66 protein-coding genes and 1 pseudogene (1 of these 67 only partly in view) are annotated in these 54477 nt (G+C 59.4%); 40 read left to right on the top strand and 27 right to left on the bottom strand.

Annotated features, from left to right (window positions below; translation table 11 throughout):
* A pseudogene (locus V8J85_RS00005) lies at positions 1-769 on the bottom strand (IS3 family transposase); the annotation flags it as partial.
* A gap of 501 nt (positions 770-1270) precedes the next feature.
* On the opposite strand from V8J85_RS00005, the gene V8J85_RS00010 reads away from it, so the two are divergent.
* Entirely contained in the window at positions 1271-1612 is a 342-nt protein-coding gene (locus V8J85_RS00010; RefSeq protein WP_339950955.1) for a hypothetical protein, read from the top strand.
* A gap of 303 nt (positions 1613-1915) precedes the next feature.
* Here the strand turns inward: V8J85_RS00010 and V8J85_RS00015 are convergent, their stop codons facing one another.
* Complete coding sequence (locus tag V8J85_RS00015; RefSeq protein ID WP_339950957.1) at positions 1916-2656, bottom strand: MipA/OmpV family protein; 741 nt, start codon at positions 2654-2656, stop codon at positions 1916-1918.
* Between the two features lie 109 nt (positions 2657-2765).
* On the opposite strand from V8J85_RS00015, the gene rlmJ reads away from it, so the two are divergent.
* The 10 genes from rlmJ (at position 2766) to V8J85_RS00065 (ending at position 11025) form a co-directional block, all read left to right on the top strand.
* Positions 2766-3557 carry a 23S rRNA (adenine(2030)-N(6))-methyltransferase RlmJ gene (rlmJ, locus tag V8J85_RS00020; protein WP_339950959.1) on the top strand — a complete coding sequence of 264 codons (792 nt, stop codon included), beginning with the start codon at positions 2766-2768 and terminating at the stop codon, positions 3555-3557.
* Positions 3558-3562: 5 nt separating this feature from the next.
* The gene (locus V8J85_RS00025) at positions 3563-4000 is read left to right on the top strand and encodes a tellurite resistance TerB family protein (RefSeq protein ID WP_339950961.1); all 438 of its coding nucleotides are present in this window, start codon (positions 3563-3565) and stop codon (positions 3998-4000) included.
* A 14-nt stretch (positions 4001-4014) separates the two neighbouring features.
* Complete coding sequence (locus tag V8J85_RS00030; RefSeq protein ID WP_339950963.1) at positions 4015-4755, top strand: phosphate/phosphite/phosphonate ABC transporter substrate-binding protein; 741 nt, start codon at positions 4015-4017, stop codon at positions 4753-4755.
* A gap of 82 nt (positions 4756-4837) precedes the next feature.
* Positions 4838-5611, top strand: coding sequence for an ABC transporter ATP-binding protein (locus tag V8J85_RS00035; RefSeq protein ID WP_339950965.1), 774 nt, complete (start codon positions 4838-4840; stop codon positions 5609-5611).
* 26 nt (positions 5612-5637) lie between these two features.
* The gene (locus V8J85_RS00040) at positions 5638-6369 is read left to right on the top strand and encodes a transporter substrate-binding domain-containing protein (RefSeq protein ID WP_339950967.1); all 732 of its coding nucleotides are present in this window, start codon (positions 5638-5640) and stop codon (positions 6367-6369) included.
* Positions 6370-6423: 54 nt separating this feature from the next.
* Complete coding sequence (locus V8J85_RS00045) at positions 6424-7308, top strand: ABC transporter permease (RefSeq protein WP_339953039.1); 885 nt, start codon at positions 6424-6426, stop codon at positions 7306-7308.
* A gap of 43 nt (positions 7309-7351) precedes the next feature.
* On the top strand, positions 7352-8158 hold the full coding sequence (locus V8J85_RS00050; RefSeq protein WP_339950969.1) for an ABC transporter permease: 807 nt from the start codon (positions 7352-7354) through the stop codon (positions 8156-8158).
* Between the two features lie 58 nt (positions 8159-8216).
* A complete protein-coding gene (locus V8J85_RS00055) occupies positions 8217-8900 on the top strand; it encodes a type 1 glutamine amidotransferase (RefSeq protein WP_339950971.1) in 684 nt (227 codons plus the stop codon).
* Positions 8897-10249: a glutamine synthetase family protein gene (locus V8J85_RS00060; protein ID WP_339950973.1), complete on the top strand. Its 1353-nt coding sequence runs from the start codon at positions 8897-8899 to the stop codon at positions 10247-10249. Before V8J85_RS00055 ends, V8J85_RS00060 begins: the two co-directional genes overlap by 4 nt.
* The gene (locus V8J85_RS00065) at positions 10246-11025 is read left to right on the top strand and encodes a hypothetical protein (protein WP_339950975.1); all 780 of its coding nucleotides are present in this window, start codon (positions 10246-10248) and stop codon (positions 11023-11025) included. The genes V8J85_RS00060 and V8J85_RS00065 overlap by 4 nt, the downstream gene beginning before the upstream one ends.
* Here the strand turns inward: V8J85_RS00065 and V8J85_RS00070 are convergent.
* Positions 11022-11441 carry a GFA family protein gene (locus V8J85_RS00070; RefSeq protein ID WP_339950977.1) on the bottom strand — a complete coding sequence of 140 codons (420 nt, stop codon included), beginning with the start codon at positions 11439-11441 and terminating at the stop codon, positions 11022-11024. The two genes, V8J85_RS00065 and V8J85_RS00070, sit on opposite strands and share 4 nt — an antisense overlap.
* 81 nt (positions 11442-11522) lie before the next feature.
* Between V8J85_RS00070 and V8J85_RS00075 the strand changes: the two genes are divergently transcribed.
* Together V8J85_RS00075 and V8J85_RS00080 are read left to right on the top strand one after the other, a co-directional pair.
* Positions 11523-12827, top strand: a complete 1305-nt coding sequence (locus tag V8J85_RS00075; protein ID WP_339953040.1) for an NAD(P)/FAD-dependent oxidoreductase — start codon at positions 11523-11525, stop codon at positions 12825-12827.
* A 92-nt stretch (positions 12828-12919) separates the two neighbouring features.
* Positions 12920-13873, top strand: coding sequence for a phosphatase PAP2 family protein (locus V8J85_RS00080; protein ID WP_339950979.1), 954 nt, complete (start codon positions 12920-12922; stop codon positions 13871-13873).
* On the opposite strand, the gene phaR is transcribed toward V8J85_RS00080, so the two are convergent.
* Positions 13874-14410 carry a polyhydroxyalkanoate synthesis repressor PhaR gene (gene phaR / locus V8J85_RS00085; RefSeq protein ID WP_339950981.1) on the bottom strand — a complete coding sequence of 179 codons (537 nt, stop codon included), beginning with the start codon at positions 14408-14410 and terminating at the stop codon, positions 13874-13876.
* A gap of 302 nt (positions 14411-14712) precedes the next feature.
* Positions 14713-15546 (bottom strand): universal stress protein, encoded by an 834-nt coding sequence (locus tag V8J85_RS00090; protein ID WP_339950983.1) that lies wholly within the window; start codon positions 15544-15546, stop codon positions 14713-14715.
* 197 nt (positions 15547-15743) lie between these two features.
* Here V8J85_RS00090 and ccoN point away from each other — a divergent pair, with 197 nt between their 5' ends.
* From ccoN to ccoP, 4 genes are read left to right on the top strand one after another with little or no spacing between them, the layout of a single operon-like run.
* Complete coding sequence (ccoN, locus tag V8J85_RS00095) at positions 15744-17342, top strand: cytochrome-c oxidase, cbb3-type subunit I (RefSeq protein ID WP_339950985.1); 1599 nt, start codon at positions 15744-15746, stop codon at positions 17340-17342.
* A gap of 12 nt (positions 17343-17354) precedes the next feature.
* Positions 17355-18182 carry a cytochrome-c oxidase, cbb3-type subunit II gene (gene ccoO, locus V8J85_RS00100; RefSeq protein ID WP_339950987.1) on the top strand — a complete coding sequence of 276 codons (828 nt, stop codon included), beginning with the start codon at positions 17355-17357 and terminating at the stop codon, positions 18180-18182.
* A gap of 12 nt (positions 18183-18194) precedes the next feature.
* Complete coding sequence (locus tag V8J85_RS00105) at positions 18195-18419, top strand: cbb3-type cytochrome c oxidase subunit 3 (RefSeq protein WP_339950989.1); 225 nt, start codon at positions 18195-18197, stop codon at positions 18417-18419.
* A complete protein-coding gene (gene ccoP, locus V8J85_RS00110) occupies positions 18416-19285 on the top strand; it encodes a cytochrome-c oxidase, cbb3-type subunit III (protein ID WP_339950991.1) in 870 nt (289 codons plus the stop codon). The genes V8J85_RS00105 and ccoP overlap by 4 nt, the downstream gene beginning before the upstream one ends.
* 148 nt (positions 19286-19433) lie before the next feature.
* On the opposite strand, the gene V8J85_RS20010 is transcribed toward ccoP, so the two are convergent.
* Both V8J85_RS20010 and V8J85_RS00115 read right to left on the bottom strand, forming a co-directional pair.
* On the bottom strand, positions 19434-19634 hold the full coding sequence (locus V8J85_RS20010) for a LuxR C-terminal-related transcriptional regulator (protein WP_445285879.1): 201 nt from the start codon (positions 19632-19634) through the stop codon (positions 19434-19436).
* Positions 19631-19897 carry a hypothetical protein gene (locus tag V8J85_RS00115; RefSeq protein WP_339950993.1) on the bottom strand — a complete coding sequence of 89 codons (267 nt, stop codon included), beginning with the start codon at positions 19895-19897 and terminating at the stop codon, positions 19631-19633. The genes V8J85_RS20010 and V8J85_RS00115 overlap by 4 nt, the downstream gene beginning before the upstream one ends.
* A 266-nt stretch (positions 19898-20163) precedes the next feature.
* Between V8J85_RS00115 and ccoG the strand changes: the two genes are divergently transcribed.
* The 6 genes from ccoG (at position 20164) to groL (ending at position 26434) form a co-directional block, all read left to right on the top strand.
* Positions 20164-21579 carry a cytochrome c oxidase accessory protein CcoG gene (gene ccoG / locus V8J85_RS00120; protein ID WP_339950995.1) on the top strand — a complete coding sequence of 472 codons (1416 nt, stop codon included), beginning with the start codon at positions 20164-20166 and terminating at the stop codon, positions 21577-21579.
* Positions 21576-22028, top strand: a complete 453-nt coding sequence (locus V8J85_RS00125; protein ID WP_339950997.1) for a FixH family protein — start codon at positions 21576-21578, stop codon at positions 22026-22028. Before ccoG ends, V8J85_RS00125 begins: the two co-directional genes overlap by 4 nt.
* On the top strand, positions 22025-24172 hold the full coding sequence (locus V8J85_RS00130; protein WP_339950999.1) for a heavy metal translocating P-type ATPase: 2148 nt from the start codon (positions 22025-22027) through the stop codon (positions 24170-24172). The genes V8J85_RS00125 and V8J85_RS00130 overlap by 4 nt, the downstream gene beginning before the upstream one ends.
* Positions 24169-24324, top strand: a complete 156-nt coding sequence (ccoS, locus tag V8J85_RS00135; protein WP_339951001.1) for a cbb3-type cytochrome oxidase assembly protein CcoS — start codon at positions 24169-24171, stop codon at positions 24322-24324. Before V8J85_RS00130 ends, ccoS begins: the two co-directional genes overlap by 4 nt.
* Before the next feature lie 125 nt (positions 24325-24449).
* Positions 24450-24734, top strand: a complete 285-nt coding sequence (locus V8J85_RS00140; protein ID WP_339951003.1) for a co-chaperone GroES — start codon at positions 24450-24452, stop codon at positions 24732-24734.
* Between the two features lie 53 nt (positions 24735-24787).
* Complete coding sequence (groL, locus tag V8J85_RS00145) at positions 24788-26434, top strand: chaperonin GroEL (RefSeq protein ID WP_339951005.1); 1647 nt, start codon at positions 24788-24790, stop codon at positions 26432-26434.
* Positions 26435-26591: 157 nt separating this feature from the next.
* On the opposite strand, the gene V8J85_RS00150 is transcribed toward groL, so the two are convergent.
* The gene (locus tag V8J85_RS00150; RefSeq protein WP_339951007.1) at positions 26592-27017 is read right to left on the bottom strand and encodes a hypothetical protein; all 426 of its coding nucleotides are present in this window, start codon (positions 27015-27017) and stop codon (positions 26592-26594) included.
* A gap of 171 nt (positions 27018-27188) precedes the next feature.
* Between V8J85_RS00150 and V8J85_RS00155 the strand changes: the two genes are divergently transcribed.
* Positions 27189-28253 (top strand): hypothetical protein, encoded by a 1065-nt coding sequence (locus V8J85_RS00155; protein ID WP_339951009.1) that lies wholly within the window; start codon positions 27189-27191, stop codon positions 28251-28253.
* Positions 28254-28344: 91 nt separating this feature from the next.
* Entirely contained in the window at positions 28345-29247 is a 903-nt protein-coding gene (locus tag V8J85_RS00160; protein WP_339951011.1) for a DMT family transporter, read from the top strand.
* Here V8J85_RS00160 and V8J85_RS00165 read toward each other — a convergent pair.
* Both V8J85_RS00165 and V8J85_RS00170 read right to left on the bottom strand, forming a co-directional pair.
* Positions 29244-29921 carry an NUDIX hydrolase gene (locus tag V8J85_RS00165; protein WP_339951013.1) on the bottom strand — a complete coding sequence of 226 codons (678 nt, stop codon included), beginning with the start codon at positions 29919-29921 and terminating at the stop codon, positions 29244-29246. The genes V8J85_RS00160 and V8J85_RS00165 overlap by 4 nt on opposite strands.
* 22 nt (positions 29922-29943) lie before the next feature.
* Positions 29944-30333, bottom strand: a complete 390-nt coding sequence (locus V8J85_RS00170; protein WP_339951015.1) for a DUF983 domain-containing protein — start codon at positions 30331-30333, stop codon at positions 29944-29946.
* A gap of 195 nt (positions 30334-30528) precedes the next feature.
* On the opposite strand from V8J85_RS00170, the gene V8J85_RS00175 reads away from it, so the two are divergent.
* The 4 genes from V8J85_RS00175 to V8J85_RS00190 all read left to right on the top strand — a co-directional run bounded on the left by V8J85_RS00175 (position 30529) and on the right by V8J85_RS00190 (position 32413).
* Positions 30529-30969: an EF-hand domain-containing protein gene (locus V8J85_RS00175; RefSeq protein WP_339951017.1), complete on the top strand. Its 441-nt coding sequence runs from the start codon at positions 30529-30531 to the stop codon at positions 30967-30969.
* 74 nt (positions 30970-31043) lie between these two features.
* Positions 31044-31622, top strand: coding sequence for an RNA polymerase sigma factor (locus tag V8J85_RS00180; RefSeq protein ID WP_339951019.1), 579 nt, complete (start codon positions 31044-31046; stop codon positions 31620-31622).
* Positions 31615-31944, top strand: a complete 330-nt coding sequence (locus tag V8J85_RS00185; RefSeq protein WP_339951021.1) for a hypothetical protein — start codon at positions 31615-31617, stop codon at positions 31942-31944. The genes V8J85_RS00180 and V8J85_RS00185 overlap by 8 nt, the downstream gene beginning before the upstream one ends.
* Positions 31937-32413 carry a periplasmic heavy metal sensor gene (locus V8J85_RS00190; RefSeq protein ID WP_339951023.1) on the top strand — a complete coding sequence of 159 codons (477 nt, stop codon included), beginning with the start codon at positions 31937-31939 and terminating at the stop codon, positions 32411-32413. The genes V8J85_RS00185 and V8J85_RS00190 overlap by 8 nt, the downstream gene beginning before the upstream one ends.
* On the opposite strand, the gene V8J85_RS00195 is transcribed toward V8J85_RS00190, so the two are convergent.
* Complete coding sequence (locus V8J85_RS00195; RefSeq protein ID WP_339951025.1) at positions 32402-33793, bottom strand: diguanylate cyclase; 1392 nt, start codon at positions 33791-33793, stop codon at positions 32402-32404. The two genes, V8J85_RS00190 and V8J85_RS00195, sit on opposite strands and share 12 nt — an antisense overlap.
* Before the next feature lie 97 nt (positions 33794-33890).
* On the opposite strand from V8J85_RS00195, the gene V8J85_RS00200 reads away from it, so the two are divergent.
* The 3 genes from V8J85_RS00200 (at position 33891) to V8J85_RS00210 (ending at position 36523) form a co-directional block, all read left to right on the top strand.
* On the top strand, positions 33891-34169 hold the full coding sequence (locus V8J85_RS00200) for a DUF3572 domain-containing protein (protein ID WP_339951027.1): 279 nt from the start codon (positions 33891-33893) through the stop codon (positions 34167-34169).
* A 16-nt stretch (positions 34170-34185) separates the two neighbouring features.
* Complete coding sequence (locus V8J85_RS00205) at positions 34186-34884, top strand: HAD family hydrolase (RefSeq protein WP_339951029.1); 699 nt, start codon at positions 34186-34188, stop codon at positions 34882-34884.
* An 82-nt stretch (positions 34885-34966) separates the two neighbouring features.
* Complete coding sequence (locus tag V8J85_RS00210; protein ID WP_339951031.1) at positions 34967-36523, top strand: trimethylamine methyltransferase family protein; 1557 nt, start codon at positions 34967-34969, stop codon at positions 36521-36523.
* Positions 36524-36603: 80 nt separating this feature from the next.
* Here the strand turns inward: V8J85_RS00210 and V8J85_RS00215 are convergent, their stop codons facing one another.
* Entirely contained in the window at positions 36604-37635 is a 1032-nt protein-coding gene (locus V8J85_RS00215) for a zinc ABC transporter substrate-binding protein (protein ID WP_339951033.1), read from the bottom strand.
* A 72-nt stretch (positions 37636-37707) separates the two neighbouring features.
* On the opposite strand from V8J85_RS00215, the gene V8J85_RS00220 reads away from it, so the two are divergent.
* The 4 genes from V8J85_RS00220 to V8J85_RS00235 all read left to right on the top strand — a co-directional run bounded on the left by V8J85_RS00220 (position 37708) and on the right by V8J85_RS00235 (position 40259).
* A complete protein-coding gene (locus tag V8J85_RS00220) occupies positions 37708-38187 on the top strand; it encodes a transcriptional repressor (RefSeq protein ID WP_339951035.1) in 480 nt (159 codons plus the stop codon).
* Positions 38184-38912, top strand: coding sequence for a metal ABC transporter ATP-binding protein (locus V8J85_RS00225; protein WP_339951037.1), 729 nt, complete (start codon positions 38184-38186; stop codon positions 38910-38912). The genes V8J85_RS00220 and V8J85_RS00225 overlap by 4 nt, the downstream gene beginning before the upstream one ends.
* Entirely contained in the window at positions 38912-39709 is a 798-nt protein-coding gene (locus V8J85_RS00230; RefSeq protein ID WP_339951039.1) for a metal ABC transporter permease, read from the top strand. The genes V8J85_RS00225 and V8J85_RS00230 overlap by 1 nt, the downstream gene beginning before the upstream one ends.
* An 82-nt stretch (positions 39710-39791) precedes the next feature.
* The gene (locus V8J85_RS00235; RefSeq protein WP_339951041.1) at positions 39792-40259 is read left to right on the top strand and encodes a CAP domain-containing protein; all 468 of its coding nucleotides are present in this window, start codon (positions 39792-39794) and stop codon (positions 40257-40259) included.
* Positions 40260-40282: 23 nt separating this feature from the next.
* On the opposite strand, the gene dtd is transcribed toward V8J85_RS00235, so the two are convergent.
* From dtd to V8J85_RS00305, 14 genes are all read right to left on the bottom strand, one after another.
* Positions 40283-40720: a D-aminoacyl-tRNA deacylase gene (gene dtd / locus V8J85_RS00240; protein WP_339953041.1), complete on the bottom strand. Its 438-nt coding sequence runs from the start codon at positions 40718-40720 to the stop codon at positions 40283-40285.
* Complete coding sequence (locus V8J85_RS00245) at positions 40717-41631, bottom strand: carbohydrate kinase family protein (protein ID WP_339951043.1); 915 nt, start codon at positions 41629-41631, stop codon at positions 40717-40719. The genes dtd and V8J85_RS00245 overlap by 4 nt, the downstream gene beginning before the upstream one ends.
* A 16-nt stretch (positions 41632-41647) precedes the next feature.
* The gene (locus V8J85_RS00250) at positions 41648-42736 is read right to left on the bottom strand and encodes a TFIIB-type zinc finger domain-containing protein (RefSeq protein ID WP_339951045.1); all 1089 of its coding nucleotides are present in this window, start codon (positions 42734-42736) and stop codon (positions 41648-41650) included.
* On the bottom strand, positions 42736-43158 hold the full coding sequence (locus V8J85_RS00255) for a hypothetical protein (protein WP_339951047.1): 423 nt from the start codon (positions 43156-43158) through the stop codon (positions 42736-42738). Before V8J85_RS00255 ends, V8J85_RS00250 begins: the two co-directional genes overlap by 1 nt.
* Positions 43155-43700 (bottom strand): cytochrome b/b6 domain-containing protein, encoded by a 546-nt coding sequence (locus V8J85_RS00260; protein WP_339951049.1) that lies wholly within the window; start codon positions 43698-43700, stop codon positions 43155-43157. The genes V8J85_RS00255 and V8J85_RS00260 overlap by 4 nt, the downstream gene beginning before the upstream one ends.
* A gap of 30 nt (positions 43701-43730) precedes the next feature.
* Entirely contained in the window at positions 43731-44843 is a 1113-nt protein-coding gene (locus V8J85_RS00265) for an SPFH domain-containing protein (protein WP_339951051.1), read from the bottom strand.
* 159 nt (positions 44844-45002) lie between these two features.
* Positions 45003-45626, bottom strand: coding sequence for a DUF6338 family protein (locus V8J85_RS00270; protein WP_339951053.1), 624 nt, complete (start codon positions 45624-45626; stop codon positions 45003-45005).
* Positions 45626-46591, bottom strand: coding sequence for a DUF2927 domain-containing protein (locus V8J85_RS00275; RefSeq protein ID WP_339951055.1), 966 nt, complete (start codon positions 46589-46591; stop codon positions 45626-45628). The genes V8J85_RS00270 and V8J85_RS00275 overlap by 1 nt, the downstream gene beginning before the upstream one ends.
* A gap of 3 nt (positions 46592-46594) precedes the next feature.
* Complete coding sequence (locus V8J85_RS00280; protein ID WP_339951057.1) at positions 46595-47779, bottom strand: toxic anion resistance protein; 1185 nt, start codon at positions 47777-47779, stop codon at positions 46595-46597.
* Entirely contained in the window at positions 47779-48648 is an 870-nt protein-coding gene (locus tag V8J85_RS00285; RefSeq protein ID WP_339951059.1) for a 5-bromo-4-chloroindolyl phosphate hydrolysis family protein, read from the bottom strand. The genes V8J85_RS00280 and V8J85_RS00285 overlap by 1 nt, the downstream gene beginning before the upstream one ends.
* 1 nt (position 48649) lies before the next feature.
* On the bottom strand, positions 48650-48853 hold the full coding sequence (locus V8J85_RS00290; protein WP_339951061.1) for a hypothetical protein: 204 nt from the start codon (positions 48851-48853) through the stop codon (positions 48650-48652).
* Positions 48854-48882: 29 nt separating this feature from the next.
* On the bottom strand, positions 48883-49764 hold the full coding sequence (locus V8J85_RS00295; protein WP_339951063.1) for a TerC family protein: 882 nt from the start codon (positions 49762-49764) through the stop codon (positions 48883-48885).
* 189 nt (positions 49765-49953) lie between these two features.
* Complete coding sequence (locus V8J85_RS00300) at positions 49954-51009, bottom strand: PAS domain-containing sensor histidine kinase (RefSeq protein WP_339951065.1); 1056 nt, start codon at positions 51007-51009, stop codon at positions 49954-49956.
* A 135-nt stretch (positions 51010-51144) separates the two neighbouring features.
* Complete coding sequence (locus V8J85_RS00305) at positions 51145-51933, bottom strand: pseudouridine synthase (RefSeq protein WP_339951067.1); 789 nt, start codon at positions 51931-51933, stop codon at positions 51145-51147.
* 262 nt (positions 51934-52195) lie between these two features.
* Between V8J85_RS00305 and V8J85_RS00310 the strand changes: the two genes are divergently transcribed.
* Entirely contained in the window at positions 52196-52642 is a 447-nt protein-coding gene (locus tag V8J85_RS00310) for a nucleoside deaminase (protein ID WP_339951069.1), read from the top strand.
* Here the strand turns inward: V8J85_RS00310 and V8J85_RS00315 are convergent.
* Entirely contained in the window at positions 52639-53331 is a 693-nt protein-coding gene (locus V8J85_RS00315) for a metal-dependent hydrolase (protein WP_339951071.1), read from the bottom strand. The two genes, V8J85_RS00310 and V8J85_RS00315, sit on opposite strands and share 4 nt — an antisense overlap.
* A 53-nt stretch (positions 53332-53384) precedes the next feature.
* Here V8J85_RS00315 and V8J85_RS00320 point away from each other — a divergent pair, with 53 nt between their 5' ends.
* The 3 genes in view from V8J85_RS00320 to gatA are tightly spaced (at most 31 nt apart) and all read left to right on the top strand, a layout consistent with a single transcriptional unit that may run on beyond the window.
* Positions 53385-54032: a ceramidase domain-containing protein gene (locus tag V8J85_RS00320; protein WP_339951073.1), complete on the top strand. Its 648-nt coding sequence runs from the start codon at positions 53385-53387 to the stop codon at positions 54030-54032.
* Positions 54033-54063: 31 nt separating this feature from the next.
* Entirely contained in the window at positions 54064-54351 is a 288-nt protein-coding gene (gatC, locus tag V8J85_RS00325; protein WP_339951075.1) for an Asp-tRNA(Asn)/Glu-tRNA(Gln) amidotransferase subunit GatC, read from the top strand.
* Positions 54351-54477: the beginning of an Asp-tRNA(Asn)/Glu-tRNA(Gln) amidotransferase subunit GatA gene (gatA, locus tag V8J85_RS00330; protein ID WP_339953042.1), read on the top strand. Its footprint extends 1355 nt past the window's final position; the window shows 127 of its 1482 coding nt (coding positions 1-127); the start codon lies at positions 54351-54353; its stop codon lies off the right edge, out of view. Before gatC ends, gatA begins: the two co-directional genes overlap by 1 nt.

Genomic DNA, 54477 nt, shown 5'->3' on the forward strand with positions numbered 1-54477 from the left:
ATTCGCGATTGCGCCGACCAACCAACGACACGTCGCGAGAACAGGTCGATGACGACACACAAATACAGCCAGCCCTCGTGGGTCTTGATGTAGGTGATGTCTGTCACCCAGACCTCATCGGGCGCAGCCACCTGGAATTGCTGCTCTAGCCTGTTCTCAGCCACGATGGCAGGCTTACCACCATAACGACCGGGGCGGCGCTTGTAGCCGATCTGTGCGGCGATCCCGGCGAGGGATGCCAAGCGGGCTACCCTGTTCTCGGAAATCCGTTCGCCTTGGTCGTGCAGATCGTCGGTCAGCTTGCGATAGCCATAGACCTTGCCGCTGTCGGCCCAGGCCTGCCGGATCAGCGCGGTCTGACGAATGTCCTCCTGCGCACGGTGGCTTAACGGTTCTTTAAGCCATGCATAGAAGCCTGAGAAATGAACCCGAAGCACCCGGCACATGGCCCGGATGCCGAACTCTTCGCGGTGCTCCCGGATAAAGGCGTACTTCATTGGGACCCGCGCGCGAAGTACACCGTTGCCTTTTTTAGAATATCGCGCTCCTCGGTCACCCTGGCCAACTCGCGTTTCAGTCGCTGGTTCTCGGCTTCATGGTCGACGTCGGACTTCTTGGGAGCCGGATCCCCGAACAGCTTCATCCACTTGTACAGAGAGTGAGCGCTCACACCCAAGCGTCGGGAAACTTCCCGAACCGGATAGCCCCGCACCGTGATCTGATGCACCGCATCCCGCTTGAAATCGTCGCTGTAATTGCTTGTCCCCATGTCGGCCTCCTCGCCTCAAAGTTAGGGGGCAAAGCGTCTACAAATCTAGGGGCACCTCAAGTTTTATGTCAATCGCCTTTGCGAGTGATCAATATTTGGTAACATATTTCGACGATGACTTGGGAAATCGCGTATTGCGAAGTAACGGAACTTTGACCGGTCAAGAGATCACTCTTGCAGTCGGAGGACAGCCCGCAGGGTGGGACACCGATAAGTTGGTCGATTACGATAAGATGAAAAAAGCAATTCAGTATTTTGCAGAAAGATCCGCTCTTCACCCTGATCTGATCTGGGTGGAGGACTAGTGGCGTCTGTCTGGTGATTTGGCCGATCTCGCTAATGCGACATCAAGAAATAGAACGGGTATATATTCATTTCTCTAACTTAATTTAAAGCTGCGAACAATATCTGCTGGCCATTAATGCACGGGAGGCCTCCGACGCCGAGAGTTTCTTTGGTGGCGGCGGTCAGGGCCTGACCTTCGGCTTCGGCGAAGAAGGCATGGCACGGCTCGATTCGTTGTTCTCCGACCGGTCCTACGACGAACTGGTCGCCGAGCGCCGGCAACTGAACCGCGCACAGCAGATCGCCAACCCCAACTGGTACATTGGCGGCGAGATCGCCGGGGCCGCGCCCACCATCTTCGTCCCCGTCGGCGGGGCGGCGGCGAATGCGGCGCGGGCGGGTCAGGGGATCCGGAGGACTGTGGTCGCAGGCGCACGGACGGGCGCTGCGACCGGCGCTGTGTCAGGGGCGGGGCACGACGAGGGCGGCGTGTTGGACCGGCTGGACGGGGCCGCTATCCCGGCGGCGATGGCTGGGTTAGCCGGGGCGGTGCTGTAGGGTGCGGGCGTGCTGATCGCGCGCGGGGTATCGCGGACGCGGATTTGGGGGCGAATTAAACCCACGAAGGGCCGCGCGGGTCGTCGTGCTCGTTATGGTTCCGGCTGGCCACAGGGGGACCTGCAAGGTTCAATTTAGAATAATTCAAAAATTACGGCTCAGCTCCGGGATCGAAGCCTGCGATCGCCGTATTGCTGCTCTGGCAATGTGCGTGGTCGTGGCGCTGCGATGACGAACTTGTCCCATAGTGCTTCCTTCCATTCCAACGAAAGGATCACACCAGCAAGCCATGCGATCAAACACCTAGAAACCGAACGTCACCTTTCGCGTTAGCACGACACTGCCGGTGACCTGATCCTCGCTTTGTACGATCGGGCTGTCCGCGGCATCGTCGGTCAGCAGATCGTATCGCAGCGTCCCCTTCAGCCCCCAATCATCATTGAATTGATATGTGGCCTCGGCATTGATACCGCGGCTGATGATCCCCGCATCGGGGTCATAGGGATCGAAAGCACTTGCCGCCCCTTCACCGTCGGTCACGCCGAAATACGTATCGGCATAATCATCGCTGCCCCATAGTATCCGTGGTCCGGCCCGAAACTCTAACTGATCTATTGGTTCAAAGATCAAATCACCGCCGATCTCGGCCACCACGGATTCGTGTCCGATGACGCCGTAACGGACATCGGCGAACAGGTCGTAGTTCGGTTGGTTGAAACGCAGCCCACCCCCAAGTTCGAGCGATGGGTCGATATCGGCAAGGCCGGTCAACTCGTCATAATCGTTCGCGCTGCGTTCCCCGATAAACCGGACCGAACCGCCGAACCCAAGGCCGGTGCTTTCCTCACCGAAGGTACGACCACCAAGCCGAAGGTATTCCAGATCGAAACTGCCGGTCGGGGTGGTCTTGCTGTCTTCGGCGCCGAAGTATTCAGGCGAAACCTGCGCACCAACGCCGACCCGCGCAGAAATGCCGTTTTCCTGCGCGAAAAGCGGTGCGCCGCATAAACCGACGCAAATTACAGCAATAAATCGCTTGGCCATCTTTGGACCTCTAAACCTTGACGCCCTTAACGATAGAGCAAGACAGCACGACCACAACCCTCTTGGCGGAGACTCGCTTTATCGTTACCCGGGCGCGAAGGGAATGAACATGCTGTCTTATCAACATGCTTACCATGCCGGAAATCTGGCCGATGTGCACAAGCACAGCCTTTTGGCGTGGACACTCGACTATATGACCCGCAAGGATAAACCTCTGTCTTACATCGAAACGCATGCGGGCCGTGGTCTCTATGATCTGCAGGATGCGGCTGCGGTGAAAACAGGTGAAGCCGCCAGAGGGATCGCCCTTGCCGAGAAGTGGTTTGCGGCAGATCATCCTTATCGCGCGGTTTTGTCCGCGATCCGGCAAAAGCATGGCGCCGACGCCTATCCTGGATCACCGCTGATCGCGGCAGAATTGCTGCGCCGTCAGGACAATATTCACTTGTCCGAACTGCATCCGCAGGAATTCGACGCTTTGCGCGGTGCGATGACTCCATATGGCGGTATCTTTCGCCGGAAAGACGGCTGGGACATGGCGCAATCGCTATGCCCGCCGGAACCCCGGCGCGGGCTGTTGCTGATCGATCCCTCGTACGAGGTAAAGGCGGATTATGTGGCCATCCCCAGTCGCATCGCCAAACTGCATCGAAAGTGGTCAGTGGGCGTGATCATCCTGTGGTATCCGATCCTGACGGACGGGCCACACAAACCAATGACCAACGCCCTGCAGAAAGCCATTCCCGATATCACCATTCACGAAGTCACCTTCCCACCAGCCCGTGCCGGTCATCGCATGATCGGCTCTGGCCTTGCCGTGATCAACGCGCCTTATGGCTTCACCGATGCGTGCGCGTATGTGACCCGCCACTTTCAGAACACGGACAAGCGGCCTATGTAGCGGGTATGTTTGCTGATTTACTCAAGCGCCTGACGGCGCCCGAACCCGAAAAACTGCCCGATCCTGATGCGCGGCTCGCCCTCGGTGCGCTTATGGTGCGCATCGCCCGGTCGGACGGCGATTACGCTGATGTCGAAATTGCCGAGATCGACCGCCGACTGATGGAACGCTATCGCATGGGGCCGCAGCAAGCCGCCGCTTTGCGCGCGCAGTGTGAGGCGTTGGAGACAGAGGCACCCGATACCGTCCGCTTTACCCGCGCGATCAAGGATGCCGTTGGGCATGATGACCGGTTGGCCGTGGTCGAGGCCATGTGGGCCGTCGTCATGGCGGACGGTGTGCGGGACGACGCCGAGGACAGCCTGATGCGTATGGTCGTCAATCTGCTGGGCATTACAGATCAGGAAAGCCACGCGGCGCGCTTGCGGATCACCAAGCCATGATCGCATCGCTTCCTATGTATGCGCGCCCTTGGAACGTGGCTGCACATGATGCTTTGTGGGCGTTGATCAGGGGCAGCCTGCGCGCGCGTGACATCGCCGCGCCCGACAGGCTTGATCATGACGTGGACTATATGGCGGTCTGGTCACGTCCCGATCTCGTGCTGGGCCATATCTGCAATCTGCCCTATCGCGCCCGGTTTCGGGATAAGGTGACGGTGATCGGCGCGTCGGATTATGGTCTGGCGGATTGTCCCGCCGGCTACTACCGTAGCCATTTCGTCGTCCGCAAAGATGCACATGGTGACAACGTGCGCGACTATGCGCTCCAACGTTTCGCGACAAATGATCCGCTTTCTCAATCAGGCTATGGGGCCGCCCAGCAATGGGCAGCCGATCGTGGTTTTTCATTTGTTGACCCGGTGGTTACGGGCAGTCATGCGGCCAGCATCGTGGCCGTGGCGCACGGCAAAGCGGACATCGCCGCAATCGATGCACAAACGTGGCGGCATGCTTGCGAGGGTGATGATCCAACCGGAGATCTACGGATCATCGATCATACCGATCCAAGCCCCGGCATGACTTTCATCACTCGAAAGGATCAGAACCCGGCTCCGTATCTCTCGGCGATCCGGGACGCGATCGCAGGTTTGAACCCAGCGCATGCAATCGTCCTGGGTCTTCGCGGCATCATTGCGCTGCCTTCTGCGGCATATGACATCCCATTGCCGCCAAAGGTCGCGTTGTCGGTTACCTGACCCATCCACAAGGCCGGTTCCCATTGCAAATGCGGGAAAAATCGGCACTACTGCCGGACGGGATAACAAAAAGCTGCTGCACGTGACCAACAACGCCCCCGTGATCGAAATCCGCGACTTGCACAAGTCTTACGGCAACCTTGAGGTGCTCAAGGGTGTCGACATCATTGCGCCCGCTGGTCATGTCGTGTCGATGATCGGGTCGTCTGGATCCGGGAAATCGACGTTGCTGCGCTGCGCCAATCTATTGGAGGACAGCCAGCAAGGGGACGTGCTGTTCTGTGGCGAGCCGGTAACGTGGAAAGGTGCAGGCATGACGCGCCGCCCGGGTGACCGCGCGCAGATGATCCGCATTCGCACCAATCTGTCGATGGTTTTTCAGCAATTCAATCTGTGGGCGCATATGACGATCCTGCAGAATGTCATGGAGGCCCCGGTCACCGTCCTGAAACGTGACAGGGCCGAGGTCGAAGCCGCCGCGCGCAAGTACTTGGACAAGGTCGGCATCGGTGACAAATGCGATGCCTATCCTGCGCAGCTTTCCGGCGGGCAGCAGCAACGGGCGGCAATCGCCCGCGCGCTTTGCATGGAGCCCAAGGCGTTGTTATTCGACGAACCGACCAGCGCGCTTGACCCCGAGCTGGAACAAGAGGTCGTCAGGGTCATCAAAGACCTTGCCAGTGAAGGACGGACCATGATCATCGTCACACACGACATGCGTTTGGCGGCGGATGTCAGCGACCACGTCGTGTTTTTGCACCAAGGCAAGATCGCCGAAGAGGGGTCACCCGATGTCCTGTTCGGCCAACCAAAGACAGAACGGCTGCGCGGATTCCTGTCCGCGACAGCCGCCTGAACAATCACCAAACTGGGAGAATACACATGAAGAACCTGATCCTTTCGACAGCCGCGCTGGCCCTTTTGGGCAGCATGGCCCTTGCCGATGGCCACGCGGTCGTCCGTATGGGCACCGAAGGCGCGTATCCTCCGTACAATTTCCTCAACGACGACGGTGAAGTCGACGGATTCGAGCGTGAGGTCGGCGACGAAATGTGCGCCCGTGCCGAGCTGACTTGTGAGTGGGTGACAAACGAATGGGACAGCATCATCCCCAACCTCGTCTCAGGTAACTACGACACGATCATCGCGGGTATGTCGATCACGGATGAACGCGACGAAGTGATAGATTTTACGCAAGATTACTATCCACCGACCGAGTCGGCCTTCGTCGCGGCCTCTGAAGATGTCGATCTGGAAGGTGGCGTCATCGCCGCCCAAACCGCCACGATCCAGGCCGGTTACGTGACCGAGACGGGTGCCACCCTGCTGGAATTCCCCACACCCGAAGAAACCATCGCTGCCATCCGGGCGGGCGAGGCTGATGCCGTTTTCGCCGACAAGGATTTTCTTGTGCCGATCGTCGAAGCCTCGGGCGGTGAGTTGATCTTTGTCGGTGACGGTGTGCCACTGGGTGGCGGTATCGGCATGGGTATCCGCGAAAGCGATGCCGAATTGCGCGAAAAGATGGATGCCGCCATCACATCCATGAAAGAGGACGGCACGCTGAACGAATTGCTGGTGAAGTGGTTCGGCGAAGAAATCACGCTTTACTAAGACCCTGTGCGCCCCGTCTCGAACGGGGCGCATCATTAGCCCGAGGCGACCCTCATTTTCAGTTATTGTTCCGATCCTGCGACGCTTGACGGTCTGGCCTGGTTTTCATGCTACCTGACGACCGGCAAGCATATGTCGATCTATTATGCGGTCGGCACGGTGTTGTTGCTTCTGGCGATCACTGCGCCCTTGTCGTTGGCGTTCGGTTTCGGCGGCGCCACGGCAGCGCGCAGCCAGATCGCGCCGTTACGCTGGTTCGGCAAAACCTATATCGCCATTGTCCGGGGCGTGCCGGACATCGCGTTCTTCCTGTTCTTTGTCATCGCGCTTGATCAGGCGTTCGAATACATCCGCCACCGGATCAAATGCCCCGACTGGCCCGCCGATGTTTGGCAGGGCAATGATTTCATCGTCTGCTCCACCGCCAAGCTGCCCTTGGGCAACGCGCCACAATGGGTGCATGAAACCTACGGGTTTTTCCTCGCCGTTCTGACCTTCGCCATCGTCTTCGGTGCCTTCGCGGCCAACGTGTTGTTCGGGGCGATGCGTGCCGTGCCGCGGGGCCAGATTGAGACGGCAGAGGCCTATGGGATGACCGGACGCCAGACCTTTTGGCGGGTTATCGTGCCGCAGATGTGGGTCTATGCGCTGCCCGGCCTGTCGAACCTGTGGATGGTGCTGATCAAAGCGACGCCACTGCTTTTCCTGTTAGGTGTCGAGGACATCGTTTATTGGGCCCGCGAACTGGGCGGGACGAAGACACCGCAATTCACCGACTATCCCCATGGGGATTGGCGGATGTGGTACTTCCTAGCACTCCTCGTGTTTTATCTGTGCTTTACCAAACTGTCCGAGGTCGTGCTCGATCGGATCATGGCGCGGCTGACACGTGGGCAGGCCACGGCCGCTGGTGAGCGGCAGCGAAAGGCGGCGGCATGAAGGGGCTTCGAGTTAGAGGTCCCGGATCACGTGAGGCCATCGCATGAGCTGCTGGGAAACAATCGCCGACTACGCCTTCCGCAGCCTCGGCTATGGCGAACGTCTGCTGCCGCGCAGCGATTTCACCCTGTGCCAGCAATTCACGCTGATCGGGTCCGGCATGCTGTGGAACATCTATTTCGGTGTCTTCGCCCTTTGCTCTGGCTTCCTGCTTGCCACAGCTGTCGCGCTTGGCAAGGCCGCGCAGAACCCGCTGATCCGCAAGCCGTCGCAATGGTTCATCTTTCTCTTTCGGGGCTCACCGCTCTTTATCCAGTTCTTCTTTGCCTATTTCCTGTTCCTGAGTCTCAAGGGCATCAACCCGTTCTTCGACGCATTCACCTCGGCCTGGGCAGGCGCATTGGTTGTCCTGTTCCTCAACACGGCCGCTTATTCAGGCGAGATTTTCTATGGCGCCCTTCAATCCATCCCAAAAGGCGATACAGAGGCGGCAGATGCCTATGGCCTCTCGGGTTGGTCGCGCTTTCGCCGTGTCATCTGGCCGACGATGCTAAGGCTCGCCTGGCCTGCCTACACGAACGAGGCGATCTTTCTGTTTCACGCCACCACGCTTGTCTACTTTTCGGGCTTCCCTGCGCTGCAGCAAAGGGGCGACGCGCTATATTATGCAAGCTACTTTGCCGACAAGACGTTCAACCCGTTCATCCCTTATCCGATCCTGGCCTTCTATTTCATCCTGCTGACACTGGTGATCATCGGCCTGTTCGGTCTGATCAACAGACGGCTCAACCGGCACCTGCCCCAGGACATGCGCAAAAAGCTGCGGATCAAGCCACAGATCGTTCGCTAGGTCGCTTGCCGTCGTCGGAGGCGCGGGCTAGCGTTGCGCGAACGCAAGGGGCACGGCCATGAAAATCGGCATTCTGCAAGCAGGGCATGCGCCGGACGACCTTCGGCCCGATCACGGCGATTTCTACGACCTGTTCGTGAGACTGCTGGACGGGCAAGGATTCAGCTTCGCCAATTACGATGTCGTCGACATGCGGTTCCCCACGGCCGTCACCGATTGTGACGGATGGTTGGTGACGGGTTCAAAGCACGGCGCCTATGAAGATCACCCCTTTATTCGCCCGCTCGAGACGTTCATCCGCGACACCTATGCCGCAGATATCCCCATGGTCGGCATCTGTTTCGGGCACCAGATCATCGCGCAGGCTTTGGGCGGCACGGTCGAGAAATTCTCGGGTGGCTGGGCTGTCGGACGGCAGACTTACGATTGGAACGGCAAACCGATCGCGCTGAATGCGTGGCATCAGGATCAGGTGGTGACACGGCCTCGATCGGCACAGCCCTACGGATCCAACCCGTTTTGTGAAAACGCGGCACTGGTCTATGACAACCGTATCTTCACGGTGCAGGCCCATCCCGAATTTGACGCCACCTTCACCGAAGGCCTTGGCGAGACGCGAGGCGAAGGGGTCGTGCCCGACGGTCAACTCGCATTGATGCGCGAGGAACTCTCAAAGCCCGTCGACAACGGTTTCCTCGCCCAACAGATCTCCCAGTTCTTAAAGGAAAGAACCATCTCATGAGCTGGTTGGACAAGGTCCCTGAGGCCGCGCAGGACTACCTGAAAAACAACCGTTTGGATGAAGTCGAGTGCGTTATCGCCGACCTGCCCGGCATCGCGCGTGGCAAGGCGGTGCCTGCGATCAAATGGGACAAGCAGACCCATTTCCATCTGCCCAATTCGATTTTTTTTCAAACCATCACCGGCGATTGGGGCGAGGCCGCCGGGCCAGACGGTTTTCTTGAGCCCGACATGATCCTGCGCCCTGATCTCAGCACTGCCACGGCCGCGCCCTGGGCCGAAGATGGCACGCTGCAAGTGATCCATGATGCGTTCGATCAAAAAGGCGCGCCGGTTCCTTTCGCCCCGCGCAACGTCCTGCGCCGTGTGGTCGATCTTTATAAGGCCGAGGGCTGGACCCCCGTCATCGCCCCCGAGATGGAGTTCTACCTGGTCGCTCGTAATATCGATCCAGCCAAACCGATTGAACCGATGATGGGTCGTACCGGACGCCCAGCCGCCGGGCGGCAGGCCTATTCCATGTCCGCCGTGGATGATTACGGTCCTGTCATCGACGACATCTATGAATATGCCGAGGTGCAGGGGTTCGAGATCGACGGCATCGCGCAAGAGGGCGGTGCGGGCCAGCTTGAGATCAACCTGCGGCACGGCAATCCAATCAAACTGGCCGATGAAGTCTTCTTCTTCAAACGGCTCATCCGCGAAGCAGCACTAAAGCATGATTGCTTTGCCACATTCATGGCCAAACCTATCGAAGGCGAACCGGGTTCGGCGATGCATATTCACCATTCGGTGCTTGACCAAAAAGGGCGCAATATCTTCGCTGGGCCGCAGGGGGGCGAAACGGATGCTTTTTTCCACTTCATCGGTGGCCTGCAGGAACACATGCCCAGTGTGATCGCCATTATCGCGCCATATGTAAACAGCTTCCGCCGCTACGTCCGCGACCATGCCGCACCCATCAACCTTGAATGGGGAAGGGACAACCGGACGACAGGTATTCGTATTCCGGTCTCGGACCCGTCGGCACGGCGTATCGAAAACCGGCTGGCCGGGATGGATTGCAATCCCTACCTAGCCATCGCAGCATCGCTGGCTTGCGGCTATCTGGGAATGAAAAATGAAATTCGCCCCGACAAGCGCTGGCAGGGGGACGCTTACGAATCCGAAGACGAAATTCCCCAAGGGCTTTACGCGGCATTAGAACTGTTCGATGAAGCCAAGGACATACACCACGTCCTTGGCCCGGACTTCGCCCGCGTCTATTCGATCGTGAAGCGCGCGGAATACAACGAATTCCTGCAGGTCATCAGCCCGTGGGAACGCGAACACCTGTTGTTGAACGTATGATCTGGCACCTGATCATCATCGTGCTTCTGACGGCGCTTACCCAGCTTGGTGGGATTGCCTGGCTATTGGCACTTTTGACCCGTTTTCTCGGGCGCTTCTGGATTCCGTTTTTCGTCTACTATATCGCGCTTGGCATCACCGCCCATTATACGGCGCCGATGACGGGGCGCGAACCGTTGCCCTGCATGGATGCGGGGCCTGCCCAGATTGCCGTTCTCAACCCGCTTTATTGCGCGCTGAACCGGCATTATGTGGTGCCCGAAATGCGCGATCACGCCGACGCCTTGGCCGCACATATGCACGAGGCCTACCCTGGGACACGAACGCGCGCACTGGATGCAGGCTTTCCTTTTGTCGACGGCTTTCCGCTGCCGCCGCACCTGTCACATGATGACGGGCAGAAGCTGGACCTTGCATTCTATTATACGGACCAAAGCGGTGAATATCAGCTAGGTCGCGCCAGTTCCTTCATCGGCTATTGGGGCTTTGTTCAGCCACGGGAAGGTGATCCACAGCCTTGCGCCGATCAAACAGGCCTTAACCTGCGCTGGGACATGGCGTGGCTGCAACCTTACCTGCGTGACTGGCCCTTGGATGAGGTGCGGACCGGCGAGATGCTGCGCTGGCTCGCCGAGAATCCACGCGGCGAAGGCTACCGTATCTTGATCGAGCCGCATCTGGTCCAGCGGCTTGGCGTACAGAACCAAAACATCGGCTTTCAAGGCTGCGACGCGGCGCGTCACGACGACCATATCCACCTGCAATTCGTGCCTTAGTTCGTTGATGTAGGCGTAAAGCGCAGCATCCCCGCCAGTGATTGCGCCTGCGGGTCGTCCGATGGATGCACAACGCCGTTTTGGACGGGAATTTCAGGAAAATCGAACGGGCTGACGCCCTCCAGACACGCGACGTTCACGCCATATTCGTCGGGGTTCGATCGTCGCTGGTGATGGGTGTAGATCCCGCACCGGCTGCAGAAATAGTGTTTCGCGACCCGCGTGTTGAACTGATAAAGCGATAGCAGGTCGGCCCCTTCCACAATTTTGAAATTATCGAGGCGGGCCGATACTGCGACGCCGCCGCGCATTCGGCACAACGTGCAATCGCACCGCCGGGCAGAGGCAAGGCCGTCGAACAAGGTGACGTCGAAACGGACGCCCTGACAATGGCACGTACCGCGATATCTATTCATGTCCATTCCTACCGATACCCATTGTGATCTGGCCCTATGGACCATCATAATGCGGTGGAATACACCATTTGGGGACATCGGATGAACCCGCTTTACCGCAATGACCGGCCTGGCCAGTATCCGGACAGCTGGTATGTCGCCAGCACCGATATCCCGCCCGAACATCCGCCACTGTACGGGCGGATCAAGGCGGATGTCTGCGTTGTTGGTGCGGGCTATACCGGGCTTTCTGCAGCATTGCATTTGGCGCGCAAGGGTTTGGACGTTGTGGTTCTGGACGCCCACCGTGTTGGTTTCGGTGCCTCCGGTCGCAATGGCGGGCAGGTCGGTACGGGATACAACCTTGATCAGCAGGCGCTTGAAAAGCGATGCGGCAGGGACAATGCCAAGGCGCTGTGGGATCTCGCCGAAGAGGCAAAGTCCGATATTCGTCGGACCTGTGCCGAAATTGCACCTGATGCGCGCTACACACCTGGCGTCGCGCATGGTTTCTACAACCGGTCCGAGGCCAGGGACTACAATAATGGTGTCGTGCATCTGGCAGAAAATTACGGCTATGATCAGATCGAAACGATCGACGCAGACGCGATGCGGGCGATCGTCAATTCGCCGCGATATGCTGGTGGGATCCTGGACCATGGTGCCGGTCATATTCACCCGCTTCGCTATGCCTTCGGCCTTGCCCGCGCCGCCGAGACAGCGGGCGTGCGGCTGTATGAGCGGTCTGAGGTGCATGACATCACGCACACCGACCCCGCCGAGGTGCGGACGAACAATGGCTGCGTCATTGCGAACCACGTCATCATCGCAGGCAACGGTTATCTGCCGCATATCGAACGCAAGATCGCGGCCAGGGTGATGCCGATCAACAGCTTCATATGCGCCACAGCGCCCTTGGGCGAGCGGGCCTCGGAAATCCTGACACGTGACATCGCCGTGGCCGACAGCAAGTTCGTCGTGAATTACTTTCGTCTGTCCGAGGACAAACGTCTGCTGTTCGGTGGGCGTGAAAGCTATTCCATCGGCTTTCCCAAGGATATCAGCACGGCATTGATCGCCCGGATGACGGACCTGTTTCCCCAGTTGAAGGGCGTGACGGTCGACTATGTCTGGGGAGGCACATTGGCCATCACCATGCCCCGATTACCCGCTATTCAAAGAATCGCACCGAACATCGTCTCTGCCGGTGGGTATTCCGGACACGGTGTGGCGCTTGCCGGTCTGGCAGGAAAAGTCATGGCCGAGGCCGTTGCCGGACAGGCTGCCCGATTCGACACGCTGGCCGCTCTTGATGTGCCGAATTTTCCGGGCGGTAGCGCGTTTCGCGCGCCGTTGCTCACGTTGGCCATGACTTGGTACGCGTTGCGCGATCGATTGGGAATCTGATCGCGAAGAGGCCCGAACACGGCCCCACTCTGGACACAATAGGCCAATATCGGTGCGATTAGTTCGACTGACACATGTTTAGGGCCAGCCAGATGACCTCGATACCTCTCAGCCGTGGTGTTTCTCTCGCCGGGTTTTTCCGCCGGACCGAATGGATATTCATCGGCCTGATCGCCAGCGTCGTCATCGCGAACCTGATCGTGGGCTATACCAACCCGCAAAACGTGGATTGGGGGTCATTCGCGCTTGGGGCAATGGGGGCGGTCGGGCTGGCCATTCTTGGTGGATATTATCGTGTCGCTTACGCACATGTCGCGTGGTTGGGCAAAGCGGCGGTCACGATCGCGATCGCCGCGATCATGGGCGTTATGCTGGGGATTCTCTTTCATCTTCACATGCCACGCCCCGAACCCGTCTTGACCGATGCGCTTCTCGCGATGGATCGCTGGTTTGGCTATGATTGGCCTGCGGCGGTGGCCTGGGTGGCCGAGATACCGTTCTTGGGCACGTTCCTACGCTGGGTCTACCTGTCATCGTTTTTCCAGATCATCGGTCTGATCGTCGTCCTGGCTTACCTTAAGAAAAATCGCGAACTCGACGCGATGACTTTCACCAATGGTTTGTCGCTGATGCTGGTTTTCGTGGTCTGGCAGGCCTTTCCTAATCTCAGTCAGTCGACATATCTCCCTATCCCGTACCAAACGGCCGAGGATGCCTGGCTTGTCACGCACAGCACCTATGGTGCGATGCTACTGGACATGGCCAAGAACGGATTGCCGATCGTGTCGATGGACGCGATGATGGGGGCGGTCGCCTTTCCATCTTATCATATGGTGATGTGTGCGCTGACGGTCGTGTTCGCACGCGGCACGTTCCTATTCTGGCCCTATCTGATCACCAATATCATCATGCTGCCCGCGATCCTCATTCATGGCGCGCATCATATCGCTGACCTTTTCGGCGGGGTAGCGGTGATGCTCATGGCGATGATCCCGGCCTATCTGATCGTGAATGCATGCTATCGGCGCGATGCCAGGGCGGCTTGACTATTTGCCCAGCTTCGATAGCTTGTCCTGCAGCGCGGCAAGTTGATCCTTGATTTCACCCAAATCGTCATCGCCGTTCTCGGTGGGTTTCGGCGTCGGGATCATCCCGCCGGTCATGGCCTTGAAAAATGCCTCTTGCTGCGCCCGCATCGCCTCAAAGCCCGGCATGGCGGCCATCGGATTGGCCTTGCCCATATTCTCCATCGCCTTTGACTGGCCCTCGCGCAGCATCTCGAAACTCGCCTGCAGAAATTGCGGTACGACCGATGCGGCTTGGCTGGTGTAGCTTCGTACCAGATCCGTCAGAACATCGACCGGAAGCACGCTTTCGCCCCGGCTTTCATGTTCTGCGATGATTTGCAGCAGGTACTGACGGGTCAGATCGTCCCCTGATTTGAGATCGACGATCTGCACATCACGCCCTTCGCGGATGAATGCTGCGATATCCTCGAGCGTCACATAGTCGCTGGTTTCGGTGTTATAAAGCCGTCGGCTGGCATAGCGCTTGATCAAAAGCGGCTTGTTATCGTTGGCCAAAACCACGTTCCTCCGGACACATTTTGCAGTGCAGAGAAGCCTATGCCGCGCCCGCGCAAAAAGAAAGATGTTTGTGTGGGGCCGGTTTCTCCTCGGCCTGCAGCCAAGCTATCCGAAACGGGGGCCAGGCGGTGGTGGTGGTGTCGTTTCGGACATCGACATTGCCACCCGATGACGGCTTGTGCATGCGCGGTGGACCCGCGTTCGGCATTTGACGCGCTCTTCACCGCAGCCCAAGATCGGCAACCTGACCAAAGTCGCAAACCCGAAACCGAAGACGGGTTTCCGGCCTATCCAAACGGTCAGCGCGACATCAGGATCGGGCGATCGGCCATTTCCAGCAACGTGCGGGTCGCGCCACCGAAGACGGCCTCGCGCAGGCGCGAATGACTGTAGGCACCGCTGACGATCATGTTCGCCCCCACCTCTTGCGCGCGGCGCAACAGCATGTCGCCCACGCTTGGTGTCGTTTTGGCGAGTACCGCAACCTCTGGCCGCGCACCATGTCGCATCAGGTATTGGGCCATCGCACCACCCGGGTCGGACCGCTCGGCCCCGTTTTCGGGCGGATCGATGATGCAGATATCGACCTGATCGGTCTGTTTCAGAAAGGGCAGGGCGGCACGGGCGGCCGCGAGCGCCTCGGCCCCGTCGTTCCACCCCACCAGAATGTGCCCGCCAAGATCCGGTGCAGCGCAACCCTTGGGGATCATCAGGACCGGTCGGTCGGCGGCGAACAAGCAGGCCTCGACGATCGTCGCCGTATCGCCATGGTCATCATAAGGCCGCGGCAGAACCACCAGATCGGAAAAGCGTAGTTTTTGTGCCAGATAGGTCGTCAGCGCCGATCCCTGGACAGTTGCGGACTGACTGGACCAACGGCCCAGTTCACCGCGCATGCGGTTTTCCAGCCACGCTTCCAACCCGTCGCGATGTGCCATCGCGTCACGGGTCGTTTCCGCCATGATCATGGCGTCGGCGCCGATGTAATAGCCGCCGGTTTCCGTGTGACTGATAGTTACGATGTAGATGTCCAGATGCGCACCCATGCGATCCGCCAGGGCGATGGCGGCATCAAGGCCGTCTTTGTCCTGCTGGAGGTCGGTCAATATCGTCGCGATGATCTTGTAAGCCATTTTAGGGCTCTCCCCATGCTCGAGAATCAGTGGGGGCGATCGTTCGCGCAAAACCGCTCCTTGATATGCACTTTGCCGTGGCTTCGTCTTCGGTGTCTTGATCCATATCAAGGACCGATCCTTATGAACGGGTCAGAACCCTCGCATCAAAGAACCGTCGGGCCGCGTGTGAGTGCTGGCCATGGAGGGACACGTTCATGGGAAACTATCTCAAACTCATTGCATTGGGCGTGATCACGCTTTTTGCTGCGGTCGCCGCGAATTGGGGCCGCGACGCGGCCTATGTGCTGCATGCCGTCATCATCATGTTGTTATCCGGCTTTCTGTTTCTGCGCGTCCTGCGCCAAACGGATGAGCCGACCAAGACCTATGCCACAGACGGCTATATGGATGATGTCATCCGTGCCGGCGTGATCGCGACGGGTTTCTGGGGTGTGGTCGGATTTCTGGTCGGCGTAGTCATCGCCTTTCAACTGGCCTTTCCGCAGCTGAATTTCGAAGTCTTGCAGCCTTACGGAAATTTCGGACGATTGCGGCCGCTACATACCTCGGCGGTTATTTTCGCATTTGGCGGTAACGCCTTGATCATGTCGTCCTTTTACATCGTGCAGCGCACATGTGGCGCGCGGCTTTGGGGTGGTAACCTCGCCTGGTTCGTCTTCTGGGGATACAATCTGTTTATCGTGCTCGCCGCGACCGGCTACTTGCTGGGCGCGACACAATCCAAGGAATACGCAGAGCCCGAATGGTACGTCGATCTGTGGCTGACCATCGTCTGGGTGGCATTCCTGGTGGTCTTCATGGGCACAATCTTCAAGCGGCGGGAAAAGCACATCTACGTCGCCAACTGGTTCCTGCTGTCGTTTATCGTCACCGTCGCGATGCTGCATGTGATCAACAATATCTCGATCCCTGTCAGCATCTGGGGCAGCAAATCTGTCCAGATCTTCAGCGGTGTGCAGGATGCGATGACGCAATGGTGGTATGGCCACAACGCCGTGGGCTTTTTCCTGACGGCCGGTTTCCTGGGCATGATGTACTATTTCGTGCCCAAGCAGGCCGGTCGCCCGGTCTTCAGCTACAAGCTGTCGATCATCCACTTCTGGGCGTTGATCTTTCTGTATATCTGGGCCGGTCCGCACCACCTGCATTACACGGCGCTGCCTGACTGGGCCTCGACCCTCGGTATGGTCTTTTCGATCATCCTTTGGATGCCTTCATGGGGTGGCATGATCAACGGTCTGATGACCCTGCAAGGGGCGTGGGACAAGCTGCGCACCGATCCGATCATCCGGATGATGGTGATTTCGCTGGCCTTCTACGGCATGTCCACTTTTGAGGGGCCGATGATGTCGATCCGTGCGGTCAACAGCCTGTCACACTATACAGACTGGACCATCGGTCACGTGCATTCCGGTGCACTTGGCTGGAACGGCATGATTACATTCGCCGCGATCTACTTCCTCACACCGAAACTGTGGGGCCGGGCGCAGATGTATTCGATGTCGGCCATCAACTGGCACTTCTGGCTCGCCACGATCGGCATCATTCTCTACGCGGCCTCGATGTGGGTCACGGGGATCATGGAAGGCCTGATGTGGCGTGAAGTCGACGCAAACGGGTTCCTGGTGAACAGCTTTGCCGACACCGTAAGCGCGAAATTCCCGATGTATGTGGTCCGTGGTCTGGGCGGGGTGCTTTACCTGACGGGCGCGCTGATCATGGCATGGAATATGTGGATGACGATCCGTGGCGGGGCGAAAGTCACTGCACCGGTCGGTGTTCCAGCGGAATAAGGAGGGTCGAAAATGGCTAAGAATCCAAAAATCACACAACCTGAAAACGACCCTAACGTCAGCACACTCAAGGATTTGCCGGGTGAGGTGCCAAATGAGTTGCCGCATCACACAGCCTTCCTCAACCGGCACCAGATCCTTGAACGCAGTCCGACCTTGCTTTTGGTCTTTTCACTGCTTGTCGTGACGATCGGCGGGATCGTGGAAATCGCACCGCTCTTCTACCTCGAAAACACGATTGAAGAGGTCGAAGGCGTGCGGCCCTACTCACCGCTCGAACTGGCGGGGCGCGATGTGTATGTCCGCGAAGGCTGCTATGTCTGCCATAGTCAGATGATCCGGCCCATGCGGGACGAGGTCGAACGGTATGGGCATTATTCATTGGCCGCCGAGTCGATGTATGACCATCCGCACCAATGGGGGTCGAAACGGACAGGGCCTGATCTGGCCCGGGTTGGAGGCAAATACTCGGATGCGTGGCATGTCGATCACCTGATCAAACCGCAATCGGTGGTGCCGGAGTCGATCATGCCCGGCTATGCCTATCTGCTGGATACTCCGGTGAACGCCGAACACACCGCCGAACTGGTGGCGACACATCGCTTTGTCGGCGTGCCCTATACCGACGATATGATCACTGTTGCCGCCGCCGATACGCTGGCACAGGCCGATCCAGACACCGATGCCTATGACGATCTGCTCGAACGGTATCCCGGCGCCCAGATCCGCAACTTTGATGGGGAACCGGGTGTGTCCGAAATGGATGCCCTGATCGCCTACATGCAGATGCTGGGCACAACGGTCGATTTCTCGACCTTCACCCCAGATGCCAGCCGCTAAGGAGGATCGACAATGGACACCTATTCACTCCTGCGCGAAATCGCGGACAGCTGGGTACTGCTGGCGCTGTTCCTCTTCTTCATCGGCACCATCCTCTGGGCGTTTCGGCCCGGCAGCGGCAAGGTGCACAAGGACATCGCCGACATCCCCTTTCGTAACGAGGAAAAGCCAGGCTGCAGCAACAAATGCGACAACTGCGCCTGCGCATCATTCAAGATCGAGGAGCTGCAGCCATGAGCAGCGATAAAAAAGACGTCGACGATATCACCGGCATCGACACGACCGGCCATACCTGGGACGGGATCAAAGAGCTGAACAACCCCCTGCCGCGCTGGTGGCTGTGGTGCTTTTATCTGACGATTATCTGGGGGATCGGCTATACCATCGCCTTTCCCGCCTGGCCGCTGATCAGCAGCGCGACGTCGGGGGTGCTGGGTTATTCCACGCGCGCCGAAGTCGCCGCCGAGATCACGCGCTTCGAAGAAGCCAATGCCGAGATTTCGGCGCAGCTGGCCAGCGCGGACCTAAGCACGTTGTCGGACAATCCCGAACTGCAGCGCTTTGCCACATCGGCTGGTGGGGCGGTGTTCCGCAATTACTGTTCGCAATGTCACGGATCGGGGGCGGCGGGGGCCGTGGGCTATCCCAACCTTTTGGACGATGACTGGCTTTGGGGTGGGGACTTTGCCAACATCGAATACACGATCCGTCACGGTATCCGAAACGAAGAGGATTGGGATGCGCGGTATTCGGAAATGACTGCCTATGACGAGATCTTCACCAATGAAGAGGTCGACGCCACCGTGCAATATGTCCGTCAGATTTCCGGTCAAAGCTATGATGAGGCGTTGGCGGCACAAGGTGTCGACCTGTTCGCCAATAATTGCGCCGCATGCCATGGCGACAATGGAATGGGCAATTACGATCTTGGTGCGCCGAACCTGACCGATGCGATCTGGCTTTACGGCGGCTCGGAAGAGGCGCTTGAACATACCGTCCGGTATGCGCGCTTCGGGGTCATGCCCCCTTGGGGCGAACGGCTGTCCGAGGCCGAGATCAAGGCGGTGACGGCATATGTTCACCAGCTTGGTGGGGGTGAATAAGGCCGACCTACGGCTTGTGCGTGGGGGGCGCACGACCCGGTTCGGCAGCTATCCTCATCGGATCACATGAACCAGGCCACCCTGTTCGCGCAACGGCCCGGTTCACGTGAAGGGAAGGGCACCCCACGGGGTGCCCTTTTCGTTTGCGTCATCCATCCGTGGATGGATTGCGCAGGGTCTGACGACGGCCCAATCTACACGCGACGCGGCTAGGAAGCTGCAGTGCCTTCAGGATCGCGTGAATATGATCTTTCACAGCGGCGCGGGAAATGGACCACGTTCTGGCAATCTCTTTATTGGACTGGCCCGCGATAAGCAGGCGGACGACCTCTTGCCGGTGTGGCGTCAGCGGGCCAGAAACTGCGGTTGGGTCAGCGTGATCAGGGGGGTACCGATCGCTGAACTGGCTGCCAGATCGATCCGCAGCCGCGTGCCCGGCCTGGCCATGGGCGGCAGCGTATTAACGGCCGCAGCAGGAATGTCCCCGTTCTCGACCGCCGCAAGATCATCCAGCGTCTGCGAAAACGCCATCAGGACCGGATCAAATGGCAGACCCCCAACTTTGTCTGCAAAGGCAATATCGCCAGCTTCTTTCCCAAATCGAAAAAGCACGCATCGCCGGTGTTTCACTAAGGCGCAGGTGTACAGGGCGCCTTTCCCAACCCGACCGGTGACGGGAAAGGGGCGCGCAGCTTCAACGTCGTCGACTTGCGCGACCTCGAAAGCAAACGGCATGACCTTCGGACGATCATCCGGGCGTGGTGTGATCTTCAGGATGGCAAGCGTGGATAAATCGCCGCTTGATCCATATCAAAGACCTTCTCGGCCACTTCGTTACAACCGGTGCTGCGAACAGAGTTTTATCCCAAGGTCGGTTGATGTCCTCAACAGAATCCCAGCCGCTTTACGCCCCGCGTGAACCGATTTTTCCGCGTCGGGTCAAAGGGTTCTATCGTAATCTGAAATGGTGGGTGATGGCCGTGACCTTGGGCATCTACTACCTGACCCCATGGATTCGCTGGGATCGCGGGCCGAACCTGCCTGATCAGGCGGTGCTCGTCGATATGGCGCACCGGCGCTTTTACTTTTTCTGGATCGAGATTTGGCCGCACGAATTCTATTTCGTCGCGGGCCTTTTGATCATGGCAGGTCTTGGGCTTTTCCTTTTTACGTCCGCGCTGGGCCGGGTCTGGTGCGGTTATACCTGCCCGCAAACGGTCTGGACCGATCTGTTCATCCTTGTCGAACGCTGGATCGAAGGGGACCGGAACGCGCGTGTTCGGTTGTGGAAGGCCAAGTGGGATTTTCGCAAGTGGCGGCTGCGGCTGACGAAGTGGACGGTCTGGCTGCTGATCGCCATCGCCACTGGCGGCGCCTGGGTCTTTTACTTCGCCGACGCGCCCACGCTTGCCTATGATCTGGCGACCTTTCAGGCCCCGCTTGTGGCATGGGTCACGATAGGGGTGTTGACCGCCACCACCTTTGTTTTCGGTGGCTTCATGCGCGAACAGGTCTGCAACTACATGTGCCCGTGGCCGCGTATTCAGGCCGCCATGATGGACCCCGAAACGCTGACAGTCGCCTACCGCGAGTGGCGTGGTGAGCCGCGGGGCAAAAAACACGACAACACCACCGGTGACTGCATTGATTGCATGGCCTGCGTGAATGTCTGCCCGGCCGGTATCGACATCCGCGACGGACAGCAGATGGAGTGCATCACCTGCGCGCTGTGCATCGATGCCTGCGACGACGTGATGGAAAAGATCGGAAAACCACGCGGGCTGATCGACTATCTGGCGTTGTCCGATCAAGATGAAGAGGCGAAGGGCAAGCCCGCCAAGGCGCTATGGCAGCATGTCTTCCGGTTCCGCACCATGCTATATACTGCCCTATGGGCGGCGATCGGGGTGGGGCTGGTTTTTGCATTGTTCATCCGGGCCGACATCGAAATGACGGTCGCCGCCGTGCGCAACCCGACATTCGTAACCCTGTCCGATGGCACGATCCGCAACATCTATGACATCCGGTTGCTGAACAAGCATGGTGAAGATCGGGAATTCCACCTGTCGCTGCGATCCGACGAAATCCTGCGGATCGATTTAGAGGGCACCGCCCAACGCAGCATTACGGTGCCCGCCAACGAAACATATCTGCAGCGGGTCTATGTCTCGGCCCGTCCGGGCGACCCGGCGGCCAGCATGGATAGGGTCGATCTGCGGTTCTGGGTCGAGGATCTGGTATCGGGCGAACGCGCGCACAAAGACACGATTTTCAACGGGAGGGCCGCACAATGACACGCGAATTCACCGGCTGGCACATGCTGGCGATTATGGTCGTCGGTTTCGGGATCATCATCACCGTCAACCTGACGCTCGCCTGGAACGCCGTCGCCACGTTTCCGGGGCTTGAGACACGCAATTCCTACGTGGTCAGTCAAAAGTTCGAGGCGGACCGCGCCGCCCAGAATGCCCTGCGCTGGGACATGGCGACGACCCTTTCAGCCGGCGTGCTGACCGTTGCCATCACCGACCAGGACGGCAACCCGGTCCAGCCGACGGTCACGCAGGCGATCCTGGGCCGCGCGACCCATACCGGCCAGGATGAAACGCCGTTCTTCAGCTGGAACGGCACCGCGCTGACCGCACCTGTCAGTGCGTCCGAGGGCTACTGGAACCTGCGCCTGCAGCTTGAGGCACCTGATGGAACGCCCTTCCGTCGCCGTATCCAACTGAGCGCCGAATGACCGACGCCGCGATCTGCCCGGCCTGTGTGGGCCTGCCTGAGGCGCCGCTGAAACAGGCCGCTGCCGCGGGCACGGATCAGATCGTTCTGTCCTTGCCGGGCATTCATTGCGTGGCCTGCATCAATGGGGTTGAGCGGGCGCTGACGGGGCTGGCAGGCGTTGCATCGGCCCGGGTCAACCTCTCGATGAAGCGGGTCACCGTAGGCATTGATGGTCCGACCACACCCGAGGCGTTGATCGACACGCTGGAACTGGCCGGGTTTGAGGCGCGGGTGCTTGATACGTCGCTGCTTGACGCGGGCTCCGACAGTTATGGCAAAGGGTTGCTGACCAGAGTCGCCATTTCCGGCTTTGCGATGATGAACGTTATGCTGTTGTCCGTCGCCGTCTGGTCGGGTGCGGCGGGTGCGACGCAGCACCTGTTTCATATTATCAGCGCCAGTATCGCGATCCCCGCGGTTATCTATGCCGGTCAGCCGTTTTTCCAGAATGCCTGGCGCGCGCTGACGGTGCGCAAGCTGAATATGGATGTACCGATCTCTCTGGCGATCATCCTGGCGGCGGCCATGTCGTTATATGAAACATTCGTGGGTGGGGCGCAGGTTTACTTCGACGCGGCCGTATCGCTGACGTTTTTCCTGCTCATCGGGCGTTACCTCGACCATCGCAGTCGCAAGGCCGCCGCATCCGCGGCGGCACAGCTTGCGGCACTCGAGGTGCCGCGCGTGATGCGGCTGACAGATGGCAACCGGCAGATGGTCGATTTCGGCGATCTCGCGGTCGGCGACCTGATCCAGGTCCTGCCGGGTGGGCGCATCCCGGTCGATGGTCAGGTGGTCGATGGCAGCAGTCAGATCGACCGGTCGCTTCTGACCGGCGAAAGCAAACCCGTGCACGCCACCGCCGGCGCACATGTGACCGCTGGTGAGGTCAACATGACGGGCCCGCTGACGATCCGCGCATCTACGGTTGGTGGCGATACGACGCTGCGCAAGATGGTGACGATGGTCGACCAGGCCGAGGCCGTGCGGAACCGCTATACCGCCATCGCCGACCGGGCCGCGGCGATCTATGCGCCGGTCGTGCACTTGCTGGCGCTGATCGCGTTCATCGTCTGGCTGATGATGTCGGGCGATCCGCGTCTGTCGCTGAACATCGCCGTCGCGACACTGATCATCACCTGCCCCTGCGCGCTGGGTCTTGCCGTGCCTGCGGTGTCCACCACGGCGGCGGGGCGGCTGTTCCGCGCCGGTCTGCTGGTCAAGGATGGCACCGCGCTCGAACGGCTGGCCGAGGTGGATACCGTCGTCTTCGACAAAACCGGCACCCTGACAATGCCCGCAGCATCCCGTGATATGCTGAATGCAGAGGAACAGGCCATCGCGCTTGCGTTGACCCAGGACGCAACGCATCCAGTGTCGCAGGCCATAGCCGCATCGCTGGACGGCGTGATACCAGCCGCGCTGACCGACCAGCAGGAACATCCCGGCAAAGGCCTTAGCGCGCGATACGGCGACCTGCAGGTGCGGCTGGGATCGGGGGCCTGGCTTGGCAAGGGGCAGGGGACCTATCTGCAGATCGGCGACCGGGCGCCGCAGAAAATCACACTCCATGCCGATCTGCGTGATGGGGCCAAGGCGCTTGTCACAGCCTGGCAGGGGCTGGGTTTGCAGGTGCACCTTATCTCGGGCGACGATACCGCGGAAACGCAAGCCGTGGCCGACCGGCTAGGCATCGGCACATGGCAGGCTTCCACGCGCCCCGAAGACAAGGTTGCCTATGTCAAGGCGCTGGGTGCAGCGGGCAGACATGTTCTGATGGTGGGGGACGGTTTGAACGATACGGGTGCGCTAGCTGCGGCCCATGCTTCTGTATCGCCTGCGACGGCTGCTGATGCGTCCCGCGCGGCGTCGGACATCGTTTTGTTGAACGACGGGCTGACCCCCTTGATCGAACTGCCCCTTGTCGCCCGCAAGGCGCGGCGGTTGGTGGGGCAGAACTTTGCCATCTCGGCGCTTTACAATGCGGTCGCCATTCCCATCGCGCTTTCGGGTTTTGCGACACCGCTTTTGGCGGCGATTGCGATGTCGACGTCGTCGATCACCGTGCTTTTGAACGCATTGCGGCTGCGGGGGCGGGTATGAACATTCTGGTCATCCTGATCCCCGCTTCGCTGATCTTGGGTGCCCTTGGATTGCTGGCATTCCTGTGGAGCCTACGGGCCAATCAGTACGACGATCTGGAAGGCGATGCCTGGCGGATCCTGTCCGAAGACGAACCGCCGACCGACGACTGAAAAAATTGTCGCACGGCCCTTGTGTGGCTGTTGACACATCCGGACCAGATTTCTATCTACGCTACGTTATCACTCATCAAAGGCGAGTGCTAACGCACTGAAACGTAAACTGGAGACGTTCGGAAATGGCATTTACACCACTTCATGACCGCGTACTCGTTCGCCGTATCGAAAGCGACGAGAAAACATCCGGCGGTCTGATCATCCCTGACAGCGCCAAAGAAAAACCAGCCGAAGGCGAGATTGTCAGCGTTGGCGAAGGTGCCCGCAAAGACAGCGGAGAGCTGATCCCCATGGCCGTGAAATCAGGCGACAAGGTCCTGTTCGGCAAATGGTCCGGCACAGAGGTGAAGATCGACGGTGAAGAACTGTTGATCATGAAGGAAAGCGACATCCTGGGCATCATGTAAGCCCCGCGATCAATCGCATATCCATCAAAATCTAATTTAAGGAGCACATGAAAATGGCTGCTAAAGACGTCAAATTCAACACCGACGCCCGTACGCGGATGCTCAAAGGTGTTAACACTCTTGCCGACGCGGTGAAAGTGACCCTGGGCCCCAAAGGCCGCAACGTGGTTCTGGACAAATCGTTCGGCGCACCACGCATCACCAAAGACGGTGTATCTGTCGCCAAGGAAATCGAGCTGGAAGACAAGTTCGAAAACATGGGCGCACAGATGGTCAAGGAAGTCGCCCAGCGCACCAATGACGAAGCTGGTGACGGCACGACAACCGCGACCGTTCTGGCTCAGGCGATTGTCAAGGAAGGCATGAAATCTGTGGCCGCTGGCATGAACCCAATGGACCTCAAGCGCGGCATCGACCTGGCGACAGCCAAGGTCGTCGAAGCGATCAAGGCTGCTGCCCGCGACGTGACCGACAGCGACGAAGTCGCGCAGGTCGGTACGATCTCTGCCAATGGCGAAGCTGAAATCGGTCGCCAGATTGCTGATGCGATGCAAAAAGTCGGCAACGAGGGTGTGATCACCGTCGAAGAAAACAAAGGTCTGGAAACCGAGACTGATGTTGTCGAAGGTATGCAGTTCGACCGCGGTTACCTGTCGCCATACTTTGTGACCAACACAGAGAAAATGACGACCGAGCTGGAAGACGCGATCATCCTGCTGCACGAAAAGAAACTGTCTTCGCTGCAGCCAATGGTGCCATTGCTCGAGTCCGTGATTCAGTCTGGCAAGCCGCTTTTGATCATCGCAGAAGATGTCGAAGGCGAAGCGCTGGCGACCCTCGTGGTCAACAAGCTGCGCGGTGGCCTGAAAATCGCTGCGGTCAAGGCCCCGGGCTTCGGTGACCGTCGCAAAGCCATGCTGCAGGACATCGCGATCCTGACCGGCGGTCAGGTCATCAGCGAAGATCTGGGCATGAAGCTGGAAAACGTCACCATCGACATGCTGGGGTCAGCCAAGCGCGTTGCGATCACCAAGGACGAAACAACCATCGTCGACGGTGGTGGCGACAAGGCCGAGATCGAAGCACGGGTCAACCAGATCCGCGGCCAGATCGAAGAAACCACATCCGACTACGACCGTGAAAAGCTGCAGGAACGTGTGGCCAAACTGGCTGGCGGTGTTGCCGTGATCCGCGTTGGCGGTATGTCCGAGGTCGAAGTGAAAGAGCGTAAGGACCGCGTTGATGACGCCCTGAACGCAACCCGTGCTGCTGTGCAGGAAGGTGTTGTCGTCGGTGGTGGTGTCGCCCTGATCCAGGCTGGTAAATCACTGGACGGCCTGAAAGGCGCGAACTCTGATCAGGACGTGGGTATCTCGATCGTGCGCAAGGCCATTGAGTCACCCCTGCGTCAGATCGCTGAAAACTCCGGCGTGGACGGCTCTGTCGTTGCAGGTAAAATCCGCGAAAGCAGCGAGGCATCGTTCGGCTTCAACGCGCAGACCGAAGAATACGGCGACATGTTCAAATTCGGCGTTATCGACCCGGCTAAAGTTGTGCGTACTGCCTTGCAGGATGCCGCATCGGTTGCCGGTCTGCTGATCACGACCGAAGCCATGGTTGCCGACAAGCCTGCCAAAGAAGGTGCAGGCGGTGCCGGCGGCGGCATGCCCGACATGGGCGGCATGGGCGGCATGATGTAATCAGTCAAATCCGCATGGATTTGACTGAGCGCGCGGCAGGCGTTTGCATCGCAAATGCCGAAAACGCGGCAAGTTCAGAATAAAGAGGGGCGGTCCGATCGGGCCGCCCTTTTTTCCTTGGCTATGAAGGTCCAAAGGCCACGCCTGGTACCGTCGCTCAATCCCGCTCGCGCCCGAACGTTGTTTGCGTCAACTCCACACCAATCTGCGCGTTCTCGACCACGGGATAAGTGGTTTTGCGGCAAGCGGCCGGGCGTCCGTCCAGGCTGGTATTCCCGGGATGAGAACGCGCCCAGCCAAGCCCGCGCTGAAGTGTGTCGCCGTTGATCGTGACCTTGAGCGCCGCCAAGACCTGCCGCCCTTGCGATCCCTGGATATTCTGCGCCGCAGCGCAGACGACATAAGTGCCTTCATCCGTAAGAATGCCAAGACGATAGGGGGTCACCACGCCATCATCGCGGCGGATAGTATTTGTGGAAAAACTTTCGTCGATTGTTGCGTCAGGGAACAGCGTCCCACTTTGAGACTCGCCGCATGCCGACAAGACGGCGACGGCCAGCAACGAAAAAATAGTCTTGTACAATGATCTAACCTTTCGTCGTTAAGTTGTCTCTTTCAATAAACACATTTATCAACAGCGGTCGACCGTATGCAGGTTCTGTCCCCACACGATTTCCCAGATGTCCGCACACAAATGCGCTGGCCCGCAGACCGCCGGTCGGGTCAGAACAAGGCATTCAACAGGAGGATCGCCATGTTCCGCAAACACATTCTCGCGGCTCTTTGCCTTTTGCCCGGCTATATCGCGGCGGACAGTGCCAAGATCGCGCAGGACTTTCTGACCCATTACGACGACGCTTATCCTGCAGCGCAAGCGATCTGGCCCGGCTTTGATCCTGCGACCATTCCCAAGGTCGTCATCGGGCGTAAGCCGGATGGTAGCACCGACTCCCTGATCATCATGGACCATCCCGATCCGCAATCATTTGGGGTGACGGTTGATATTCCACGGCCTGACGGCAAACCGGGCAAAGCGTTTCTGGTGACGGCCCCGCACGACAACCCCAAGATCGCCGGCGTTGGCCATTTCGCGTTCAATGTCGATTTGCACGACGCGCCCACATTCCTGATCGCATCCGATTGCACCGATCCGGACATACCGGACGATTGCGCGGCCTATCCCGATTACATCCCGTATCTGGTGCACGAGGTGTTTCACCGCTGGCAGGACGATCGATTTGCCGGGATGGAGGCATTCGTCGATCAGACAACCTATGATCTGAAGCCAGCCGCCATCGCCGCGATTCTGCTGGAAACCAAGGCGTTGCAGGCTGCGATCACTGCCGATGATATCGCGCTGCAACGCAGTTTTGCGCAGCAATTCCTTGCCATTCGGGCCGACCGTGCCGCCCGGTTCGACCATATCGACCTCGACGCACAACAAGAGCGGATCGAAGGCACTGCGATGTACGTCGAACTGCAACTACCGATCAACGATGGCATGGCGAAGGACATCTTGCGCGACGCACTTGACCTTGATGGCCTGAACGAGGGGATTAAGGATGAACTGGGCTTTGGCCGGTTCTACGCAAGCGGTGCGGCGGTCATCACGCTGGCGATCCAGTTGGGCGGTGACGATGTGTTGAAACAGATCACGGATGGTGCGGCACCGGCCGATATCCTTGCGCAGGTCGTTGGCACAAACGACAGATCGCAACTGATCAGCGCGGCCAAGGCGCAATTCGACCCCGACGATACGCTTGCCACCCGCGCAGGCAAACTGGCGCGGATCGCGGAAACAGAGCCCGACATTTTCTGAAACCCAACCACCATTCACCAAAGTCACGACCAGCGGTGAGAGGCCCTTTCGCCGCTGGTTTTATGCGACATTTGCTGCCATCAGCAGCCGCATGGAACTTTGGATTCCCATCACCATCGGGGCCGCGTTGGCGCAAACCGTGCGGTTCACGCTGCAGAAACACCTCAAGGCCACGCAGCTATCGACGGCCGGGGCGACGTTCGCCCGTTTCATCTATTCCGCGCCGCTCGTCGCGGTCATCGCCATCGCATACGCGACGACGACAGGGCAGGGCGCGCCGCAAATCCCATCACAATTCTGGCCTTACATGCTGGCGGGTGGCACGTCGCAAATTCTGGCCACCATGTGCGTCGTGGCCCTTTTCGCCCACCGCAACTTCGCCGTTGGGATAACGTTCAAGAAAACCGAAGTGTTGCTGAGCGCGCTTTTCGGCTTCGTCCTGTTGGGCGACATCGTCACATGGCCTGGCTTGATCGCCATGTGCATAGGCTTTGCCGGGGTGTTGTTGCTGTCGGACCCGCCGGACGGGGTGGGGCCGTGGCATCAGCGGATATTCAACAGGGCCACCGCGCTGGGGCTGGGGGCTGGGTTGTTGTTCGGTATCTCGGGCAACGGCTATCGGGGCGCATCGCTGTCGCTGGGTGACGGGGATTTCTTCTATCGTGCCATCATCACGCTGGCCTGCGTGACGGCCTTTCAGACCATCGCCATGACGCTGTGGCTGGTCTGGCGTGAACGTGGGCAGATCACGCGGGTTTTCAAGGCGTGGCGGATTGCGGGGCTTGTGGGGCTGAGCAGCATGATCGGCTCGATCTGCTGGTTCAGCGCGTTCACCTTGCAGAACGTGGCCTATGTCAACGCGCTGGGACAGGTGGAACTGCTGTTTTCACTAATCATCGGCGCGCTGGTCTTTGGGGAAAAGGTCACGGCACGGGAATGGCAGGGGCTGCTCCTGCTGACCGGCAGTATCGTATTGCTGGTGCTCGTCGCCTAAAGCAGGCGCTTGTTTCCCAGGCGGGCGACCAAATGCGCTTCGTCATCATTGCGAAAGAACGGCACGCTCGCCGGAGGATCGTCCCGTTTGATCCGGGTCACAAGCTCAGCCAGGACCACCTGTGTGATGAACGGCAGGTCGAATTCGCGGGCGCGTGCGAGTGGCACCCATTGCAGATGCGATAACTCATCTTCGGCACGGCTGAAATTATCCGGGTCGCTGCGCAGGTGATTGGCATATGCCAGAAAAAACCGCGCATCGAACCGGCGGGACCGCCCGCGCGGGGTCACCGCACGGAAGAAAAATTCGAGCGCTGCACCGCTGGGCTGATGGCCCGTCGCCGCATAGCCGCGCCACCCTTGGGGAGGGTCGTCCCATGTGGCGGGGTGGCCAAGGATCAGCCCCGTCTCTTCCCACAACTCGCGGATCGCGGCTGCGATCAGGGTATTGGGTGGTACATCGCTTTGTTCTGCCAGGCGGCCGTTATTCAATTCATCGGCCGGGATCACCGGGACCGCACTATCGCTTTCATCGACGGCGCCTCCGGGAAAAACGAATTTGCCGGGCATGAATGCCGCGTCGCGGCCCCGCTGGCCCATCAGCACAGAGGGGGAGGTTTCGGCATCGCGCAACACGATCATGGTCGCCGCATCGCGGATCTGGGTCTTGTCCATCACGCCTCCCCTGGTGGTCGGGTCAGGCGTTTTGTCCGAACCCATGCATGCGTCTGGCCCATTGGATACCAACAATCATCCCTTTGAACCGGGGCAAAAGGTAAAGCGACAGGACCACGGCGCCAATAGCTAAAACAGTCGCCATGACCAACGGTTCAGGGCGCAGATGTACCCACATCAGATGCATCACGAAACCAAGGATATGTGCGACGATCAGGATGGTCAGATAGGCGGGGCCGTCATCGGCGCGATGGTGGTGCAATGCCTCGTTACAGACGGGGCAACGGTCGGTGACCTTAAGATACCCTTCGAACATCACGCCATCGCCGCATTGGGGACAGCGGCAGCGCAGCCCACGCCAAATCGCGGGCTTCATCGGGCGGTCGTCCTTGGTGGCGGAAATGTCGGGCATGGCGGCCTCTTGGTTCGATTAAGGCCCACATGACCCATTCGTCCGGATTTTGAAAGAGCCAGCACAGCTGTCGCGGCGGCGTGTCGCGCTTGTCAGAAAAAATGTGCCAACCCGCGACGGAAACGGCTCATCGGGCCGTTGAAGTCATATCAGCCGCCCCAAAACAGGGCGGTGCAAAGCAAAGAGGTAGATGAAATGAAAACGAATACTCTCGTCGGTTTTGCGCTGGCAGGTCTGGTGGCCATCGCGGGTGCCGCGCAGGCGGACAATCATCGCGAGCGGCCCGATTTCGCGACACTGGACGCGAATGGCGACGGCGCGCTGACCCAAGAGGAATTGCGTACGCAGGCAGCCGCGCGTTTCGCCGCGCGCGATACCAACGGCGACGGGGCTTTGTCGGCAGAAGAGTTGCGGGCGGTTGCGGCGGAGCGGGCCAGCAGGCGAACTGCGGGGATGATCGAACGGCTCGATCAGAACGGTGACGGGCTGCTGCAACAGACCGAGCTTGAGGCGCGCGGATCGCAGCGAGCCACCCGCTTGTTCGAACGCGCCGATAGCGATGGCAACGGCACGATCAGCGCCGAGGAATTCGGGGCGATCAAGGATAATACACGCCGTCGCGGGGGGCGTGGTTGATCCTGCAGATAACGGCGGACATGTGGATGTCCGCCGATTGCCACATGGACCGGTTGCCGCTAGCAGGGTCGCCAATGAACGCCACACCTGCGAATGTGTCCGACGAGGCGCTGCTGATCGCCTTTGCCAAGGGCGATCAGCGGGCGGCGCGCCATTTGGCCGATCGGCTGTTACCACGCGCCCTTGGGCAGGCCGCGCGGATGCTGTCGGACCGGGACGAGGCCGAGGATGTGGCGCAAGAGGCGATGATGCGACTATGGCGCATCGCCCCCGATTGGCGGCAGGGTGAGGCGCAGGTTTCGACCTGGCTCTACCGGGTCGTGGCCAATCTTTGCATCGACCGGCTTCGGCGCAGGCGTGGTCGTGTCGGACTGGATCAGGTTGATGAGCCGCGGGACGAAACGCCCGAGGTGACCGCGCAGATGCAGTCGCAGGCGCGGCTGCGCGCCTTGTCCGATGCGCTTGCGCAACTGCCCGAGCGGCAGGCGCAGGCCGTCGCGTTGCGGCATCTAGAGGGGCTGTCCAACCCCGAAATCGCGCAAATCATGGACATCAGCGTGCGCTCGGTCGAAAGTCTGACGGCGCGCGGGAAACGCGCCCTGACCGATCTGATGGCCGGGCGCAAAGCGGAATTGGGATATCAGGATGAGTGATCGGAACGACGACAGACTGGATGATATATTCGCCGAGGCGCGCGCGGTCTCGCCGCCGGTGAGCGGGGATCTGATGGGGCGCGTCCTCGCGGACGCGGCGCGCATGCAGCGCTCTTCGGTCTGGTGGCGGATAAATGATCTTCTGGGCGGTTGGCCCGTTCTTGGCGGCTTGACTGCGGTCACCGTGGCTGGCCTTTGGTTAGGTATTGCGCCTCCCGCGGCCTTTGGTGATCTGACCGCTGCAATGACGGGCGACAATCTGCAGGTCAGCCTTTTCGCGGACGCGAGTTGGCTAACATTGGAAGGCGTGGTGGATGGCTGAAATGCAAGGCAAAGGACCGCGCAAGATGTGGCGAATCGTTCTTGTCGCTTCTCTTGCGTTGAACCTGCTGATTGTCGGGTTCTTCGTCGGCACGGCCCTGTCGGGACGCGCAGATGGACCATTGCGCGGTCTGGAACTCGGGCCCGGTCCGTTTGCCCGCGCGCTGGCACCCGACGAACGTCGCGCGGTACTCCGGGCGATACGACGGGGTGAGCGTCTTCCGCGTGCGGAATTGCGGGAAAACATGCAGGCATTGGTGACGGCATTGCGGGCAGAGCCGTTCGATGCCGACAGCGTGGATCAGGCCATGCGCGTCCAACGTGATCGGCTGGCGCAGTTGCAGGATGACGCACAGACAGCCTTGCTGGCACAGATCATCGCGATGACACCGGAACGGCGCGCCGCCTTCGCCGACCAGTTGGAAGCCGAAATGACACGGCGGCCCCGCCTGCGTCCTTCAGGCGGCTGACCTGCTCATCGCGACCTGATTTCGCCCTGCTGACTTGGCGGCATAAAGCGCCGCATCAGCCCGTTCGCACATGCGATCAAAGTCGAATTCCGTTGTCTGTACCCGACCCGTTGTCGTTACGCCGACCGACGTGGTCACCCGCAATTTCGGGCCGACCTCTCCAAGATCGAAGCGTCGTTCATTGACGATGCGGCGCAGACGATCGGCAGCGGCGTGGGCCTGCATGGCGGTCGTGCGCGGCATGGCGATCAAAAACTCCTCGCCCCCAACGCGGGCGACCAGATCGATGGCCCGCAAATTCTCGCGTAATCGGTCTGCCACCTGCACCAGCACCTGATCCCCCGCCGCATGGCCATGGCGATCGTTGATTGCCTTGAAATGATCGAGGTCCAGCATCATGATGGCCAACTCCCGCCCCGCCTTGCGTGATTGTTCGGCCATGCGGGCAAGATGGGCGGCGACGTAGCGACGATTGTAGAGGCCGGTCAGCGGATCGGTGACGGCAGCCTGCAAACCGTTGCGCACCCTGTCACGCAAACGATCCTGTCGTTGTTTCTGGCGGATCAGGGCCTTGGCCCGCAAGGTCAATTCCCCTTCTGAGACGGCCCCGATCACGATGTCGTCGGCACCCAGATCAAGGAACATCGCCGCGATATCCTGCTCCCCCGGCGGGACCATGATCAGTTGCGTTGATTGCCGCGTCTCGTTGCGTGATCGCAAATCGGACACCAGACGGAAAAGATCGTTTTGGTAAGCCCCGATATGCGTACAATCGACGACGAACAAATCCGGCTGGGGGCGCTCGCCAACCGCTTTCAGCGCCGCCTTTTGCGATAAATGCCGAATCGACGGCCCCAATCCTGTGCGAAGCATGTCGGCGAGCATCACGTTCGATGTCTCTTCCGGTGTGACAAGGGCCACATGTGTCGCCGCTTTGAATGCGACCTGCTGCTCTTCAAACCCAAGCGCACGGCTCGTTCCATCGCGCAACGCCAATTCCTGTCCCGCACCCCGGGCGCGCAACAGGCTGCGAATGCGTGCCAGAAGCAATGTGTCATGCATGGGCCGCGGCAACACATCGTCCGCACCTGCATCAAGGGCTGCAAACCGGGCCTTGGCCGTGTCCGCAACGCCGACGGCGATGATCGCGATGCCCGATGTGGCATAATCCGCTTTCAAGCCACGGCAAAATTCGTGATGGGATTCGACCGGATCCGACAGATTGATCAAAATCAGGTCAGGGCGGTTCGCGGCGATGATCGCCTCTGCCTCGATCCGGCTGGAACAGGCATCGACGCTGAATTGCGCCGACAACATCTTGACCTTCAGAACGATACGATTGGTCGCAACAGTGTCGATAATCAGGATCCGACCGGACATGCAAAGCATCCTCTGGGTGGACAAAGCCACGTGAATGATGACAAGCAATTTCTGACTCAATGGTTAAAGAAACGTTTCCAAGAGCCCAGGACACGCCATGGACAGCGAAGCCGCGCAAACAATCGCCTATCAGGCCCTCGGTTGGCTGGCTGGAAACGATGAACTGTGTCCGGTCTTTCTGGGGGCGACCGGCGGCAGCGCCGAGGACATGCGCGCCCAGGCAGGTGATCCGGCCTTCCTTGCATCGGTGCTGGAATTCATCACCATGGATGATGCCTGGGTCATCGCCTTTTGCGACAGCATCGGTCTTGAATATGACGCGCCGCTTCGCGCCCGCTACGCACTGCCGGGGGCCGAAAGTGTCCATTGGACCTGACCCGGCATCACGCCCGATGATCAAAGGTATTCTTTTCGACAAAGACGGCACGCTCTTTGATTTCAATGCTACCTGGGGCGCGTGGACGCGACGGATGTTGGCGGACGAGGTCGGCGATGATCCCGAGCGGCTAGACAGACTGGCCAAGGTCATGGGTTTCGACACTGCGAACGAACGGTTTTTCCCCGGCAGCGTTGTCATCGCCGCGACGGTGCATGAAACGGCAGAGGCGATGCTGACCGTCCTGACCGATACGGACAAGGAAACACTTGTCGCACGGATGAGAACCGCCGCGACCAAAGTGATCCAGAAAGAGGCAACGCCACTGCGACCTTACTTCGATGATCTGCGATTGGATGGCCTGCGCCTTGGGATCGCGACCAATGATGCGGAAGTCTCCGCGCTGGCCCATCTCGAACGGGCCGGCATTCGCGACCATTTCGATTTCATCGCAGGCTACGACAGCGGGCATGGCGCGAAACCGGGACAGGGCCAGATGCACGGCTTCTGCGCCCATACAGGCCTGACCCCCGACCAATGCATCATGGTCGGCGACAGCCTGCATGATCTGGAAGCGGGACGTGCAGCGGGGATGATGACTATCGGTGTGCTGACCGGCCCCGCCCCGGCGGAAGAACTGGCCCCCAAGGCCGACCAGGTCCTGCCCACCATTGCCGACATACCCGATTGGCTGCGGTCACAAAACCTCGTCTGATTCCGCCACCGACACATCCTGTCGTTTTTGCCGCATCTTTCCGCCCATCACAGTGGCAGCCTTGCTGCAAAGGGGAAGGACGATGGCGGACGGAAGACCAAGGCGACGGGGCGGTGGCCGGGCAGGGGCGGCCGACAGGCGCGGCAGCGCCGCGATCGAACAGATGCCGTGGCGTGTGCCGCTCAACACGGACCGGCCAACCGAACCACTGACCGAGGAAGGCGTACAGGCGATCCATGATGGGGCCATGCGTATTCTCGAAGACATCGGGATCGAGTTTCTGCATGACGAGGCACTCGCGCTGTTCAAACAGGCGGGCTGCACCGTCGAGGGGACCAATGTGCGTATGGGGCGCGACTGGGTGATGGAAATGCTCGGGCATGCGCCCGCCCAATTCGATCTGACCCCGCGCAATCCGGACCGTAAGATCACGATGGGCGGCGGACACATCCTGTTCGGCAACGTGTCCTCGCCGCCCAACTATTTCGACCTCGAAATCGGCAAAAAGGTCTCTGGCACCCGGGCGCAATGCGCCAATCTCCTGCGGCTGACCCAGTATTTCAACTGCATCCACTTCGCCGGTGGCTACCCGGTCGAGGCGGTCGATATCCACGCCTCTGTCCGGCACCTCGACATCGTCCATGACAAGCTCTTGCTGACCGACAAGGTCGTCCACGCCTATTCGCTCGGGCAAGAACGGGTCGAAGACGTGATCGAGATGGTCAAGATCGCAGGCCAGCTCAGCGAGGAAGACTTTGCCGCCAAGCCGCGTATGTACACCAACATCAATTCGACCTCGCCGCTCAAACATGACGACCTGATGATCGACGGCTGCTTGCGCTGCGCACGGCGCGGGCAGGCTGTGATGGTCACACCCTTCACGCTTGCCGGGGCCATGGCGCCGGTGACGATGGCCGGGGCCGTTACCCTGTCGATTGCCGAGGCGATCAGCGCGATCGCGCTCTTCCAATATGTCCGTCCCGGTGTGCCCAGTGTGATCGGCACCTTCACCAGCAACGTTGATATGAAATCCGGTGCACCCGCTTTTGGCACGCCTGAATATATGCGGGCGACACAGATGACCGGGCAAATGGCACGTTTCTACGGTCTGCCGATGCGCGCCTCGGGCGTTTGCGCGGCGAACGTGCCCGACGGGCAAGCCATGTGGGAGACATCGAACTCACTCTGGTCCGCGGTGCAGTCGGGTGCCAACATCGTCTATCACGCCGCAGGTTGGCTGGAGGGCGGATTGATCGCCTGTCCGGAAAAATTCGTGATGGATTGCGAAGTCTTGCAGATGATCCAGCGCTATATGGAACCGGCCATCACTGACACGGCCCCTGACGCGATCGCCATCGACGCAATCAAAGAGGTCGGTCCGAACGGGCACTTCTTCGGAATCGACCACACGCAGGAACGGTATGAGAAAGCCTTTTACCAGCCCTTCATGTCTGATTGGCGGAATTTCGAAGCATGGGAAAATGCAGGCAGTGTCTGGACGGCAGAACGGGCGCACCACACCTTCAAAAAGATACTGCAGGATTTCGAAGCGCCGCCGATGGATATTGCCGTCAAAGAAGAACTCGCCGATTTCGTCGCGCGGCGCAAAGCCGAGGGCGGGGCGCCGACGGACTTCTGACTACACCTGTCCCGGGCATGACCCGGGACCTCAACCGCTGATTTACCGTGGGTAAGATGGGTGCTCGCACCCATCTACGCTTATCCCCCCAAACACTCCACAAACCCATCCGCCAACCGGCGCATCGTCTGCGCATAAAGGTCTGGACCGGCGTCCAAACCGGCACCGATCGCGTCGATCTGAACGGTCCGCAGATCGGTGTCTTCGATCACGACGGTTGCCCAGCGATCACCGATCGCCACGTCGCTGAACACACACACGACGTTTTGTTCGGCCAAACTATCGCGCAGGGCAGCCACTTGTGCGGGGCCGGGCGTGCGACCGTCGACACCAGAAATGGCGGCAGATGCGTTCAGCCCGTACCGTACCTCGAAATACTGGTATCCGTCATGGGGCAAGATGTAGGCGGCATTCGCCACCGGAGCGATGTCCGCGGCGATGTCGGCATCCAGTGCATCCAGCGATTCCGCGGCCGCCACTGCATTGGCTGCATAGGTTTTGGCATTCTCTGGATCAGCTTCGGACAGGGCGTCGGCGATGGTCGCCAACCACAATTTCGCGATCGCCGGGTCGGTCCAGGCATGCGGGTCGAAATCGCCGTGATCATGGTGGTCATGGCCTGCATGCTCCGCCTCTTCGTGGCCGTGATCGTCTTCCTTGGCATGATCGTCATGGTCTGCATGATCATCGTGGCCATGGTCATCGTGGGATGCATGCTCTTCATGATCATCATGATCATCATGATCATTATGATCATCGTGATCGCCATCCGCACCCGCTTCGCGGATCGGCAACCGCTCCCACCCTTCGGTGTCGAGCAGGGTCAGGCGCGCCGCACCCGGCGCCAATGCATCCAACGTTTCTTCCAGCCAAGGTGTCAGTCCATCACCGACCCAAATCACCAGATCGGCGTCGGACAACCGCTGCCCGTCACTTGGGCGCATGGCAAAATCGTGTGGATCGGCACCCGGCGGCAGCAGCACATTCGGCGTCCCGACATCGCCCATCACCTGCGCCGTCAGACTATGGACCGGCGCGAAATCCGTCATCACGTTAGGGGCCGCGCAAAGGGCGGCAGGTGCAACACTCAAAAGGGCAATCAAACGAATCATATGCGGAGTCCTTGTGGATTGATATCGATGGGGGGTATAAGATGTATGTTATAACATAACAAGGCGACGAATTTGGAGCGAAATCCAACGGGCTTTACCGCCCACGATCACAATGGCTGTGTCGATGCGGCGCTCCAGGCAGCTGAAAAAGCCTGCACCGAGCGCAAGCTGCAGTTGACGCCAACCCGTCGGCGTGTGCTTGAAATCCTTCTGGAGAGTCACGCGGCGATGGGCGCTTATGACCTGCTTGCGCGGCTCGATGCAGAGGGGCTCGGTTCCAAACCGCCCGTCGCGTATCGCGCTTTGGGCTTTCTTGTCGAACAAGGCTTCGCCCACAGGATCGAACGGCTGAATGCCTTCGTCGCTTGCGCCCATCCCGGCGCGACGCATGATCCGGCCTTCATGATCTGCCGTAGCTGTGGGAAAGTCGCAGAGGCAGATGCCGACGCAACCATGAACGAAACAGCCGCCCAAAGCGGGTTCCGGATCGAACAGACCGTGATCGAGGCAGAAGGTCTGTGCCCCCGTTGCCAGCCAGAGACACGAAAATGACCTTGATCCGCGCCGAGAACATTTCGCTCAGCTATGGCGGGCACCACGTCCTGCAGGACGTGGACCTGCAGCTGCAAAAGGGCGAAATCGTTACGATCGTCGGGCCCAACGGCTCGGGCAAATCGACGCTTCTGAGGGTCCTTTTGGGTGCCCTTCGCCCACAGACCGGGCGGATCACCCGACAACAGGACCTGCGCATCGGTTATGTCCCGCAAAGACTGCATATCGATCCGACATTGCCGATGACGGTCACACGTTTCCTCAATCTGCCGCATCGGATCGAAAAGCAGGCGGCGCTGCGGGCACTGACCGCCGCTGGTGTGCCCAATCTCGGGGGGCGGCAGATGTCCGACCTGTCCGGCGGGCAATTCCAGCGGGTGCTCCTTGCCCGCGCGATCCTCGAACGACCGGATATCCTGATGCTGGATGAGGCGACGCAAGGCCTCGACCAGCCGGGGTCTGCTGCGTTCTATCAACAGATCGACGATGTCCGGCGCGAGATCGGATGCGCCGTCCTGATGGTCAGTCACGAACTGCACGTGGTGATGAGCGCGTCCGACAGGGTCATTTGTCTCAACCGGCATATCTGTTGCGAAGGCACGCCCGAGGTTGTCTCGGCCGCACCCGCCTATCGTGAACTCTTCGGCACCGGAACGGGCGGGGCGCTGGCGCTTTATCGACATGACCACGATCATCACCACCACCATCAAGAGGCGGCAGAGTGATGCTTGACGATTTCCTTGTCCGCGCCGCCCTTGCCGGGCTTGGCACGGCGGTTGCAGCGGGGCTGTTGGGATGCTTCGTCGTCTGGCGACGGATGGCGTATTTCGGTGACGCGACGGCCCATGCGGCGATCCTCGGTGTCGCCCTCGCGCTTGCCTTCGACATCACGATTTTCGCCGGCGTCGGCCTGATCGCGTTGACGATGGCACTACTGATCACAGCCATGGCCAGTGGCAGGGAATCCGTTGATACGCAACTTGGTGTGCTGGCGCATTCCGCACTCGCCCTGGGCCTTGTGACGGTCACGCTCATCCCGGGGCAGCGGATCGACCTGGACGCTTATCTGTTCGGCGATGTGCTGACCGTGACGCGCACCGACCTGGCCGTGATCTGGATCGGCGCGGCGATCATCGGTTTGGTTCTGTGGCATCAATGGGCGGCCATGCTCATCGCGACGCTCAATCCCGATCTGGCCCATGCCGCCAAAATCAACCCCCGAAAACAGCAACTGATCATCACACTTCTCCTCGCCGCTGTGGTCGCTGTGGCCATGAAAGTCGTCGGCGCGCTTCTGATCACCGCACTTCTGATCATTCCCGCCGCTGCCGCCCGCCGCTATGCGCGGACGCCGGAACAAATGGCGGTCTTCGCGGTCGGCATCGGCGGACTTTCCGCGCTGGGCGGGATCAGGGTGGCGTTGATGCTCGATACACCCGTCGGTCCGACGATCATCTGCGTCGCTGCAGCCATCTTTGCCGTTTCGACGATAACGGACCAGTTGCGCCGAATTGGCGCGTAATTGCCGCCGCTCTGACCATCCCATGCCATAGGCTTGCCGCGTTTCCACGTCACCGTCAGATTTGAACCAGAGGAGACAGCGGATGCGATTGGCAACGTACCTTATCGGCGCGGTTTTGGCGATGTCGGGCATGCAAGCGGCGGCCTGCACGACGCCTACGAATGTGAACACCATGGCGACCGAAATCGCGGCGGGCGTGAATGCCAGCCGTCGGGCCAACGGGCAATCCAGCCTGCAATTCAACCGGCGACTGGGGCAGGCGGCGATGCGGCATGCCTGCGATATGCAGACCAACAACTTTTTCGACCATCGCGGCTCTGACGGGTCCACCTCTCAGCGGCGGGTCCAGCGGGCGGGTTACAACGATTGCATCGTGGCCGAGAATATCGCCTGGGGCTATCCCCGGTCTTCGCAGATCATCAACGGCTGGATGAACTCGCCCGGACACCGGCGCAACATGCTGCACCCCCGGATCGAGGAATTCGGCGTCGCCATCACCGAAGGGCCGAAAGGGCCGTATTGGGTACTGGTGCTGGCGAAAAGCTGCTGAGGGTAGAGTGGGTAAAACCCACCTTAAATCGCCATCCAGATCGTCACCGGCCCATCGTTGGTCAGGTTGACGGCCATATCGGCCCCGAATGATCCAGCGGCCACCTCAATACCCAGATCGGCGATATCGCCGATGAACCGCTCATACAACCGCCGTCCCTCATCCGGTGCAGCGGCAGCGGAAAAGCCAGGCCTGTTGCCGCGCGACGTATCCGCAGCCAGCGTGAACTGACTGACGATCAGCGCCTGCCCACCGACATCGACCATCGACCGGTTCATCTTGCCCGCGTCATCCTTGAAAATGCGCAGCTTGCCGATCTTTGCGGCCAGCGCGGCTGATTGCGCGTCGCTATCGCCCTCCATCGCACAAATCAGGATCAACAGACCCCGGCCGATCTCTCCAATAACTGCGCCATCCACCGAAACCGAGGCCTCGGATACACGCTGGACCAGCGCCCTCACAGCTCTTTCGCCCATGGTGGGTTCGCGCCTGCGCGGCTGACCGTCACGGCGGCGACTTTTGCGCCAAAGCCAAGCGCTGCGATGATCGTCTGCTCATCGAGGGTTGCGATCGCATCTTTGAGAAGCGCGCCGTCGCGATGCAACGACGCAAGAACCCCCGCATTGAACGTATCCCCCGCACCGACGGTATCGACAACCTCGGCCTTCTCGGCAGGCACAAACACCTCATGGGTCGCGCTATGGCCGGTCACCCCCTTTGCCCCTTCGGTGATGCAAACCAGCTTCACGCCCAGCCCCAAAACAGCGCGCGCCTGCGCGGCCATGTCCTGACCCGGCATGAACCACGCGAGATCCTCATCTGACATCTTGACGATATCGCATCGCCCCATCATCCGCATGATCCGGTCGCGATAGCGGGCCTCGTCCGCAATAAACGACGGACGCACATTGGGGTCCATCATCACGACAGCATCGTGTGCGATCCGTTCCATCAACGTCTCATATGCATGCGCGCAGGGCTCGACCGCCAGTGAAATCCCCCCGAAAAACGCAGCCTTCGGGGCCGCATCTGGCAGATCGTGGGCCGTCAGCATCCTTCCCGCGGTATTCTCGTCATAGAACGCATAAGACGCCTGACCATCGGTCAGGGTCACGAATGCAAGGGTCGTCGGGCGATCACTTAAAGCGGCCAAACCTGCATCCACGTTCGATGCCTCAAGCCCATCCCGCAGCACATCGCCAAACAAATCCAACGAAAGGCCCGAAAAGAACTGCACCGGCGCGCCTAACCGCCCCAACGCAATCGCCGTGTTGAACACCGCGCCGCCTGCATGCGGGGCAAAGGCCCGCTCTCCGTCGGCCGTTTCCCGCGGCAACATGTCGATCAGGGCTTCACCGCAGCAAAGGATCATCTCGGGCACTCCAACCTTACTGGCTGTTAGCGATAACAAACCCGGCAATCCCCGCCAAGATCAAACCAACGACAACTGCAATCGCGATCTTCCACGCCGAATAGGGGCGTTCCCCCTGCACCCGGCCCGTGCGGCCATTGACGACAAAGCGATAGCTCTTGCCACGATACTTGTATGCGGCCAGCCAGACCGGCAGCAGGATATGCTTGAAGGTGATATCGCGCACCGCCGTGTCGACGTCATGCACCCGCTGTTCATCCCCGCCGATATCGTATTTCACGTCGCGCAGGATCATGCGGTCCATGTAAACCCGCGCCTCCGAAAAGCCGTCGACCAGCTCCACCTGATACCCTTCCGCCCGGAATCCGGCGAGGTATTCAGGATTGTACGGCTCGAGCGCCGACAGATCCCAAGGCTCCAGCGCGTCAGTGTATTTCTTCGGTAAGGAATGCGAGGCCAACACAAGCACATCATCAAAAAATCGTGCCACGCGCCCTGACTTGCTGCGCCACCGCGTCCGGCGGACGCGGACCTGCTTGCGCTTGCCATCGCGCACGACGGTCTTGGTTTCGTAATAATGCGTGCCCCGCTGCCCGCGATAGCTGCTTTTTGTATCCGCATCGAAGGTCCAATAGGGCACATAGATGCCATTCATCCGGCGCCCCTTCCGGGCGTAGTCAGTCAAACCATTGGGGGCAAACCACAGGCTGCCCAGCCAATCGGTCAACGCCGACCGGGCTTGTCCTTCCTCCAACTCAAACGGTAGCAGCCCCCGCGGCTTGATATGGCGATGCGTGCCGGTCCCCGTCACGACGGGCGTCGCACAGAACGGACACTCGGCGGCATGTGTATCGGCGTCAAACTCGGTACTCGCGCCGCAATTCGGGCAGGTAATGACGCGGGTTTCCTCGATATCCTCTTCCGCCAGTTGGTGATCGATGGCTTTCTGGAAATCCAGTTCCTTGATCCCGCTGGCCAGCGACCGCGTCGTCTCAATCGGCTGCACATTCCCGCAGTGGTCACAGACCAGACGATGATCCCCCGGATCGAACCGCAGGTCCGACCCGCACGTGTCACAGGGAAAATGCGTCTCAAGCTCGGCCATTACAGCATCTTGTGCAGAAAGCGGGGCGTCATCACGCGCAGCGCCCCATCATACAGCGCATTGTGGCGCCAGAAATGAAACAGGCCATGAAAGGTGGCCGCAGCCAGCAACACCAAAAGCGACGTCCAGGCGGCGCGATCTTCGATCCATCCCAGCAAGGCCGCCATATTCAACACGACCGAGACCGCCAGCAAAGCGTACATGCCACGATGCATCCACGGATAGGCCGCGCGCAAACCACCCTGCAGCTTCGGGCCCGGCTTGCCCATCATGCCTTTGATCATCGCAATGCCTACCCAAAGTCCGCCGGCGGTAACAAAAATCCAACGCACAACCACATCCGCCGTCCCGCCCTTGACCATGATCAGGACCAGCATGAGCACCGACCAGTGCAGCAGGATCGTCAGGCGACGGCGGGTCATAGATACCGATGCAGTATTTTCGGCGCCATGATCCGCAGCGCATTGTCGCGCAGCCAGAGATGACGCCAGATGTGAAACCCGGCATGGGCCGTGACCAGCCCGCCCAGCAGATAGAATTCGTAAATGTGAAACTGCCCGATGATTTCATTCGCGCGCGGCCATCCCATAGGCGGGGCGATCGGCAGGAACCCTCCGGCCTTGAGCAGCTTCGATGACGTCAGACCAAGCAGAAAGCCGGTAATCGCCACGCCCCACAGCCCCCAGACGATCGCGGTATTCAACACCCGATGCACGATCCTGCCGCGCGGCCCCAGCTTTGGCCCCGGTCGCCCGGCCAGACCACGGCGCGCGTAATCCGCCATCCAGATCAGCGAGACGGTCACAAAGATCAGCGCCAGAACCGAATGAAACTGAAACGCCGCAGGCCCAAACGGCACCACATCATCCGGCGTCACCAGAATGAACCAGATCAACAAGGGCAACATCAGCACATGACCCAGCTTCAACAGGGTACGGCGGCGTGGAACAAGACGGTCGAACATAAGCCAACCATAGGGCAGGGCGATCAAATGTCAGGTTCCGGGCGGTGGCGGCGGCATGACCGTGAACAGATGCGCCAACTCGGTGACCTCCTCGGCCTTCATCCAGCCATCCTGGCCCTGGGTCCAGACCATACTCTCGCGGCTCAGGCTCCCATCGGTCACCTTCCGGCCCATCGCCGCCTTGGAAAAAGGACCGCTGACCTCACCGCCCTCGGCAATATGCCAGACATGTTCGACAGGTGGCGGTGGCGGGGCCGGCGGCGCGGGCAGTGCCGCATGCGGACGCGCGCCCCATGGTCCGGCCATGGTCATATTGCCCATCTGCATGCCCAGACCGGCGCCCATGCCCATCCCCATGGCATTGCCAGCGGCAGACCCCTCCATGGTCATCGCCTCGGCGGCTTTCCACTTCATGTGGTCATCGAGGTTTCCAGCTACTCCGCGCGATGTCCGCTCATCCAGCGCCTTTTCGACGGCAGGCGGCAGGCTGATATTCTCGATATACAATTCGGGGATCGTCAGCCCGTATTGCTGCATCGTCGGGTCAATCGCATCGGCAATCAGCTTGCCTACGTCACCCGTATTCGCTGCCATATCCAGCACAGGAATACCCGACGCGGCAATGGTCCGCGAGAATTCCTGCACGATGATGTTGCGGATCTGATAGCTGATCTCGTCGCGGGTAAACTCGCCATCCGTCCCCACAATCTCGCGCAGGAAGACAGCGGGATCGGCGACCTTCACAGTATAGGTCCCAAAAGCGCGCAGGCGGGTCGGGCCAAACTCGGGATCGCGCAGCATGATCGGGTTCTTCGTCCCCCATTTCAGATCACCAAAGCGGGTCGTGTTGACAAAATAAATCTCGGACTTGAACGGACTTTTGAACCCATGATCCCAGTGCTGCAGGGTCGTCATGATCGGCATGTTGTTGGTCTCGAGCATGTAAAGCCCCGGCATGAACACATCCGCGAGCTGCCCCTCATGCACGAACACAGCGGCCTGCCCCTCACGGACAGTCAGCTTCGCGCCATACTTGATCTCATGGCCCTCACGCTCAAACCGCCAGACCATGGTGTCGCGGGTGTCATCGGTCCAATGGATAACGTCGATGAACTCACCGGTCAGAAAATCGAAAATGCCCATGGTTAGCCTTTAGGTTTTTGCACTGCGGATGGCGCGCTTGATGGCAATTTTGGCTTTGGCGGGGCTGGTCTGGATGCAGCCGGATTAGCTTGGACACCATTTGTCGAACTCGATGTACCGGGCTTTGCTTGGTAGCCATCAAAAAGGAATGTGCGGCTGTCACTGGTCATCTGGGTTCGTCTCCTCATCCAAAAATTCGATCGATCTTACGTTTGCCAAAGATATCAGGCCAGACCTTCCGGGACTTTGTTCGATCCATGCATCATCTTCACCGACTACATATAGGCGCTCCAAGTAAATGTCGCTACGTGCTTCATCAGTTGCTGCGAGGGAGTTCTCACCAAAGTATCCACGGATCACAACACCATCTTCGAAAGTTATGATAACGAAACCCGGCGGTCGGTTATGCCCAAAGGCAAAATCATGTGCTTTCTCGGCAGGATGTAAAATAGGCGCCGATAATCGACGCAAAATTGCATTGTTCCAGCCGCGGGACAGATTGAATCCCAGCAAGAGGCCGATCATCGTGGGTAGAACAAGTATCTCAAGATAGAATGTGACCGCAGCATCGAATGTTGGCAAACCCATCAGGAGCCAAAGATAAGCGAGCAATGCAAATAGCGTTTGGTTAATCAGCGAGAATATAAACGCTTCGATGATTAACTCGCCGGATTTGACGCGAAGGCCTGTTACAAAACGCGCTCTTACCGCGATCACGATGTAACCCGCGACGAGATAACGAGCGAAGAATTCGAAAGTTTCCGGTGAGAGAAGCTGGCCCACTAACTGGCCCCCTCGGCCAATATCTGCCTTGCCAACCGTCGTGCAATCGGTGCGGCCTCATTCGGGCGCATCCCCGTTTGCAACGCGGGATTATACAGCATCCGCAGCAACAGCTCATCATGCGTCGTCAGTAGCCCGAATTCCTCGTCATCATTGAAAATCGAAGGCCGCGCCTGCGGGCTGTCATTGGCCAGACCCATGCCCTGCGCCAGCTCTTCGTGAATGCAGGCCGCGCGCATCAGATTGGGATGCTCCGCCCGGATAATGGCCACCGCTTGCTGATATTGCGCGCCGCCCGGCGCGAACGTGCCCACCACAAGGCAAAGCTGATCCCGCGGCAGGTTCAGGATAGCGCGCAGGCTGGTATCACTGATCCCGGGAATGATCTCGCGCAGCCGGTCAACGGACGCGCGCCGATCATCTTCGTTCCAGAACAGTACGTAATAGTTGGGGCTCTGATCCGTCTGCGTAATCCGCACCCCGGTCAACCGCGACAGACGCGCGGCATAGCTGGCCACGCTGGTTTCATCCATTGCCCGTTGTTCCAGCGGCACCGACGGCCCAAACTCAACCGACATGCGAATGGGCTGCTCCCATCGGCGCAGGCGCGACACGGTCGCTTGCGGGCTGCGGAAATCGCTGTCGTCGCGATATTCGTTGAACAGGGCGATCCGCACAAAATTGCGGCCTAACTGCGCCGCTGTAAACGGCGTATCCGGTCCGCCCCCATCGCCGCGCAACAATCCTTGGGTCAGCAGATCGCTCTGTAAACGACGGTAATAGACGGCAAGCGCGCGGCTGGTCTCGCTTGGCGGAACGACAACCGGCTCTGTGGGTGGCGCAACCACCGGCGGTTCCGGCGGTGCTGGTGGTGGCACAGTCTGAAACAGGTCATCACATCCCGCCAGCAGGAGCGTCGCGCCGATCAGCGCAACCCGCAAAATATGCTGACGGGGTTGCTTCATCACTCAGATGTCAGAGTCACCCGGCGCCGCGCTCGGGGTGCTGCGCGCCTTGGCAGAGGCAAGCGTCTGTTTCAACTCCGCTTCCATCTTGACCATCTCCGTCTCCGCCTCGGCGCGCTTGCGCTTACCCTCATCGGCAATCTCGAGGCTCTCGTTGATCGTCGCGATCAGATTGGCGTTCGCTTCTTTCACCGCCTCGATATCGAACACACCGCGCTCCATCTCCGTGCGGATTGCGCTGTTCGCCTGCCGCAGGTTCTCGGCATTCGCGGTCAGCAGCTCGTTCGTCAGATCATTCGCATCCCGCACAGCCGCCGCCGCCTCGGACGACCGCTGGATCGTGACAGCCTGCGCCAACTGCGTCTCCCAAAGCGGGACGGTGTTCACGAGCGTGGAATTGATCTTGGTGACCAGCGATTTGTCATTCTCCTGCACCAACCGGATCGATGGCAGGGATTGCATCGTCACCTGCCGGGTCAGTTTCAGATCATGCACGCGGCGCTCCAGATCGTCCCGGGCCGAGCGCAGATCGCGCAATTCCTGCGCCTTCATCACCGCCTGATCCTCCGGTGCCGCCTGCACCTCGGCCTCTTTCGCAGGGATCGTCTTGGCATCCAGATCGGCCACCTTTGCCTCTCCCGCCGCGATATACAGGCCAAGTTCATCATAGAACGTCAGCGTCTTTTCATACAGCATATCGAGGCTCTCGATATCCTTCAGCAGCACATGCTCGTGCTTCAACAGATCGTCCGTGATGTTGTCGATCTGGGTCTGCACCTCTTCGAATTTCGCGGCGAACTTCGCCATCGGGGCGGCACGGCCCAGCAGCTTTTCCCACCAACTCCGCTCACGGCGGACATCCAGCTCCGACACCGAGAACCCACGGATTGTCGTCACGATGTTGCGCAAGCTATCACCCGCAGGCCCCACATCCTTATTACGGACACCCGCCAGCATCGACTGGCTGATCTCCTGCAACTCCGCCTGGGCAGCCGACCCGAACGACACAATCGAATTCGTGTCGCTCATGTCCAGTTCAGCAATGCGTTTCGAAATCTCCGCGCTTGTCGGCGGATCGGCCTGTTCCATCGGCACGACCTCACCCTTGGGCTCGGGCAGGACCACGGCGGTGATCTTTTCCACATCGGCCAATGTGGCCTCGGCCCTTTGACGTATATCTTCAGACATTATTCAGTCCCCCTTTCGTTCAGGCGCACGCCTTCGCGTTGCAGCCTGTCACGTAAAACGTTGATTTCGATATCCATATCGCTGCGGTCATCCAGCAGCATCTTGTCCGTCTTGCTCGCGAAATTCTGTTCAAGATCATCCAGCAACGCCAGATACTTCGTCCGCGCATCGTCGTCCTTCTGGCGGCGATACAGATCGACAAACTTCACCGTCGCATCCCGGGCGCCCATCAAATAGACACCCAGAAACTTGCGCGCAGCAGTCAGGTCGCGCGGGTCTTCCTCGACCGTGCGGATCATCTTCTGCGCAATACCCTGAAAATCCGCAGCACGGCGCTTCAACTGGCGGTCGCCCAGCGTATCGATCTGACCTGCGATGACATCCAGATACGTCTCCGCCTCATCCACAACACGCGCAACACGATCCTGCTGGCGGGTGTCGATGCCCTCCATCTGTTTGTCGACCATAGGGTCGATGCCGAACGCGGCAACATGCAAACCACTGGCAGCGATCCCATACAGAACCGATCCAACCACGCCGGTATCACCCGTAAACGCAGCAATCGCAGCACCAAGCCCGGTCAAGGCCGCCGCCAATATCTTGCGCGGCAGGGCAGGGCGGCGCGCCACCTTCCGGGCATCATAGGCCGCCTCGGCCTTGATCCCTTCACGCAGCAACCACGCACCCAGCGTCAACACCGCGCCACCAATCAACCCAAGAACCAGCGCCTGCGGCCCCGCGCCAAGTGACGCAAAGACCAGCACGATGGGCGGTAAAAACAACAGGTTCGGCGCCAGCGAAGACCGCGGCACCGGCACCGCCGCATCCCGCGCGCCGGGGCTGAACTTTCCGCCAAAGCGTTGCGCCATCTCAGACCGCTCCCAGCCAGCCGGTGGCCAGACCGATCAGCAGGATGAACAGGACGACAAAGGCGATGCGTTGGAATGTACGGGGCATCGTATCTTCACCCTCGGGGCGGGCGAGACGGCCCACCGCGCTGATGACCGTGATCAAAGCCACAACCAGCGTGACAATAGCTGCCACCCCCAAAACCAGCATGATCAGACGAAACATCGGCCCCTCGCATCATTCCCTTTCCTTTCTCACATAGGTCCTTCGGCCCGCGATTGCGAGTGGCGCTGCAGCGCGGCGCGCTCGGCATTCAGCTTGCGGGTATAGCCCGATTGCAGGATCTCCACGGCAAAAAGGACGACGACGGCGAAATAGAAGGTCGATTTCGACATCGGCACGATCTCGCGATCGAAGACCTTCAATGCGAGGTCTTTGGCCTCTTCATGCGGCACGCCCATCGCCTCGACACCATGCACGGCGGCCTGACCGGCCTCGCCCAGCAGGACCACACCGACGATCAGCAGGATGAACAGGCCCAGCACCTCGTACATGCGGTTCTTTTCAAGAAAACGGGTCACACCATCCGCCAAGAGCAGCATGGCAAGACCCGACAGAATGATCGCCGTGGCAAGGATAGGCAGCACATCGGTGATCGCGATCGCCGACAGGACAGAGTCGAAGGAAAAGATCAGGTTCATGAACACGATCAACGCCACGACCTGCGCCGCCGATTTGCCCGATTTGCCTTCGACATCATGGCCCAGATGATCCATCGACAGCATGTGCGCGATCTCTTTGACCGCAGTATACATGATGAAAATTCCGCCGAAAATAAAGACGACCGTGGCAAAGTTGATGCCACCGGTGATCACACCCTCCCACTGGAATTCATAGAAAGGTTCCTGCAAGGCGCCGATCAGATAGACCATCAAAACCAGCAGGATCAGACGCATGGCAACAGCCAGAATGATCCCCCACCGGCGCACCGATTGCTGCTGCGCCACGGGTGCGCGTTTGCTCTCGATCGAAATATACAGCAGGTTATCGAACCCAAGTACGGCTTGCAGAAAGCACAACATCACCAGATTGGTCGCGTTCTCAAGCGTCAACAGGCTTGCAAAATCCAACGCCATGTCCCCCATCGTTTTGTTTTTTAACTACAATGCACAATGGTTGTGATGGAACAAGGGTTCAAGTTCGCGGGGTTTTCCCCCTTGAAAGGCTTGGTTGCGCGAAAGAGCGTCCAGGCGAAAGCGACAGGACACTTGCTGCGAATGACGGTTATGAGCCCTAAGCGCTTGATGTCTTGAGATACACTAACATCAGCTTTTCCGTTCTAAAGGGATGGCCAATGTAAACACGGTGCGATCTTCACTTGATGTCACATTGAGTTCACCGGAATGCGCCTTTGCGATCTGATCCGCGATGTAGAGTCCTAAACCCAGTCCTTGGAGAGAGGCACCCTCTTCGGTGCGTTCAAAGGGCTTGAATAGGTTTGGGATAACGTCGCCGGGAATTTTGTTTCCAGAGTTCCCGACCGATAGCACAAAAGAACCATCCGCTTTGTCGGTGACAACCGAAATAGGTTCATCCTGCGGCCCGTGCGTGACGGCATTGGCGACCAGGTTCGACAACAGTTGATCCAGTCGGGCGGCATCACACACCAACACATCCTCAAATTTAAATGACGTCTCAAACTTTCGCTCGGGGTGCGCAATCCTAATTTCATCGACCACGCATTCAAAACCTTTTTGCAGATTTTCGACCCGCCTCAGATCGACAGGGATGCCCCCACCCAGACGGGCCCTGGCAAAGTCCATGATGGTGTCGATCAGCTTCGCCATCCGTTCCGCACTGCCATCTATGGCTTTGAGAGTCGCGGCGATTTTTTCATCATGGGATTGTCGTAAGGCGATACGGACGGCCGAGCCGATGGCAGCCAGGGGATTACGCAGATCATGTCCCAGAATGGCGATGAATTGTTCGCGCAAGGCGGCTTCATCCTCAGAGGATTGCAGCGCGCGGACGTTCGCCTTGTCCTTTGTCACATCACGCGCACTGCAAACGAAAATGTCACCTTCGGGGACCGCAACCCAGGAAAGCCATCTATAGGAGCCATCCTTGCATCGGTATCTGTTCTCAAAGTGCAAAGCTGGCTCGCCGGCTTTCAAGGAGGTAAAAAGCGCGAGCGTGCGGTCCATATCGTCGGGATGAAGGAAGTCGGTGAAGACCATGCTTCTGATTTCGGGTTCAGTCCACCCAAGAACAGTTTGCCATGCGGGGTTCGTCTCGACAAAAACACCAGCTTGATTGACGATGCCGAGCAGGTCGGGCGAAACCTGCCAAGTCAAGTTGTGGGTGTCTGTAACACGTCTCATGGTTGTACTTTACCGAAAATCAGTTGATTGTCATATGACATAGTTTTGGCAGCCGTTGGTCAGATCGGTTACTTCCATCGACCAGGTTTGGAACCTTGGGCCCGAGTGTCCGCAAAGTCCCGCAAAGCCGCCTCCTCAGCGTCGTCTGATCGGCGTGCGCCCCGATTTCCGCACCCGCGCAGGCTTCGCCTTCTCCGACAGCCCCAGCTGATCCCGCACGACCCGTCGCTTGACCTCTTCGGCCTCGCCGGCCCTGAGATTCCCCAGCTGAAACGGGCCGTAACTCAACCGGATCAGCCGGTTCACCTTGACGTCCAAGGCCTCCATCGCGCGCCTGATTTCCCGGTTCTTCCCTTCACGCAGGGCAACCGTCAGCCAGGCATTGGCCCCCTGCTGCCGATCGAAGGACACGATCATCGGCTGATACGACACCCCCTCGACCGTGATCCCCTCACGCAACTGATCCAGCTTCGCCTCGCTCACCGTACCGTTGATCCGGACGCGATAGCGACGCAACCAGCCTGTCGCCGGTAGCTCCAGCTTGCGCTTCACACCGCCATCGTTGGTCAAAAGCAGCAATCCCTCGGAATTAAGATCCAACCGCCCGACCGACATCACGCGCGGCAGGTTCTCGGGCAAAGCGTCGAAAACCGTCTCGCGGCCTTTCTCATCGCGTTCAGTCGTCACCAAACCGGCGGGTTTGTGATAAAGCCAGATTCGCGGCTCGTCCGGTGCGCCGACCGGCTTGCCATCCACGGTGATCTTGTCCGCCTCGGTCACGTTCAGCGCCGGGCTGTCGATGACCTTGCCATTCACGCTGACCCGCCCGGCTTCGACCATCCGCTCGGCCTCGCGGCGGCTGGCGATACCGGCGCGGGACAGGACCTTGGCGATGCGGTCACCTTGGGATGGGGCTTGTGTCATGATCCGGCATGTAGACCGGTACGCCGGATATCGCAATTAAGGGTTTTTTCATCAAGATGAACGCGCGGTGTGTTAACCACGCTGAATCGGCCGAAGTCCGATATTGGGTCAGATGGAATTCCGATGGAATTCCGATAACGAAATGACCGCGTTAACCCCTGAAAACAAGGCCGTTAACCTTTACTCCCGTTACTTTCGCCGCACGCGGGATCTTTGCATTAACCAATCTTGTCCGTTCGCGCGCGAAAGTGCATCAAAAGCCATGGAGTTCCTTAGCTACATGGACATCGCCTTGGTCGAAGCCCGCGCCGCCGGCGAACGCGGCGAGGTGCCGGTGGGTGCCGTGATCGCAGGCCCTGACGGCGTTATTTCGCAGGCTGGCAACCGCACGCGCGAACTGAACGATCCGACGGCGCATGCGGAAATCCTCGTGATCCGCGAAGCCTGTAAAACCCTTGGAAAAGAACGGCTTACCGGCCTCGATCTTTATGTCACGCTGGAACCATGCCCCATGTGCGCCGCCGCGATCAGCAACGCCCGCATTGCGCGGCTTTACTACGGTGCCGCCGATCCGAAATCCGGCGGGATCGGGCAGGGGCCACGGATATTCAGCCACCAACAATGCCACCATGCCCCTGAAATCTATGATGGAATCGACGCCCCCGCATCAGAGACGCTGCTAAAGAGCTTCTTCGCCGCCAAACGCTAGATCTCGACAGCCTCCATCACCGCAGGTGTCCGCACGTCCACATCCGGCAAAGCATCCACGAGCGGCTGCGCCGATTGCGCCAGCACCGGGAACGTTTTGTAGTGGCAGGGGATTATCACCTTGAAATCAAAGTATCTTTTGGCGGCATATGCTGCCCGGTCGATATCCATCGTATAATGTCCTCCGCAACACAAGATGCCGATATCCGGCTTATGATAATCGCCCATCCAGTCCATATCGGCCATAATGTCCGTATCGCCCGAAACATAAATCGTATGACCCTCACCAGCGATCATGAACCCCGCCTCGGACCCGCCGACCATCAGCGGCATACCGCGAGAGTCGACCGATGAGGAGTGCACCGCGTTGACCATCGTCACCATCACATTCCCCGCCGCAACAGTCCCACCCTTGCCGAAACCAACGGTATCCAGGCCATCCGCATCCCAACTCTCCGCCAATTCATGAATGCAGAGAATCGGCGCTTTCAGCTCTTTCGAAAGGTCCGCAGCCTCGCTCGCATGATCGCCGTGGCCATGCGTCACGAGGATATGCGTCGCCCCCGAAATCGCCGCCTCCCGCTGGTCGTCGGGAAAGGCCGGATTGCCGTTAAGCCACGGATCGATCAGCAAAATTTGTCCTGCAATCTCGATCCGGAAACTCGCGTGACCCAGCCAGATGATTTTCATTTTGCCCTCCAAAGCGTTGCACTAAGAAGATGGTAACAAATAGCGGGATAAAAATGGACTGGTTCGCGCAGATCGACGGCTATTGTGAACGGACCGACTTCACCTACTGGTCCGAACCCCTGAACGCGATCACCAACGCGGCGTTCATCATCGCGGCACTCATTATGTGGCGGCGGACCGCGGGGTTGCCTACCGCCCGCGTGCTTTGCGCGATCCTGTTCAGCATCGGTGTGGGCAGCTACCTGTTCCACACCCACGCGACCCAATGGGCCGCGCTGGCCGACGTGGCACCGATCGGGATTTTCATCTTGACTTATCTGTTCCTCGCCAACCGCGATATCGTCGGCATGCCATGGTGGGGTGCGCTGGGGATCACGGCGCTCTTTTTCCCTTATGCCTATGTTATCGTTACTTTTTTGAACAACATTCCGTTCTTAAATATCTCGAGTTTCTACTGGACGGTGCCAATTCTGTTGATTGTCTATGCGACCTACCTCCGCGGCACCGTTGCCGTTGGTTTCATCATCGGGGCGGCCATTCTGAGCCTGTCGATCACACTCCGATCACTCGACGAAATTCTCTGCACGCAATTCCCAATCGGCACCCATATCTTCTGGCACATCCTCAACGGCATCATGCTGGGCTGGATGATCGAGGTTTACCGCCGCCACATGCTTGCGACCCGCGCGGCGGAACGCTAAACGCGGGCAAACGCCCATTCGGAGATCGCCCATGTCGATTGACATAGAAACCGCCCGCCGCGTGGCCAAGCTGGCCCGCATCAAGGTTGAAGACGATGCCTTGCCCGCGCTGGCCAGCGAATTCAGCGCGATCCTTGGGTTCATCGAGCAGTTGAACGAGGTCGATGTTGAAGGCGTTGAACCAATGACATCGGTGACACCCATGCGCCTGAAAAGACGGGAAGATATCGTCACGGACGGATCGCAACAAAAGGCTGTTCTGGCAAACGCGCCAGATGCGCGTGAAGGGTTCTTTGCAGTCCCGAAGGTGGTGGAATGATGAGTGACCTGACCAAATTGACGATCGCCCAGGCCCGTGACGCCATGCGGGCAGGCGAGACGTCCAGCGCAGAGATTACAGATGCGTGCCTGACGGCGATCGAAGGGGCGGGCGCGCTGGGTGCGT

This window comes from Yoonia sp. 2307UL14-13 (assembly GCF_037572755.1).
Taxonomy (GTDB): Bacteria; Pseudomonadota; Alphaproteobacteria; order Rhodobacterales; family Rhodobacteraceae; genus Yoonia.

Coding starts and splice junctions, on each gene's coding strand:
- V8J85_RS00060 (WP_339950973.1), top strand. CDS start 8,897: ATGAGCTGGTTGGACAAGGTCCCTGAGGCCGCGCAGGACTACCTGAAA.
- V8J85_RS00180 (WP_339951019.1), top strand. CDS start 31,044: ATGAACGCCACACCTGCGAATGTGTCCGACGAGGCGCTGCTGATCGCC.
- V8J85_RS00260 (WP_339951049.1), bottom strand. CDS start 43,700: ATGTTCGACCGTCTTGTTCCACGCCGCCGTACCCTGTTGAAGCTGGGT.
- V8J85_RS00170 (WP_339951015.1), bottom strand. CDS start 30,333: ATGCCCGACATTTCCGCCACCAAGGACGACCGCCCGATGAAGCCCGCG.
- V8J85_RS00320 (WP_339951073.1), top strand. CDS start 53,385: ATGGACTGGTTCGCGCAGATCGACGGCTATTGTGAACGGACCGACTTC.
- V8J85_RS00290 (WP_339951061.1), bottom strand. CDS start 48,853: ATGTTTCGTCTGATCATGCTGGTTTTGGGGGTGGCAGCTATTGTCACG.
- V8J85_RS00125 (WP_339950997.1), top strand. CDS start 21,576: ATGACACGCGAATTCACCGGCTGGCACATGCTGGCGATTATGGTCGTC.
- V8J85_RS00285 (WP_339951059.1), bottom strand. CDS start 48,648: ATGGCGCAACGCTTTGGCGGAAAGTTCAGCCCCGGCGCGCGGGATGCG.
- V8J85_RS00065 (WP_339950975.1), top strand. CDS start 10,246: ATGATCTGGCACCTGATCATCATCGTGCTTCTGACGGCGCTTACCCAG.
- V8J85_RS00200 (WP_339951027.1), top strand. CDS start 33,891: ATGGACAGCGAAGCCGCGCAAACAATCGCCTATCAGGCCCTCGGTTGG.
- ccoN (WP_339950985.1), top strand. CDS start 15,744: ATGGGAAACTATCTCAAACTCATTGCATTGGGCGTGATCACGCTTTTT.
- V8J85_RS00190 (WP_339951023.1), top strand. CDS start 31,937: ATGGCTGAAATGCAAGGCAAAGGACCGCGCAAGATGTGGCGAATCGTT.
- V8J85_RS00175 (WP_339951017.1), top strand. CDS start 30,529: ATGAAAACGAATACTCTCGTCGGTTTTGCGCTGGCAGGTCTGGTGGCC.
- V8J85_RS00160 (WP_339951011.1), top strand. CDS start 28,345: ATGGAACTTTGGATTCCCATCACCATCGGGGCCGCGTTGGCGCAAACC.
- V8J85_RS00235 (WP_339951041.1), top strand. CDS start 39,792: ATGCGATTGGCAACGTACCTTATCGGCGCGGTTTTGGCGATGTCGGGC.
- V8J85_RS00105 (WP_339950989.1), top strand. CDS start 18,195: ATGGACACCTATTCACTCCTGCGCGAAATCGCGGACAGCTGGGTACTG.
- V8J85_RS00195 (WP_339951025.1), bottom strand. CDS start 33,793: ATGTCCGGTCGGATCCTGATTATCGACACTGTTGCGACCAATCGTATC.
- V8J85_RS00315 (WP_339951071.1), bottom strand. CDS start 53,331: ATGAAAATCATCTGGCTGGGTCACGCGAGTTTCCGGATCGAGATTGCA.
- V8J85_RS00040 (WP_339950967.1), top strand. CDS start 5,638: ATGAAGAACCTGATCCTTTCGACAGCCGCGCTGGCCCTTTTGGGCAGC.
- V8J85_RS00075 (WP_339953040.1), top strand. CDS start 11,523: ATGAACCCGCTTTACCGCAATGACCGGCCTGGCCAGTATCCGGACAGC.
- V8J85_RS00300 (WP_339951065.1), bottom strand. CDS start 51,009: ATGAGACGTGTTACAGACACCCACAACTTGACTTGGCAGGTTTCGCCC.
- gatC (WP_339951075.1), top strand. CDS start 54,064: ATGTCGATTGACATAGAAACCGCCCGCCGCGTGGCCAAGCTGGCCCGC.
- ccoG (WP_339950995.1), top strand. CDS start 20,164: ATGTCCTCAACAGAATCCCAGCCGCTTTACGCCCCGCGTGAACCGATT.
- V8J85_RS00155 (WP_339951009.1), top strand. CDS start 27,189: ATGTTCCGCAAACACATTCTCGCGGCTCTTTGCCTTTTGCCCGGCTAT.
- V8J85_RS00310 (WP_339951069.1), top strand. CDS start 52,196: ATGGAGTTCCTTAGCTACATGGACATCGCCTTGGTCGAAGCCCGCGCC.
- V8J85_RS00030 (WP_339950963.1), top strand. CDS start 4,015: ATGTATGCGCGCCCTTGGAACGTGGCTGCACATGATGCTTTGTGGGCG.
- V8J85_RS00245 (WP_339951043.1), bottom strand. CDS start 41,631: ATGATCCTTTGCTGCGGTGAAGCCCTGATCGACATGTTGCCGCGGGAA.
- V8J85_RS00055 (WP_339950971.1), top strand. CDS start 8,217: ATGAAAATCGGCATTCTGCAAGCAGGGCATGCGCCGGACGACCTTCGG.
- V8J85_RS00070 (WP_339950977.1), bottom strand. CDS start 11,441: ATGAATAGATATCGCGGTACGTGCCATTGTCAGGGCGTCCGTTTCGAC.
- V8J85_RS00140 (WP_339951003.1), top strand. CDS start 24,450: ATGGCATTTACACCACTTCATGACCGCGTACTCGTTCGCCGTATCGAA.
- V8J85_RS00090 (WP_339950983.1), bottom strand. CDS start 15,546: ATGGCTTACAAGATCATCGCGACGATATTGACCGACCTCCAGCAGGAC.
- V8J85_RS00130 (WP_339950999.1), top strand. CDS start 22,025: ATGACCGACGCCGCGATCTGCCCGGCCTGTGTGGGCCTGCCTGAGGCG.
- V8J85_RS00265 (WP_339951051.1), bottom strand. CDS start 44,843: ATGGGCATTTTCGATTTTCTGACCGGTGAGTTCATCGACGTTATCCAT.
- V8J85_RS00025 (WP_339950961.1), top strand. CDS start 3,563: ATGTTTGCTGATTTACTCAAGCGCCTGACGGCGCCCGAACCCGAAAAA.
- V8J85_RS00230 (WP_339951039.1), top strand. CDS start 38,912: ATGCTTGACGATTTCCTTGTCCGCGCCGCCCTTGCCGGGCTTGGCACG.
- V8J85_RS00215 (WP_339951033.1), bottom strand. CDS start 37,635: ATGATTCGTTTGATTGCCCTTTTGAGTGTTGCACCTGCCGCCCTTTGC.
- groL (WP_339951005.1), top strand. CDS start 24,788: ATGGCTGCTAAAGACGTCAAATTCAACACCGACGCCCGTACGCGGATG.
- V8J85_RS00295 (WP_339951063.1), bottom strand. CDS start 49,764: ATGGCGTTGGATTTTGCAAGCCTGTTGACGCTTGAGAACGCGACCAAT.
- V8J85_RS00275 (WP_339951055.1), bottom strand. CDS start 46,591: ATGAAGCAACCCCGTCAGCATATTTTGCGGGTTGCGCTGATCGGCGCG.
- ccoO (WP_339950987.1), top strand. CDS start 17,355: ATGGCTAAGAATCCAAAAATCACACAACCTGAAAACGACCCTAACGTC.
- V8J85_RS00255 (WP_339951047.1), bottom strand. CDS start 43,158: ATGACCCGCCGTCGCCTGACGATCCTGCTGCACTGGTCGGTGCTCATG.
- V8J85_RS00080 (WP_339950979.1), top strand. CDS start 12,920: ATGACCTCGATACCTCTCAGCCGTGGTGTTTCTCTCGCCGGGTTTTTC.
- V8J85_RS00225 (WP_339951037.1), top strand. CDS start 38,184: ATGACCTTGATCCGCGCCGAGAACATTTCGCTCAGCTATGGCGGGCAC.
- V8J85_RS00210 (WP_339951031.1), top strand. CDS start 34,967: ATGGCGGACGGAAGACCAAGGCGACGGGGCGGTGGCCGGGCAGGGGCG.
- rlmJ (WP_339950959.1), top strand. CDS start 2,766: ATGCTGTCTTATCAACATGCTTACCATGCCGGAAATCTGGCCGATGTG.
- V8J85_RS00015 (WP_339950957.1), bottom strand. CDS start 2,656: ATGGCCAAGCGATTTATTGCTGTAATTTGCGTCGGTTTATGCGGCGCA.
- ccoS (WP_339951001.1), top strand. CDS start 24,169: ATGAACATTCTGGTCATCCTGATCCCCGCTTCGCTGATCTTGGGTGCC.
- V8J85_RS00205 (WP_339951029.1), top strand. CDS start 34,186: ATGATCAAAGGTATTCTTTTCGACAAAGACGGCACGCTCTTTGATTTC.
- V8J85_RS00280 (WP_339951057.1), bottom strand. CDS start 47,779: ATGTCTGAAGATATACGTCAAAGGGCCGAGGCCACATTGGCCGATGTG.
- V8J85_RS00185 (WP_339951021.1), top strand. CDS start 31,615: ATGAGTGATCGGAACGACGACAGACTGGATGATATATTCGCCGAGGCG.
- V8J85_RS00305 (WP_339951067.1), bottom strand. CDS start 51,933: ATGACACAAGCCCCATCCCAAGGTGACCGCATCGCCAAGGTCCTGTCC.
- V8J85_RS00050 (WP_339950969.1), top strand. CDS start 7,352: ATGAGCTGCTGGGAAACAATCGCCGACTACGCCTTCCGCAGCCTCGGC.
- ccoP (WP_339950991.1), top strand. CDS start 18,416: ATGAGCAGCGATAAAAAAGACGTCGACGATATCACCGGCATCGACACG.
- V8J85_RS00010 (WP_339950955.1), top strand. CDS start 1,271: ATGGCACGGCTCGATTCGTTGTTCTCCGACCGGTCCTACGACGAACTG.
- V8J85_RS00250 (WP_339951045.1), bottom strand. CDS start 42,736: ATGGCCGAGCTTGAGACGCATTTTCCCTGTGACACGTGCGGGTCGGAC.
- V8J85_RS00165 (WP_339951013.1), bottom strand. CDS start 29,921: ATGGACAAGACCCAGATCCGCGATGCGGCGACCATGATCGTGTTGCGC.